We start from the raw sequence: 56,581 nt of genomic DNA, 5'->3' as shown, positions 1-56,581 counted from the left end.
CTTCCTTGCGCAGCTTGTCGAGGATGGCCTGCAGCTCGCCCTCGTCCAGGGCGTAGAACTTGGCCGCCGGGCGCTTGCCGCGCGCCGGCGCGTCCACCCGGAACAGCGGCGGTCGCGCCACGTGGAGGTGGCCGCGCTCGATCAGCTTGGGGAAGTGGCGGAAGAAGAGCGTGAGCAGCAGCACCTGGATGTGCGAGCCGTCGACGTCCGCGTCGCTGAGGATGCAGACCTTGCCGTAGCGCAGGCCGCTGAAGTCGGGATCGTCCTGCGGGCCGTGCGGGTCGATGCCCAGGGCGACGGCGATGTCGTGGATCTCGGTGTTCTTGAACAGCAGGTCGCGCTCGACCTCCCAGGCGTTCAGCACCTTGCCGCGCAGCGGCAGGATGGCCTGGGTTTCCTTGTCGCGGCCCATCTTGGCGCTGCCGCCGGCCGAATCGCCCTCGACGAGGAAGACTTCGTTCAGGCTCAGGTCGCGGCTCTCGCAGTCGGTCAGCTTGCCGGGCAGGACGGCCACGCCCGAGCCCTTGCGCTTCTCGACCTTCTGCCCGGCGCGCTGCCGGGCCTGGGCCTGGCGGATCACCAGCTCGGCCAGCTTGCGGCCGTGCTCGACGTGCTGGCTCAGCCACAGCTCGAAGGCCGGCTTGACGAAGGTGGCGACCAGGCGCAGCGCATCGCGGCTGTTCAGGCGCTCCTTGGTCTGGCCCTGGAACTGCGGGTCCAGCACCTTGGCGCTGAGCACGAAGCTGGCGCGGCCGAAGACATCGTCGGGCATCAGCTTGACGCCCTTGGGCAGCAGGGCGTGCAGGTCGATGAAGCCCTTGAGGGCCTGGAAGAGCCCGTCCTTGAGCCCGGCCTCATGGGTGCCGCCGGCCACGGTGGGGATGAGGTTGACGTAGCTCTCGCGCACCGCCGCGCCGTCCTCGGTGAAGGCCACGCACCACGCGGCGCCCTCGCCTTCGGCGAAGCTCTCGGTCTCGCTGCGGCCGGCGTGGTGGGCGCCTTCGAAGAGCGGGATCAGGGGCTCGGCATTCAGCGTCTGGGCCAGGTAGTCGCGCAGGCCGCCGTCAAAGCGCCAGGCCTGGACCTCGGGCTCGGCGCCCGCCTTCTCGCGCGTCAGCGTCACCGTCACGCCCGGCATCAGCACGGCCTTGCTGCGCAGCAGGTGGACCAGCTCGGCGCGCGGCAGCTCGGCGCTCTCGAAATACTTCGGGTCGGGCCAGACGCGCACGGTGCTGCCCTGGCGGCGCTCGCCGGCCACCAGCTTGCGCTGCTGCACCGGTTCGATCACGTCGCCGCCGGCGAAGGCCAGGGTCGAGACCTTGCCCTCCCGGTGCACCGCCACCTGGAGCCGGGTCGAAAGCGCATTGGTCACGCTCACGCCCACGCCGTGCAGGCCGCCGCTGAAGCTGTAGGCGCCGCCCGCGCCCTTGTCGAACTTGCCGCCGGCATGCAGGCGGGTGAAGACGATCTCCACCACCGGCACGCCCTCTTCCGGATGCAGGCCGGTGGGGATGCCGCGGCCGTCGTCCTCGACGCTGACCGAGCCATCCGCATGCAGGGTCACCGCGATGCGGCTGCCGTGGCCGGCCAGGGCCTCGTCGGCGGCGTTGTCGATGACCTCCTGCACGATGTGCAGGGGGTTGTCGGTGCGGGTGTACATGCCCGGCCGCTGCTTGACCGGCTCCAGGCCCTTGAGGACGCGGATCGAGGCCTCGCCATAGGCCCCGGGCGAGGACGGGGAGCTTGCAGAACGGGGGGTCGGCGCAGACATGGCCAGCATTGTAGGAAGCGGCCCCCAGCCGGCGCGCGACCGCCCGGGCTCAGGCCCGGGCCGCGAAGACGCTGAAGCGCGCCTGCGGATCGCTCCAGTGCTCGATGGCCTGCCAGCCGGCCGCGCGCAGCAGGGCTTCGAAGGCCTCGGGCGTGTACTTGCAGGAGTTCTCGGTGTGGATGCGCTCGCCCGCAACGAAGGCGCGCTCGCCGCCCGGCCAGCGCACGGTCAGCGCGCGGCGGGCCTCCAGGTGCATCTCGATGCGCGACAGGCCGGCGTCGAAGCGGGCCACATGGCGCCAGTCGGCCAGCACGAAGTCGCTGCCGATGCGGCGGTTCAGATGGCGCAGCACATTGAGGTTGAAGGCGGCGGTCACGCCCAGGGCATCGTCGTAGGCGCGAACCAGTTCGCCCTCGTCCTTCACCCGGTCGACGCCGATCAGCAGACTGCCGCCCTGGGCGGCTTCGCGCACCCGCTGCAGGAAACCCAGGGCCTGCTCGGGCGTGAAGTTGCCGATGCTGGAGCCGGGATAAAACATGGCGCGCGGGCCGGGACCCACGGCCTCGGGCAGCTCCAGCCGGCTGGCGAAGTCGGTGCCGACGCCGATCACCTCCAGCGCCGGATGCGCGCGCTGCACGGTCTGCAGGATGTCGCGCAGGTAGTCGGCCGAGATGTCGACCGCCACATAGCGCCGGGGCTGCAGCGCGGGAAAGAGCGAGACCGCCTTCTCGCAGCTGCCGGCACCGAGGTCGACCAGGGTCGGCGCGGGGCCGATCACGCGGGCGAAATCGGCGCCATGGGCGGCCAGGATCTGCGCCTCGCTGCGGGTCGGGTAGTACTCGTCGAGCGCGGTGATCGCGTCGAAGAGGCGCGAACCCAGGGTGTCGTAGAAGAACTTCGGCGGGATCTGCGCCGGGCGGGCGAGCAGGCCGGCCTGCACCTCCTCGCGCACCGACTCCACCGCCCGCGGGGCCTGGAAGAACTGGGGCTGGCGGAAGGCGGCGCGGGCTTGGGGATCGGGAGCGTTCATGCGGAGGGATTCAGCGTCTGGGGCCGCGGGGGCGGTGCGGGTCACATCGTCTGGTCCGCTACGCGGACGGGCGGCTTTCGGTCGCAGGCCGAGACATGTCCTTACAGTGACCGGGTGTTTCCGGCCGCCCGGCCCCGCCCGGACCGACGGCCCCGGGGGGCGGCATCATCGCCGACCGCGCGACGGCCGGCATCCAGGCGGGCGGCAGCTGCGCACATGCGCAGGCTGTTGTAAGCCCTGGGGACAGGCCGCGACGCATGCTCACGGCCCGCCGCCCTGCCCGGGCCCCGAACCCGCCCGATTCCCGGTCCACCGAGTCCCTTCATGTCCTCAAGCCCCCCGGCCGATGCCCGCGACGAAGCCGGCATCCGCGCCCTGTCGATCGCCCGTTACCGCCGGCGCGCTGCCGCCTACGACAGCACCTGCGGCCCGACCTGGCCGATCCGCGAGCGCTGCGTGGCCGCGCTGCAACTGCAGCCGGGCGACTCGGTGCTCGACGTGGGCTGCGGCACCGGCCTGTCCTTCGAGCTGCTGCGTGCCGGGGTGGGAGCGGGCGGCCGGGTCGTCGGCTTCGACCAGAGCCCCGACATGCTGGCCCAGGCGCGCCAGCGGGTCGAGCGGGCCGGCTGGTCGAATGTCGAGGTGGTCGAGGAAGCGGCCCAGGGCCTGGCCCTGGACGAGCGCTTCGACGCGCTCTTCTTCCACTACACCCACGACATCCTGCAATCGCCCGCCGCCGTGGCCGCCCTGCTGGCCCGCGCCAAGCCGGGCGCGCGGGTGGCGATCGCCGGGGTGAAGGCCTTCCCCTGGTACCTGGCCTGGCTCAACCCCTGGGTCTACGCGAAGAACCGCGCCTACAACGGTGCGCCCGGCGGGCTGCGCGCGCCGTGGCGGCGCATCGCCGCGCATCTCGACGGCTTCCAGAGCGTCGACACCCAGTGGGGCATGGGCTACCTGGCCAGCGGCCGGGTGCGCCCGGCCCCCGGCCAGCCGGGGACCCCGGCATGAGCGCCTGGCGCGCCGGCCTGGCGCTGCTGCTGCTCAACGCCCTGCTGAGCTTCAACCTGCTGTGGCCGACCCCGCTCATCCTGCCGGACCACCGGCTCGCGCCGGCCTTCATCCTGCTGTGGACTGGCCTGCTGGCCTGGCAGCGCTGGCGCGGCGCCCCCGGCCCGCGGCTGCTCGGCGCGGTGGCCACCTTCATGAGCCTGCTGGTGCTGCTGCGCTACCTGGACGTGGCCGTGCCCGGCCTGTTCGGCCGGCCGATCAACCTCTACTGGGACGTGCAGCACCTGCCGCGCTTCCTGTGGGTCAGCGCCGAGCAGCTGCACCCGCTGCTGGCGCTGCTGGCCGGCGGGCTGGGGCTGCTGCTGATCGTCGCCGGCCTGGTCGGCCTCAAGCGCGGGCTGCAGGCCCTGTGGACGCGGGTGGCGCGCGAGCTGCTGCCCCAGGCCGCGCACTCGCGCCTGGCCTGGGCGCTGACAGTCTTCGGCCTGCTCTCGGTGGCGGGCAATGTCGCCGGACTGCCGCTCACCTGGCCCTACATCAGCAAGCCCATCCTGCCGACCTATGCGCGCCAGGCCGAGCTGCTCTTCACCATCGCCTCGCCCGGCGGCGCGGAGCGCGAACTGCCGCCCTCGCCGGCCTTCGACGGCAAGCTCGATGCGCTGGGCGGCCAGGATTTCAAGCTCTTCTTCCTGGAGTCCTACGGCGCCATCGTCGACGACGATCCGGCGATGCGCGCGGCCCTGGTCCCGGCCCGGGCCGAACTGGCCCAGGCGGCGGCGGATGCGGGCCGCTGGATCCTCTCGGCCTACCTGCGCTCGCCGACCTACGGCGGCGCCTCGGACCTGGCCCACCTCAGCCTGCTGTCGGGCATCGACCTGGCCGACCCGCGCCGCCACGACCTGCTGCTGACGACCGAGCGCAAGACCCTGGTCCACCACTTCATGCGCCACGGCTACCGCAGCTTCGGGGTCTACCCCGGCCTGAGCTGGGCCTGGCCGGAGAGCCGTCACTACGGCTACGAGACCCTGGTCGACGGCCCCGCCCTGGCCTACACCGGCCCCAAGCTCGGCTACTGGTGGATCCCGGACCAGTACAGCCTGGCCAAGCTGGAGCAGCTGCACCCGCGGCCGGCGGAGGGGCCGCCGCGCTTCATGGTCTATGCCTCGATCACCAGCCACATTCCCTTCAGCCCGGTGCCGCCCTACCAGCCGGACTGGTCGCGGGTGCTGGGGCCGGAGCCTTTCGAGCCCGAGGCCACGGCCCGCGCGCTGGCCGAGCAGGCCGACTGGCTGAACCTGCGACCGGGCTACACCGGCATGATGGTCTACAACATGCGGATGATGGCCGGCTACCTGCGCGCCCAAGCCGGCCGGCCCGAACTGCTGATGATGCTGGGCGACCACCAGCCGGCCAGCGGCGTGACCGGGCCGGACCAGCCCTGGGAGGTGCCGGTGCACGTGGTGGGCACGGATCCTGCGCTCCGGGCGCGTTTCGAGGCCCTGGGTTTCCAGCCCGGCGTGCAGCCCCAGCGCCCGGCGCTGGGCGGCATGCACGAGCTGACCGGCATGCTGCTGCGCATCTTCGACGCCGACAGCCCGCTGGCCGCCCGGTCGGAGGCCGGCCCCATGTCCTCAACCCCGTGAAGAGCCAAGCCCGCACCCCGCCCCACACCCGCCCATGAGCCTGCACCCCAGCCCGCTTCCGCACCTCCCCGCCCGGACCCGGGCGGTGCTGCTTGGCGCCCTGCTGGCCGGCAGCCTGGCCTGGGCGATGCGCAGCCTGCTGGTCGAGCCGCCGGCGATGGCCGCAGCCTGCGCGGCCAGCCCCTGGGCGCCCGGTCCCTGCCTGCTGCGCGCCCTGGCCGTCGAAGCCCTGCTGCAGCAGCGCATCGGCTGGCTGGCCCTGGGCCTGGCCCTGCTCGGCCTGCGATGGCCGCGGCTTCAGGCCCCGGCCGCGGCCTGCGCGGCGGGCGGGCTGCTGCTCTACGCGGCCGATCCCTCGGCCCCCGCCCTGCTGCTGGCGCTGCTGGCCAGCTTGGGCGGCAGCAGCAGCGGCCAGCCCAGCGCCAGCAGCCCCGCGGCATAGGCCAGGGCCTGGTGGTTGGCCAGGCCCTCGATCACCGGCAGGGCGAGTGCGCCGGCCACGAAGAGGGCGGCCATCAGCCGTTCTTCACGGGCCGTGGCCGGCAGGCGCTCGCCCAGCGTGGCCAGCGCCACGCCGAGCACGGCCGGTGCCACCAGCAGGGCCAGCGGGAAGCCGCGGTAGCGGCCGTCAAGCACCTGCCACAGCAGCAGGGTGGCCACGCCGAAGAGGTAGAGCCCGCGCACGGTCGCGGCCAGGCGGCGCGGGGCGGGCTGCGATGTCGTCCAGGCCTCGCGCAGGCCGGGCCAGGAGGGCCGGTCCTGCCCCGCCTCCAGGGCCTGCAGGCGCCGCATCAGCGCCTGGACCAGGCCCAGGGCCAGCAAGAGACCGCAGGCCACGGTGAGTCCGGCGATCCAGGGGTCGAAGGCGGCCCGGCCCCAGAGCAGGAGGCTGTCGGTCTGGGCGGGCAGCAGGCCTCCGGCCAGCGCGGCCGCGGCGACCACACTGCCGACGCCCAACGGCTGCAGCTGCCCCCGGCTCAGGCGCCAGGCCAGCAGCGCCAGGAGCCCGGCGGCCAAAGGCACCGGCCACGGCGCCCGGCCGCTGTCGACCGGCCCCTGCCAGGGAAAGCGTGGCTGGCCGGCAGCGGTGAACAGGCCCCAGGCCTGGCCCATCTCGCCCTCCAGCGCGCGCTTCCACGGCTGGTCGAAGGCTTCGATCAGGTTGAAGTCGAGGCCCAGGCCGACGCTGCGCAGCAGCAGCTCGCGGTGAAAACGGGCCTGTTCGATCCGGCCCGGCACCGCCCCCTGGCGCTGCCGACCGGCAGCCGGCCAGCCGGTCTCGCCGACGAGGATCGGCAGGTCGGGGAAATGGGCCTGGGTCCGTGCGGCCAGGTCCAGCACATGGTCCACCGCCTCGTCGACAGCAACCGGCTCGTCCTCCCAGTAGGGCAGGATGTGCACGGTGACCCGGTCGACGTGGGGCCGCAGCACCTCGGCATGGCGCCACCAGAACTCCCAGACATCGGCGTAGGTGACCGGAACCGGGCTGTCGCGGCGGGCGGCGGCCAGCAGCGCGGCCAGGGCCTGGGGGCTCTGCTCCTGGCGCAGCAGCACCTCGTTGCCGACGATCAGCAGCTCGACGCTTTGCGGATGGGCGCGTGCCAGCGCGATGGCTTCGCGGATCTGGCGCGCATTGGCCACCGGGTCGCGGCCGATCCAGGCGCCCAGCTTGACCCGCATGCCCAGGCGCTCGGCCACGGCCGGCACGGCCTCCAGGCCGCGGTCGACGGCATAGGTGCGCACGCAGTTTGTGAGCGTGCGCAGCTGCCGCAGGTCCGCCTCGATCTGTGCGGGGCTCACGCTGGGCCCGGGGCGGAGCGGGTTCAGGGCCGGATCGCGAAAGGGCGCGTAGGACAGGCAGGGCACGGCCGGCCCCGGCCGGCCGGTGGCCTGGGGCGCATCCGGCAGGGCCTGCGGCCAGATCGCGCGCAGCCACAGCAGGGCCCCGATCAGCAGGGCGGTCACGATCAGCAGGAACGGCAGGAGCCGGCGCGGGGACAGGAAGCGCATCGGGGGATCAGCAGGCGGAAGAATGAGCAGCTTTCGGCACCGGATCGGTCAGCCGGGGGAACGCACCGCGCGTTTCAGTATCCAGCCGGATGCAGGGGCCGTGCCGCCTCCCTGGGCGAAGGCCTTGCCCGGCCCGCACGCAAACCGTGCGCCGCCGCCCCATCTCCCGTCCCGGACCCGCGTCCGGCCCGGCCGCTTTCTTGCTCCACCCCGCCTCATGAGCGAACGATCCTCCCGCCGCACCCTGCCGTCGGTCCGTCGTCTGCCCTGGACCCGGATCGCCACGGCCCTGCTGATCGCCACCGCCGTCGCGGTGGTGCACCTGCTGGCCTGGCGTCTGATCCAGACGCCGCAGGCCCTGCCCGACGCCCCCATCCGCATCGCCGGGCTGGCCTACAACGCCTTCCAGCGGCACGACAGCCCGCTCGACGGACGCTACCCGAGCGATGAGGCGATCGCCGAGGACCTGGCCACGCTGGCGCAGCTGACCGGCCGCATCCGTACCTACGGCTCCAGCGAGTTCCCGGCCCTGCCCGGCCTCGCCGAGCGCCACGGCCTGCGGCTGACGGCCGGCGTCTGGCTGGACCGTCGGGTCGACAACAACGAGCGCGAGATCACCGCGGTCGAGCAGGCGGTGGCCCGGCACCCGAACATCGACCGGGTCATCGCCGGCAACGAAACCCTGCTGCTGGGCAGCCTGGAACCCGCGCAGCTGATCGCCTACCTGGACCGGCTGCGCCGCACGCTGTCGGTGCCGGTGTCCACGGCCGAACCCTGGCATGTCTGGCTGAAGCGGCCCGAGCTGGCCGAGCATGTCGATTTCCTCACCGTCCACCTGCTGCCCTACTGGGAAGGCGTGCCGGCCGATGTGGCGGTGGACTATGCGATGAGCCGGCTTGAGGAACTGCGCAGGCGCTTCCCCGGCAAGCCCATCGTGATCGGCGAAGTCGGCTGGCCGAGCGGCGGCGACCGCGTCGACGGCGCCCGTGCCAGCCCGGCCGATCAGGCCACCTTCGTGCGCGGCTTTCTGGCCAGGAGCCGTGGCCTGGGCCTGGACTACTTCCTGATGGAGGCCATCGACCAGCCCTGGAAACGCGCGACGGAAGGTCGCGCCGGGGCCTACTGGGGCATCCTCGACGCCGACCGGCAGCCCAAGTTCTCCTTCGACGGCCCGCTGAACGTGGACCGGCACGAGCGCGGCAAGGCCGGCCTGGCCAGCCTCGCCGGTTTCCTGCTGATCGCGCTGAGCCTGAGCCTGCTGCCGCGGCTGCGGCTCGCGGCCCGCATCGGCTTCGCGGTGACGGCGCAGGGCGTGGTCACGCTGACCGTGCTGCTGGCCACGCTGCCGATGAAGCACTATCTCGAACACCTCGACTGGATCGTGCTGGCCCTGCTGGCCCCGGCGCTGGCGCTGACGGCGGTCACGCTGCTGGCCCAGCTCTTCGAGTTCGCCGAGTTGTTCTGGGACGGCAACCTGCGCCGCCGCTTCGGCCCCAGGCCGCTGCCGCGCGGCGCACGCGAGCCGCGCGTGAGCATCCACCTGGCCTGCTGCAACGAGCCGCCGGCCATGGTCATCGCCACCCTCGACAGCCTGATGCGCCTGGACTGGCGCAACTTCGAGGTGCTGGTGATCGACAACAACACCCGCGACCCGGCCCTCTGGCAGCCGGTGCAGGCGCATTGCGAGCGCCTGGCCGCCGCCCGCGGGACCGAAGGCCCGACGGTGCGCTTCTTCCACCTGCCGAGCTGGCCGGGCTACAAGGCCGGCGCGCTGAACTTCGCGCTGCAGCACACCGACCCGGCGGCCGAGGTGGTGGCCGTGGTCGATGCCGACTACCTGGTCGAGCCGAACTGGCTGCGGGATCTGGTCGCGCACTTTGACGATGCCAAGGTCGGCGTCGTGCAGTCGCCGCAGGCCCACCGCGACTGGGAAGGCCAGGCCTTCCGGCGTGCGATGAACTGGGAGTACGACGGCTTCTTCCGCATCGGCATGCACCACCGCAACGAGCGCGACGCGATCATCCAGCACGGCACGATGACGATGATCCGCGCCAGCGCGCTGCGCGATGGCGGCTGGTCGGAGTGGTGCATCTGCGAGGACAGCGAGCTCGGCCTGCGCCTGATGCAGCGCGGCCTGCGCGCGGTCTACGTCGACCAGGTGATGGGCCGCGGCCTCACGCCGGATGGCTTCGTCGCCTTCAAGAAGCAGCGCCAGCGCTGGGCCCAGGGGGCGATGCAGATCCTCAAGGCCCATGCCCGCAGCCTGCTGGGCCTGAAGCCGGCCGCCGGCCAGCCGCAGGCCGCGCTCAGCCGGGCGCAGCGCTACCACTTCGTGGCCGGCTGGCTGCCCTGGCTGGGCGATGCCATGCACCTGGTGCTGAGCTTCGCCACCCTGTTCTGGACCATCGGCCTGATCGCCGCGCCGCAGTGGTTCAGCCTGCCGGCCATGCTCTTCCTCGGGCCGCTGACCGGCCTGATGTCGGTGCGGCTGCTGATCGGCCCCCTGCTCTATCTGAAGCGGGTGCCCTGCCGGCCGGCGGGCATCGTCGGCGCGGCCCTGGCCGGGCTGAGCCTCTCGCATGCGATCGCGCGCGGCGTGTTCGCCGGCCTGACCCAGCGCACGGCGGTGTTCGAGGTCACGCAGAAGGGCAGCGCGGCCGGAGCGGCCGCGCGTCGTGGCGGGCCGGTGGGCGTGCGGGAGGAGGCCGGCCTCTTCCTCGCGCTGATGCTGGCGCTGGCGGCGGTGGCCTGGGTGCGGCCGGCCGACCATGTGGAATCGCTGATGTGGCTGGGCGTGCTGGCGCTGCAGGCCGTGCCTTATGCGGCGGCCCTGGTCTGCGCCTGGCTGTCGCGCCGGGCCCCGACGGTCGCGCCCGCCGCGCCGCAGGCCGCCGGCCCGGGCGGCCGTCGCCGGACTGGCCCAGGCGGCCGCCCGGCGGCCGCGGTGGCCCGGCCGCGCCGACCGGCCATGCAGGGGGCGGTGGACCTCGGCCCGCGGGTGGCCTCCGGCGGACGCCGCGGACGCGCGGCGCGCCGCGCGGCGCTCAGGCCCTGAGCACGGGCTGGCCTGCCGGCCAGCGGCTGTCGGGCCGGAGCCGCAGCTGCGGCTGGCCCAGGGCATCGACCGTCCAGGCCTCGGCATAGGGCAGCGGCCAGCCGAGCAGGGTGCAGGCCTCCTCGCAGTGGCGGCGCAGCTCGGCCTCGTCGCGGCCGCCCAGATGCATCACCCCATAGCGGTGGCTGCCGAGCCACTTGAACTCGCGCGCCAGGCCGGCGCCCTGCTTGGGCATGGGCAGCAGCATGCCGTCGGGGAAGCGGGCGGCGAAGGCGGCGCGCTGGGCCCGGCTGGGCATGGGCGGAACCTGGCCCGCATGGAAAGCACGGAAGACGAAGCTGGACGTGGCCCCCGCCGTGGGCTCGCGGCGCGGCTCGTCGGCCAGCCCGCCGCCGAGGGCCAGGGTGAGTGAGAGGCTGTGCGGGTCCAGGCCGAGCACGCGGCGGTAGAGATCGCCGAACTGCGAGGCCAGCCGGGGATTGAACTCGATCACCGTGAGCCGGTCGCTGACGGGATCGTGGAAGAACTCCATGTTGAAGCAGCCGCGCGTGAAGCCGACGGCGCCCAGGAAGCGACGCGCCACATCGAGCGCACGGGCCTGGACGGCCGGGTCCAGCCGGCTCGGCAGATCCCAGCGCATGAAGGCCTGGGTGCCGGGGTACATGATGGCGTCGACCACACCGAGGGCATGGACCTCGCCGTCGACGACGACCCCATCCAGGTTGTACTGCGGCGCCTGCACCGGCTGCTCCAGCATCATGCGGTGGGCGGTGCCGGCCTCCGGCAGCCGCTGCCGGGCGATGCGCTCGAAGGGCTCGACAAGGCGGCGGATGATCCACAGCTCGGCCCAGCCGAAGCGGGTCAGGGCCTGCAGCGCGGCACGGTCGTCGACCTCGCGGGCGAGGACCGAGAAGGCCGCCTTCACCGGCTTGGCGAAACAGGGGTAGCGCAGGCCCTCGGGGATGGTCTCGCCGTAGCCCACCGGCAGCGGCTCGCAGGGCACCGTGGCCTCCGGCGCGACACGCTCGAGCACGCGGCGCGCGTGCAGCTTGTGCTGGCAGGCCAGGATGGCATCGGGCGAGGCGCCGGGCAGGCCCAGACGCTCGGCCAGCAGGGCAGCAGCCAGCGCGCCGAACTGCTCGTGATGGGAGACCACCGCCTGCCAGCCCCGACGGGCGGCGCGGCGCACCAGGCGATCGGTGAAACGGTCGAGGTCGAAGCCGAGCAGGCCGACCTGGCTCGGAAAGCTGAACAGGTCGAAGCCGGCATGGTCGAAGCGCACGCGCCCGGCACAGGCATCGAAGGCCGCGCGGTCCCAGTCGTAGCTGAAGAGCTGGAGGGCGGGGGGGCGGGAAGACCGCATCAGGAAGACTCCTCGGGACGGGGGGCAAGGGCCTGCTGGGCGCGTTGCCACCAACGCTGCGCCCCCCAGCTCAGCACCAGCAGCAGCGCAAGCGCCAGGCCGAGGCCGGGGGCGAACAGGTCGCGCAGGGCCCGGGCGGTGCCCAGCTCGCAGCCCATCTGCACATAGGCCGCGCTGCTCGCGGCCATGCCGACCGCCGTCCACAGCAGGTAGCGGCCCAGCGGCATGGCGCTCAGGCCCATGAGGGGATTGAGCAGCTGGTAGGGCAGCACCGGCGCCAGCCGCAGGGCCAGCAAGGCCACCGGACCATGCCGCTGCAGCACGGCGTCGACGCGGGCCATGCGCGCGCCATGGCGCGCCTGCACCCGCTCGCGCAAGCAGTGTCGCGTCAGCAGGAAGGGCGCAGCCGCGCCCAGCGTGGTCGCCAGCGTGACCAGCAGGGTGCCGACCCCCAGGCCGTAGCGCGCGCCGATTGCGAGCAGGAGCACCGAGCAGCCGGGGATGCCGGTGGCCGACCAGAGCGTCAGCAGCCCGAAGAGCAGGCCCGCGAGCGGCCAGGCCGGCAGGCCCTGCCAGAGCGCGGCCAGCTCGCGCGCCACGCCCAGGGGGTCCTGGCCGATCCGCCCCAGCAGCGCCGGGAGCTGGTCGAGCCAGTCGCTGCTGGACGCCCCGCCAGCGGCCAGCACGGACGGCGCGAACAGCAGGGCCAGCAAACCCGCCATGCCGCAGCCCAGGCAAGAGGCCGGGACATGGGGAGGGGAGATCGGGCGCATGCGCAGAGGAGGTCGGGGAAGCGCCTTGCGGCTTACGGCCAGGCGGCGATCGCGGATGCGGCGCCGGAGCCAGGCCGGCACCAGACGCAAGAAGGGCCCCCGCAGGGGCCCTTCCTGGCACGAGCCTCGGCCTGAACCGGGCTTCGATGCGGCGAGGCCGATCAGCGTTCGGCCAGCGGCTTGACGTCGCGGCTGGCCGCGCCGGTGAAGAGCTGGCGCGGACGGCCGATCTTGTACTCGGGGTCCGAGATCATCTCATTGAGCTGGGCGATCCAGCCCACGGTGCGGGCCAGCGCGAAGATCGCGGTGAACAGCGAGACCGGGATGCCGATCGCGCGCTGCACGATGCCGGAGTAGAAGTCGACGTTCGGATAGAGCTTGCGGGCGACGAAGTACTCGTCCTCCAGCGCGATCTTCTCCAGGGCCATGGCCAGCTTGAACATCGGATCGTTCTCGAGGCCGAGGGCGCCGAGCACTTCGTGGCAGGTCTCGCGCATCAGCTTGGCGCGCGGGTCGTAGTTCTTGTAGACCCGGTGGCCGAAGCCCATCAGCTTGACGCTGCTGTTCTTGTCCTTGACCTTGGTGATGAACTCGCCGATCTTGGCCACGCCGCCCATCTGCTGGATGTCGGCCAGCATGTTCAGGCAGGCTTCGTTCGCACCGCCGTGGGCCGGGCCCCAGAGGCAGGCCACGCCGGCGGCGATGGCCGCGTAGGGGTTGGTGCCCGAGGAACCGCACAGGCGGACGGTCGAGGTCGACGCGTTCTGCTCGTGATCGGCATGCAGGATGAAGATGCGGTCCATGGCGCGGACCAGCACGTCGTCGGGCTGGTAGTCCTCGCAGGGCGTGCCGAACATCATCCGCATGAAGTTGGCCGTGTAGCTCAGCTCGTTCTTCGGGTAGATGTAGGGCTGGCCGACCGAATACTTGTAGGCCATCGCGACCAGCGTCGGCATCTTCGCGATCAGACGGATCGCGGCAATCTCGCGGTGCTGCGGGTTCGTGATGTCGGTGGTGTCGTGATAGAAGGCCGACATGCCGCCGACCAGGCCGGTCAGCACGGCCATCGGGTGCGCATCGCGACGGAAGCCACGCAGGAAGAACTGCATCTGCTCGTTGACCATCGTGTGCTTGTTCACGCGGCCGACGAACTCTGCCTTCTCGCTGGCGTTGGGCAGTTCGCCGTTCAGGAGCAGGTAGCAGGTCTCGAGGAAGTCGCAGTTCACCGCGAGCTGCTCGATCGGGTAGCCGCGGTACAGCAGCTCACCCTTGTCGCCGTCGATGTAGGTGATCGACGACTGGCAGGACGCGGTGCTGAGGAAGCCCGGGTCGTAGGTGAACTTGCCGGTCTGGGCGTAGAGCTTGCGGATGTCGATGACATCCGGACCAACCGTGCCCTTGTAAATGGGCAGGTCCATCGACGGGCTGCCGTCCGAGAACTGCAGCGTGGCTTTCACGTCGGAAGGGGTCATGGGCATTCCTTCAGGGGAGAGGGGCGGGATCGGGGAAGCAAGCTCGATGCCGTGCCGCCGGCCGGCGCGGAAGCGTCAAACCGGTGCGCTGCGCAGCGCGTCGAGCACACGACGTACGTCGGGGTCAACCAGCTCGCCTTCGGGCTCGCGACGGGCGAGCAGGAGGTCGAGCAGGTCGTTGTCCGGCAAATCCATCAGCCGGGCCAGGGCGCGGGCTTCGCGCCAAGTCAGCGGGGCCTCGTGAGCCCGGAAGTAGCGCTCGACGAACAGATCGTTCTCGAGCAGCCCGCGCCGGCATCGCCAGCGCAGGCGGCCGCGGTCGGCCTCGTCCAGCGGCGCGTCCGGATCCAGGGCCTCGGAGATCGTGGGACGAGGCAGGTCCATGGGCAGCTGGTCGTTCGGGTTCAAGGGATCAGACGGCCCGGCGGACCATCAGCTCCTTGATCTTGCCGATGGCCTTGGTCGGGTTCAGACCCTTCGGGCACACATCCACGCAGTTCATGATGGTGTGGCAGCGGAAGAGGCGGTACGGATCCTCGAGGTTGTCAAGGCGCTCGCCGGTGGCCTGGTCGCGGCTGTCCGCGATGAAGCGGTAGGCCTGCAGCAGGCCGGCCGGGCCGACGAACTTGTCCGGGTTCCACCAGAAGCTCGGGCAGCTGGTCGAGCAGCTCGCGCACAGGATGCACTCGTAGAGGCCGTTGAGCTCGTCGCGCTCCTCGGGCGACTGCAGGCGCTCCTTCTCCGGCGGGATCTCGTCGTTGACGAGGTAGGGCTTGATCGAGTTGTACTGCTTGAAGAACTGCGTCATGTCCACGATCAGGTCGCGGACGACGGGCAGGCCCGGCAGGGGCTTCAGCACGATGGTGCCGGGCAAGGAACGCAGGTTGGTCAGGCAGGCCAGACCGTTCTTGCCGTTGATGTTCATCGCGTCCGAACCGCAGACGCCTTCGCGGCAGCTGCGGCGGTAGCTCAGCGTCGGGTCGACTTCCTTGAGCTTGATCAGCGCGTCGAGCAGCATGCGCTCGTTGCCCTCAAGCTCGACCTCGAGGGTCTGCATGTAGGGCTTGGCGTCCTTGTCCGGGTCGTAGCGGTAGATCTGGAAGATGCGCTTCTGGGCCATGGTGTTCTCCTGGTGCGCTTAGAAGGTACGGACCTTGGGCGGCACCGACTCGACAGTCAGCGGCTTGAGGTTGACCGGCTTGTACGAAAGGCCGTTGGTGGCACTGTCCCAGAGGGTGTGCTTCATCCATTCCTTGTCGTTGCGGCCCAGCGGGAAGTCGGCATCGTCGGCGGCGCGCTCGTAGTCCTTGACCGTGTGGGCCCCGCGGCACTCGTGGCGGGCCGCTGCGGAGGTCATGGTGGCCTGGGCGGCTTCGATCAGGTTGTCGACTTCCAGCGCCTCGACGCGGGCGGTGTTGAAGACCTTGGACTTGTCCTTGAGGGTGATGGCCTTGACGCGCTCGCGGATGGCGTTGATCTTGACCACGCCTTCGTCCATCGTCTTCTGCGTGCGGAACACGCCGGCGTGCTGCTGCATCGCGTTGCGGATGTCGTTGGCGACGTCCTGCGCGTACTCGCCACTCTGGCTGGCGTCGAGACGGGCCAGGCGGGCCAGCGAGAAATCGGCGGCGTTCTTCGGCAGCGGCTTGTGGGCCTTGGCCTCCTTGGCCAGACGGTCCACGATGTGGTTGCCCGCGGCCCGGCCGAACACCAGCAGGTCCAGCAGCGAGTTGGTCCCCAGACGATTCGCGCCATGCACCGACACGCAGGAGCATTCGCCGACCGCGTACAGCCCTTCGACGATGATCTTGTAGTCGTCGCCCTTGGGCACGACGACCTGGCCGTTGATGTTGGTCGGGATGCCGCCCATCTGGTAGTGGATGGTCGGCACCACCGGGATCGGCTCCTTGGTGATGTCGACGTTGGCGAAGTTGTGGCCGATCTCGAACACCGAGGGCAGGCGCTTGAGGATGGTGTCGCCGCCCAGGTGGGTCATGTCGAGCTGGATGTAGTCCTTGTTCGGACCGCAACCACGACCTTCCTTGATCTCCTGGTCCATGCAGCGCGAGACGAAGTCGCGCGGCGCCAGGTCCTTCAGCGTCGGGGCATAGCGCTCCATGAAGCGCTCGCCGTTGATGTTGCGCAGGATCGCGCCCTCGCCACGGCAGCCTTCGGTCAGCAGCACGCCCGCGCCGGCCACGCCGGTCGGGTGGAACTGCCAGAACTCCATGTCCTGCAGCGGGATGTTGGAGCGGGCTGCCATGCCCAGGCCGTCACCGGTGTTGATGAAGGCGTTGGTGGACGCGGCGTAGATGCGGCCCGCACCACCGGTGGCCAGCAGCACGGTCTTGGCGTGCAGCACATGCACGTCACCGGTTTCCATCTCGAGCGCGGTCACGCCGACGCAGTCACCGTCGGCATCGCGGATCAGGTCGAGGGCCATCCACTCGACGAAGAACTGGGTGCGCGCCTTCACGTTCTGCTGGTACAGCGTGTGCAGCATCGCGTGGCCGGTGCGGTCGGCCGCGGCACAGGCGCGCTGGACCGGCTTCTCGCCGTAGTTCGCGGTGTGGCCGCCGAAGGGGCGCTGGTAGATCGTGCCGTCGGCATTGCGGTCGAAGGGCATGCCGAAGTGCTCAAGCTCGTAGACGACCTTGGGCGCCTCGCGGCACATGAACTCGATCGCGTCCTGGTCGCCGAGCCAGTCGGAGCCCTTGACGGTGTCGTAGAAATGGAAGTGCCAGTTGTCCTCGGACATGTTGCCGAGCGAGGCACCGATGCCGCCCTGGGCCGCCACGGTGTGCGAGCGGGTCGGGAAGACCTTGGACAGGACCGCGACATTCAGGCCCGCACGGGCCAGTTGCAGCGAGGCGCGCATGCCGGAACCACCGGCCCCGACGATGACGACGTCGAACTTGCGCGTCGGAAGAGAGCTTGCCACTTGCATTACAGCCTCCACAGCACTTGAATGGCCCAGCCGGCACAGGCGATGAGCCAGACGATGGTGAACACCTGAAGCGAGAGCCGGATCGCGACCGGCTTCACGTAGTCCATCCAGATGTCGCGCACGCCGACCCAGGCGTGCCAGAGCAGGGCGACGATGACGACGAAAGTCAGAACTTTCATCCATTGCGCCGCAAAGATGCCGGCCCAGCGGTCATACCCGAGCGGGCCGCCGAAGATCACCTGGGCCAGCAGGACCACGGTGAAGAGGGCCATCAGCGTGGCGGTCACGCGCTGGGACAACCAGTCGCGGAAACCGTAGTGCGCACCGACGACGATGCGCTTGGAGCCGTAGTTCTGCGTCATGACGAAGGACTTTGCGAAGGACTCGGGAATCGGCTCAGAACAGGCCGAAAAGCTTGGCACCCAGCAGCACCGTCAGCACGGTGCCGATCGCGAGGGTCGCGAGGGCCGAGCTGTGGCTCTGCTGCTTGCTGACGCTGTGGGTGGCGTCCATCCACAGGTGACGCACGCCGGCAACGAAGTGGTGCAGGTAGGCCCAGATCAGGCCCAGGGCCACGAGCTTCAGGAACCACCCGGGGTAGATGCCGACGCCGTGGGCGAAGGCGCTGGTGAACTGCTCGTAGCTGATCTCCGAGCTGAGGCTCTTGTCGAACATCCAGAGGATGAAGGGCAGCAGCAGGAACATCACGGCGCCGCTGACGCGGTGCAGGATCGAGACGATGCCCGCCGGCGGCAGCCGGTACGACACGATCTGGGACACGTGGATGTTGCGAAACACCGGCCTTTGCGGACGGGTCGGACTGGCGTGATCACTCATGGCAGGAGGGTGGGCTGGAGTGGCTACGGGTAAACCTTGAGATTTTAGGCGATACGCTTACAGGGACCGGGGCTACCCGAGTGCAGCCCCTGGCCGCCAGCATGGCGTCAGCTCAGTTCGTTTCGGTAGTGGTGCTTGGCGGTGTGATACAGGCCGCGGCGCAGCTCCACCACCTTGTCGCCGTACGTGAAGGAACGCCGCTCGACGCTGAGAAGCGGCGTGCCGACGGGCACCCGCAGGAGTTCGGCCTCGTCGGCCCCGGCCGGCACGGCACGCAGCCTTTCGTCGGCACGCACCATGTGCACGCCGAATTCGCTTTCGAACAGACCGTAGAGCGGGCCGCGGTACTCGCTGAGCCGCTCGGCGGTCAGGCCCTTGAACAAGGCCCCGGGCAGCCAGATTTCATCCAGAACCGCCGGCGTTCCATCAAATGAAAGGATGCGGCGGATCTGCACCGCGGTCTCGCCGGCCTTCATGTCCAGCGCCCGGGCCACCTCGGCCGGCGCCCGCAGGCGGCGGCAATCCAGGAACAGCCGCTCGACCGAACGCGGGGCACTGGCCTCGTCCGTCGATTCGAGGCGCAGGAAGCGGTACTGGACCCGCTCCTCGGCATGGGTGGCCACGAACGTGCCCTTGCCCTGGCGGCGCACGAGCAGGTTCTCGGTCGCCATCTCGTCGATGGCCTTGCGCACCGTGCCCTGGCTGACGCGAAAGCGCGCCGCCAGCTCCATCTCGCTGGGGATGGCCTCGCCCGGCTTCCATTCGCCGGCCTGCAGGCTGCGGACGATCAGCGCCTTGATCTGGCGGTAGAGCGGGCTGAATGCCGGCCCCGCGGCCTCGGGCGTGGCGCTGTCGGGGGTCAGGGGAGGCACGGCGTTCATGTCGGCCGCGATTGCAACACAGGCGCCGCGGCACGTCGACGCAAGGGCTGAATGATGTCTTATATAAGACATAAGACTATTGACGCGGCCGCCAGAGCGAACCTAGACTCCCCTACACTCGAAAAACGCCCTGGCCCAGTGGGAGTACCCGCAAGCAAGGACAGGTGCCGGACGGCGGCATTGCCGACATCGCCGTCCTTCAAGACCCCATCCGGCCCGCCGTTTTCATCCTCGGAGACCTCCAACATGAGCAAGTCCCCCGTCCGCGTCGCCGTCACCGGCGCCGCCGGCCAAATTGGTTACGCCCTGCTGTTCCGCATCGCCTCGGGCGAGATGCTGGGCAAGGACCAGCCGGTCATCCTGCAACTGCTGGAGATCCCCGACGAGAAGGCCCAGAACGCGCTCAAGGGCGTGATCATGGAGCTGGAAGACTGCGCCTTCCCGCTGCTGGCCGGCATCGAGGCCCACAGCAATCCGGAAGAAGCCTTCAAGGACACCGACTACGCCCTGCTGGTCGGCGCGCGTCCGCGTGGCCCGGGCATGGAGCGTGCCGACCTGCTGGCCGCCAACGCCGCCATCTTCACGGTGCAGGGCAAGGCCCTGAACAAGGTCGCCAGCCGCAACGTCAAGGTGCTCGTCGTCGGCAACCCGGCCAACACCAACGCCTACATCGCGATGAAGTCGGCCCCGGACCTGCCGGCCAAGAACTTCACCGCCATGCTGCGCCTGGACCACAACCGCGCCGCCTCGCAGATCGCCGCCAAGACCGGCAAGGCCGTCGGCGACATCAAGAAGCTGACCGTCTGGGGCAACCATTCGCCCACGATGTACGCCGACTACCGCTTCGCCACCATCAACGGCGCTTCGGTGAAGGACACCATCAACGACCAGGTCTGGAACGCCGACACCTTCCTGCCGACCGTCGGCAAGCGCGGTGCCGCCATCATCGCCGCCCGCGGCCTGTCGTCGGCGGCCTCGGCTGCCAACGCCGCCATCGACCACATCCGTGACTGGGCCCTGGGCTCGAACGGCGAATGGGTCACGATGGGCGTGCCGTCCAACGGCGAATACGGCATCCCCAAGGGCATCGTGTTCGGCTTCCCGGTCACCACCGAGAACGGCGAGTACAAGATCGTCGAAGGCCTGGAAATCGACGCCTTCTCGCAAGAGCGCATCAACATCACCCTGGCCGAGCTGCAAGGCGAGGCCGACGGCGTCAAGCATCTGCTGTGATCCGTCTCAGCGCATGACAAGGCGCTGATCAGCGCAAAGGAAGCCGGTTCTTCACCCCACCGGCTTTTTTTGCGCCCGCGAGGCCCGGATCCGGCCCCGCAGCCCCCGTTCTCCGATGCCTGGAGCCCTCGATGAGCCTGGTCGTCCATCCCCGTGATGCCCTGTTTGCCGCCGGTGAGCGGGCGCCGCTGCTGCCGGTTGCCGACCACTACGCCGGCGTCGAGGCCCGCATGCGCAAGGCCCTGGCCCTGCAGGGCGACCTGGCCGACCGGGCGCTGTTCGACGTCACGCTGGACCTGGAGGACGGCGCGGTCGTCGGCGCCGAGGCCGAACAGCTGGCCCTGGTGGCCGAGCTGATCGCCAGCCCGGCCAACCGTTTCAACCGGGTGGGCGTTCGCCTGCACCCCTACCTGCATCCGAGCTTCCCGCAGGAGGTGGCCGGCCTGCTCGGCCACGCCGAAGCGGCGGCGCGCCTGGCCTTCCTCATGGTGCCCAAGGTGGCCGATGCGGCCGAGCTGGCCGCCGCCTGCGCGCACATCGAGACCGCCGCCCGCGCCGCCGGCGTGAAGGCGCCGCCCGTCCATGCCCTGGTCGAGACCCACGGCGCCCTGCACGAGGTGCACGCCCTGGCCGCGCTGCCCGCCGTCGAGTCGCTCTCCTTCGGGCTGATGGATTTCGTGTCCGCGCACCGCGGCGCGATCCGCTCGGAAGGCATGCGCCTGCAGGGACAGTTCAGCCATCCGTTGATCGTGCGCGCCAAGCTGGCGATCGCCGCAGCCTGCCACGCCCACGGCAAGACGCCCTCGCACAGCGTGATCACCGAGTTCAAGGACCGCGAGGCGATTGCCGAAGCCGCGCGCCGCGCGGCACAGGAGCTCGGCTACCTGCGCATGTGGTCCATCCATCCGAACCAGATCGCCCCCATCGTCGAGGCCTTCGCGCCGGATCCGGCCGAGATCGACGACGCGATCAGCATCCTGCTGGCCGCGCAGGCCCAGCAGTGGGCGCCGATCGCCCACAAGGGCCTGCTGCACGACCGCGCGAGCTTCCGCTATTTCTGGCACGTGCTCGAACGTGCCGAACGCACCGGGCAGGCGCTGCCGGCCGAGGTGCGCACCGCGTTCTTTGACCCCGCGGCCTGACCCGGCCGCTCCGTTCCACCCGGCCGGGCTGCGATCACCCCCGCAGCACCGCGCCGATCGGTCCACCCTTCCCGACCCACGACACGCCATGAGCCAAGAACAACTCACCCCCGGCCAGCGCTTCCGCGCCGCACTTGCAGCCGAATCCCCGCTGCAGATCATCGGTGCGATCAATGCGAACCACGCACTGCTCGCGAAACGCGCCGGCTTCCGTGCCATCTACCTGTCCGGCGGCGGTGTGGCCGCCGGCTCGCTCGGCCTGCCCGACCTCGGCATCAACACGCTCGACGACGTGCTGACCGACGTGCGTCGCATCACCGACGTCTGCGACCTGCCGCTGCTGGTCGACATCGACACCGGCTTCGGCCCGAGCGCCTTCAACATCGAGCGCACCGTCAAGAACCTGATCAAGGCTGGCGCGGCCGCCTGCCACATCGAGGACCAGGTCGGTGCCAAGCGCTGCGGTCATCGTCCGGGCAAGGAGATCGTCACCCAGGGCGAGATGGTCGACCGCGTGAAGGCCGCCGCCGACGCGAAGACCGACGCGTCGTTCTTCCTGATCGCCCGCACCGACGCGATCCAGATGGAAGGCGTAGACGCCGCCATCGAGCGTTCGATCGCCTGCGTCGAAGCCGGCGCCGATGCCATCTTTGCCGAAGCCGCCTACGACCTGCCGACCTACAAGAAATTCGTGGACGCGGTGAAGGTGCCGGTGCTGGCCAACATCACCGAGTTCGGCGCCACCCCGCTGTTCACCCGCGAGGAACTGGCCTCGGTCGGCGTCGCGATCCAGCTCTACCCCCTGTCGGCCTTCCGTGCGGCCAACAAGGCGGCCGAGGCGGTCTACACCTCGATCCGCGCCCAGGGCCATCAGAAGGACGTGCTGGATCTCATGCAGACCCGCACCGAGCTCTACGACCGCATCGGCTACCACGCCTTCGAGCAGCGTCTGGACGCACTGTTCGCCGCGAAGAAGTAAGCCCTGCGCGCCGCCCGCATTCCGCCTACCGCATTGACCTGATCCGAGGAGCACCCCGTGACCGAAGCCACCACCCCCGCCCTGCCGAAAGCCAAGAAGTCCGTCGCCCTGTCCGGCACCGCCGCCGGCAACACCGCGCTGTGCACGGTCGGCCGCAGCGGCAACGACCTGCACTACCGCGGCTACGACATCCTGGACGTCGCCGCCCAGTGCGAGTTCGAGGAGATCGCCCACCTGCTGGTCCACGGCAAGCTGCCGACCGTCGCCGAACTGGCCGCCTACAAGAACAAGCTGAAGGCCCTGCGCGGCCTGCCTGCGGCCGTCAAGGCCGCGCTGGAGCAGCTGCCGCCCTCCTCGCATCCGATGGACGTGATGCGCACCGGCGTGTCCGTGCTTGGCTGCGTGAAGCCGGAGAAGGATGACCACAACCATCCGGGCGCCCGCGACATCGCCGACAAGCTGATGGCCAGCCTCGGCTCCATGCTGCTGTACTGGTACCACTTCGCCTACAACGGCAAGCGCATCGAGGTGGAAACCGACGACGACTCGATCGGCGGCCACTTCCTGCACCTGCTGCACGGCGTGAAGCCGAGCGACAGCTGGGTCAAGGCCATGCACACCTCGCTGGTGCTTTACGCCGAGCACGAGTTCAACGCCTCGACCTTCACCGGCCGCGTGATCGCCGGCACGGGCTCGGACATCTACTCGGCCATCACCGGCGCGATCGGCGCGCTGCGCGGCCCCAAGCACGGCGGCGCCAACGAGGTGGCCTTCGAGATCCAGAAGCGCTACGACAGCCCGGACGAAGCCGAGGCCGACATCCGCGCCCGCGTCGAGAAGAAGGAAGTCGTGATCGGCTTCGGCCACCCGGTCTACACCGTCAGCGATCCGCGCAACAAGGTCATCAAGGAAGTCGCCCAGCAGCTGTCCGTGGAGCAGGGCAACACCAAGATGTACGACATCGCCGAGCGCCTCGAGTCGGTGATGTGGGACGTCAAGAAGATGTTCCCGAACCTCGACTGGTTCAGCGCCGTCAGCTACCACATGATGGGCGTGCCGACCGACATGTTCACCCCGCTCTTCGTGATCGCCCGCACCAGCGGCTGGAGCGCGCACATCATCGAGCAGCGCATCGACGGCAAGATCATCCGTCCCTCGGCGAACTACACCGGCCCCGAAGACCAGGTCTTCGTGCCGATCGCCGAGCGCAAGTAATCCGGAAGAAGAAGGTCAAGCCGCCGCCATGAACACCGCCTTCCGCAAGCCCCTGCCGGGCACCTCGCTGGACTACTTCGACGCGCGCGCCGCCGTCAATGCGCTCAAGCCGGGCGCCTGGGACGGCCTGCCGTACACGGCCCGGGTGCACGCCGAGAACATCGTCCGCAAGGCCGATCCGGCGATCGTCAACGACTGCCTGCTCCAGCTCATCGAGCGCAAGCGCGAGCGCGACTTCCCCTGGTTCCCGGCCCGCGTGGTCTGCCACGACATCCTCGGGCAGACCGCGCTGGTGGACCTGGCCGGCCTGCGCGATGCCATCGCCGACCAGGGCGGCGACCCCGCCAAGGTCAACCCGGTCGTGCCGGTGCAGCTGATCGTCGACCACTCGCTGGCGGTGGAATGCGGAGGCTTCGACCCGAACGCCTTCCAGAAGAACCGCGACATCGAGGAGCGCCGCAACGAGGACCGCTTCCACTTCATCAACTGGACGAAGACCGCCTTCGACAATGTGGACGTGATCCCCGCGGGCAACGGGATCATGCACCAGATCAATCTGGAGAAGATGTCGCCGGTGATCCATGCCCAGGATGGCTTGGCCTTCCCCGACACCTGCGTCGGCACCGACAGCCACACCCCGCACGTCGATGCGCTGGGCGTGATCGCGGTGGGCGTGGGCGGCCTGGAGGCCGAGAACGTGATGCTGGGCCGCGCGTCCTGGATGCGCCTGCCGGACATCGTCGGCGTCGAGCTCAGCGGCCGCCGCCAGCCCGGCATCACCGCCACCGACCTGGTGCTGGCCCTGACCGAGTTCCTGCGCAAGGAAAAGGTCGTCGGCGCCTACCTGGAGTTCTACGGCGAGGGTGCGGCCAGCCTGACCATCGGCGACCGCGCCACCATCTCCAACATGGCGCCCGAGTACGGCGCCACCGCCGCGATGTTCAGCATCGACGGCCAGACCCTGGACTACCTGCGCCTGACCGGCCGCACGGAAGAGCAGCTCAAGCTGGTCGAGACCTACGCCAAGGAAGCCGGCCTGTGGTCCGACAGCCTGGCGAAGGTCGAGTACGAGCGCGTGCTGCGCTTCGACCTGAGCAGCGTGGTGCGCAACATGGCCGGCCCGAGCAACCCGCACAAGCGCCTGCCGACCAGCGCGCTCGTCGAGCGCGGCATCGCCACCGGCCTGGACCAGGCCCGCGCCCAGGAGGCTCAGGGCCTGATCCCCGATGGCGCCGTCATCATCGCCGCCATCACCAGCTGCACCAACACCAGCAACCCGCGCAACGTGATCGCGGCCGGTCTGCTGGCGCGCAAGGCGCGGCAGCTGGGCCTGGTGCGCAAGCCCTGGGTCAAGTCCTCGCTGGCGCCCGGCTCCAAGGTGGTCGAGCTCTACCTGAAGGAAGCCGGCCTGCTGGAGGACCTGGAAGCGCTGGGCTTCGGCATCGTCGCCTTCGCCTGCACCACCTGCAACGGCATGTCGGGCGCGCTGGATCCGAAGATCCAGCAGGAGATCATCGACCGCGACCTCTACGCGACCGCCGTCCTCTCCGGCAACCGCAACTTCGACGGCCGCATCCACCCCTACGCCAAGCAGGCCTTCCTGGCCTCGCCGCCGCTGGTGGTGGCCTACGCGATCGCCGGCACCGTGCGTTTCGACATCGAGCAGGACGTGCTCGCAGTGGTCGACGGCAAGGAGGTGCGCCTGAAGGACCTGTGGCCCGCGGACGAGGCCATCGACGCGCTGGTGGCCCAGGCCGTCAAGCCCGAGCAGTTCAACCGCGTCTACATCCCGATGTTCGCGAAGCAGGATGCCGAGCGCGCCGCCTCGCCGCTCTACGACTGGCGCCCGCAGAGCACCTACATCCGCCGCCCGCCCTACTGGGAAGGCGCGCTGGCCGGCGAACGCACGCTCAAGGGCATGCGGCCCCTGGCGCTGCTGCCGGACAACATCACCACCGACCACCTGTCGCCGTCGAACGCCATCCTGATGGACAGCGCGGCCGGCGAGTACCTGCACAAGATGGGCCTGCCGGAGGAGGACTTCAACTCCTACGCCACCCACCGCGGCGACCACCTGACCGCGCAGCGCGCGACCTTCGCCAACCCGCAGCTGGTCAACGAGATGGCCGTCGTCGACGGCAAGGTCAAGAAGGGCTCGCTGGCCCGCGTCGAGCCGGACGGCACCGTGATGCGCATGTGGGAAGCCATCGAGACCTACATGAACCGCAAGCAGCCGCTGATCATCGTGGCCGGGGCGGACTACGGCCAGGGCTCCTCGCGCGACTGGGCCGCCAAGGGCGTGCGCCTGGCCGGCGTGGAAGCCATCGCGGCCGAGGGCTTCGAGCGCATCCACCGCACCAACCTGATCGGCATGGGCGTGCTGCCGCTGGAGTTCAAGCCGGGCACCACCCGCCTGAGCCTCGGCCTGGACGGCACCGAGACCTATGACGTCGAGGGCGCGCTGACCCCGCGCACCACCCTGACCCTGGTGGTGAACCGCAGGAACGGCGAGGTGCTGCGTGTGCCCGTGACCTGCCGTCTCGACTCCGACGAGGAAGTCTCGGTCTACCAGGCCGGCGGCGTGCTGCAGCGCTTCGCGCAGGACTTCCTGGCCTCGAACAAGGCGGCGTGACCATGGCCCATGTTCCGCAAATCAAGGTGCCGGCCACCTACCTCCGCGGCGGCACCTCCAAGGGCGTGTTCTTCCGCCTGCAGGACCTGCCGCCCGCAGCCCAGGTGCCCGGCCGTGCGCGCGACCGGCTGTTCCAGCGCGTGATCGGCAGCCCCGACGCCTATGCCGCCCACATCGACGGCATGGGCGGCGCGACGTCCAGCACCAGCAAGTGCGTGATCCTCTCGAAGAGCACGCAGCCCGGCCATGATGTGGACTACCTCTACGGCCAGGTCTCCATCGACAAGGACTTCGTCGACTGGTCCGGCAACTGCGGCAACCTGTCCACCGCGGCGGGCGCCTTCGCGATCCATGCGGGCCTGATCGATCCGGCCCGCGTGCCGGAGAACGGCACCTGCGTCGTCCGCATCTGGCAGGCCAACATCAAGAAGACCATCATCGCCCACGTGCAGGTGACGGGCGGCCAGGTGCAGGAAACCGGCGACTTCGAACTCGACGGCGTGACCTTCCCGGCCGCCGAGATCGTGCTGGAGTTCCTCGACCCCTCGGACGATGGCGAGGACGGCGGCGCGCTCTTTCCGACCGGCAATCTGGTCGACGAGCTCAGCGTGCCGGAGGACGTGGTGAAGGGCGGCCGGCTGCAAGCCACGATGATCACCGCCGGCATCCCGACGGTCTTCGTCCGGGCCGCCGACATCGGCTGCACCGGCACCGAGTTGCGCGAAGCCATCAACGGGGACCCGGTGGCCCTCAAGCGCTTCGAGGCCATCCGCGTGGCCGGCGCACTGCGCATGGGCCTGATCAAGACGCCCGAGGAAGCGGCCACCCGCCAGCACACGCCCAAGATCGCCTTCGTCGCGCCGCCGAGCGACTACGTCGCCTCCAGCGGCAAGACCATCGCGGCGAAGGATGTGGACCTGCTGGTCCGCGCGCTGTCGATGGGCAAGCTGCACCACGCGATGATGGGCACGGCGGCGGTGGCCATCGGCACCGCGGCGGCCATTCCCGGCACGCTCGTGAACCAGGCTGCCGGCGGTCAGGCGCGCGAGGCGGTGCGCTTCGGCCACCCCTCGGGCACGCTGCGCGTCGGCGCGGCAGCCGAGCAGCGCGACGGCCAGTGGGTGGTCACCAAGGCCATCATGAGCCGCAGCGCCCGCATCCTGATGGAAGGCTGGGTGCGCGTGCCCGGCGACAGCTTCTGAGCCGGCTGCGGGATTGAGCACAATCCGACCCGTCGCCGCCTGGAGTCCCACGCCATGAACCGCCTGCTGCCCGCCGCCTGCTCCCTGACCCTGATGCTGGCGGCCCTGCCGCTGGCCGCACAGACGACGGCGGGCACCGCCCCGACGGCGACAGGCAAGGCGCGGGCGGGTCAGGCCACCACGGACGCCGCAAGCCGCAAGCGTGCCGCGGCCCGGCCGGCCGGGGCAGGCGCCTCGGCGAGCGCGAGCAACATCCTGGAGCTTCCGCTGAGCCCGGCCCAGTTGGCCGCAGCCGAGCGGGTGCACACCGGACGCGCCGACTGCGAGAAGAAGCAATCGGTCCAGGTCGATCGGGTGGCCGGTCAGCCCGGCCACTTCGACGTGCGCTTCGGCGCACGCAGCTTCCGCATGGTGCCGGAGGAAACCACCACCGGCGCCGTGCGCCTGCACGACCACCGCGCCCAGGTGGTCTGGCTGCAGATTCCCAGCAAGTCGATGATGCTCGACCAGCGGGCCGGCCAGCGCCTGGTGGACGTCTGCCTGCATGCCGAACAGCGCGAAGGCGGTCCGACCCAGGTGGCTGTCAGCGCCGTCGACGATGCAGCCTCCAAGCCCGCAGCACCGGCTGCAGGCTCACTGCTTGAGCCTGCACGCTGATGCCCCTTCCCTTTCCTCCGATCGGAGGCCCGCGGGCCTGACGGGCCGCAGCGCCGATCCCCCTGTCGCAGCTGGATTGAAAGGCTCGCGAAAAGCCCCTCTTCCGGCCTGCGACAATCTGCCGCAGTGCAGCAACCGGCTCCGCCGACCGCCTGCATCCTCTTTCCCCCCAGCTCCCCGGAGTCTCCAGCCATGGCCAAAGCCGCCCCCGCGAAGAAGGCGCCTGCGCACGCATTCGCCAAGACCCTGAAATCCTTCTCCACTGCCTCGGGCAAGGAAGGTCTCTTCTACTCGCTGCCGCAGCTCGGCAAGCAGCTCGGCGTCGACGTCTCGCGCCTGCCGGTGTCGATTCGCGTCGTGCTGGAGAGCGTGCTGCGCAACTGCGACGGCAAGAAGGTCACCAAGGAACACGTCGAGCAGCTGATCAACTGGAAGCCGGTGGCCGACCGCGTCGACGAGATCCCCTTCGTCGTCGCCCGCGTCGTGCTGCAGGACTTCACCGGCGTGCCGCTGCTGGCCGACCTGGCCGCGATGCGCAACGTCGCCGAGACCATGGGCAAGAACCCCAAGACCATCGAGCCGCTGGTGCCGGTGGATCTGGTCGTCGACCACTCGGTCATGATCGACCACTACGGTTCGAAGAAGGCCCTCGACCTGAACATGAAGCTGGAGTTCGAGCGCAACCAGGAGCGCTACGAGTTCATGAAGTGGGGCATGCAGGCCTTCGACACCTTCGGTGTCGTGCCCCCGGGCTTCGGCATCGTCCACCAGGTGAACCTGGAGTACCTGGCGCGCGGCGTGCACAAGGCCGCTGCGGCCCGCGGCACCCCGGCCGTCCACTACCCGGACACCCTGGTCGGCACCGACAGCCACACGACGATGATCAACGGCATCGGCGTGGTGGGCTGGGGCGTGGGCGGCATCGAGGCGGAAGCCGGCATGCTGGGCCAGCCGGTCTACTTCCTGACCCCGGACGTCGTCGGCTTCGAGCTGACCGGCAAGCTGCGTGAAGGCGTGACCGCCACCGACCTGGTGCTGACCGTCACCGAGATCCTGCGCAAGCACAAGGTGGTCGGCAAGTTCGTCGAGTTCTTCGGCGAAGGCACCCGCACCCTGGCCCTGCCGGACCGCGCGACCATCGCCAACATGGCCCCGGAATACGGCGCGACCATGGGCTTCTTCCCGGTCGACGAGAAGACGGTCGAGTACTTCAAGGGCACCGGCCGCACCAAGGCCGAGATCGAAGCCTTCGAGGCCTACTTCAAGGCCCAGAAGATGTTCGGCGTGCCGGGTTCGGGCGAGGTGGACTACACCTCGGTCGTCAGCCTGGACCTGTCCACCGTGGCCCCGAGCCTGGCCGGCCCGAAGCGTCCGCAGGACCGCATCGAGCTGGGCAGCCTGGCCAGCACCTTCACCGAGCTGTTCAGCAAGCCGGTCGCCAACAACGGCTTCAACCAGCCGGCCGAGAAGCTGGGCCAGGCCTTCACCGCCGCCGACGGCACCGAGATCCACAACGGCGATGTGCTGATCGCCGCCATCACCTCGTGCACGAACACCAGCAACCCGGGCGTGCTGCTGGCCGCTGGCCTGGTCGCCAAGAAGGCCGTGGAAGCCGGCCTGAAGGTCGCCCCGCACATCAAGACCTCGCTGGCCCCCGGCTCGCGCATCGTCACCGACTACCTCGAGAAGGCCGGCCTGCTGCCCTATCTGGAGAAGCTGGGCTTCAACGTCGCCGCCTACGGCTGCACGACCTGCATCGGCAATGCCGGTGACCTGACCCCGGAGATCAACGAGGTCATCCAGAAGAACGATCTGGTCTGCGCGGCCGTGCTCTCGGGCAACCGCAACTTCGAGGCGCGCATCCACCCGAACCTGAAGGCCAACTTCCTGGCCAGCCCGCCGCTGGTCGTGGCCTACGCGATCGCCGGCAACGTGACCAAGGACCTGATGACCCAGCCGGTCGGCAAGGGCAAGAAGGGCAAGGACGTCTACCTCGGCGACATCTGGCCGACCAGCGACGAGGTCTACGCGCTGATGAAGCACGCGATGAACGCCAAGGCGTTCAAGGCGAACTACGACAAGGTCAAGAACGATCCGGGCAAGCTCTGGGAGAAGGTCAAGGGCGTCGCCGGTCAGGTCTACACCTGGCCGAAGAGCACCTACATCGCCCAGCCGCCCTTCTTCGAGAACTTCACGATGGAACCGGCGGTCACCGAGTCCGGCGTGAAGGGCGCGAAGATCATGGCCCTGTTCGGCGACTCGATCACCACCGACCACATCTCGCCGGCTGGCGCGATCAAGGTCGGCACCCCGGGCGGTCAGTTCCTGAACGACGCCGGCGTGCAGAAGGCCGATTTCAACAGCTACGGCTCGCGCCGCGGCAACCATGAAATCATGATGCGCGGCACCTTCGCCAACGTGCGCGTCAAGAACCTGATGATCCCGCCGAAGGCCGACGGCTCGCGTGAAGAAGGCGGCCTGACCCTGCTGCAACCGAGCGGCGAGAAGGCCTTCATCTACGACGCCGCGATGAAGTACATCGCCGCGGGCACCCCCACCGTGATCTTCGCCGGCGAGGAATACGGCACGGGTTCGAGCCGTGACTGGGCCGCCAAGGGCACCCAGCTGTTGGGCATCAAGGCCGTCGTGGCACGCAGCTTCGAGCGCATCCACCGCAGCAACCTGGTGGGCATGGGCGTGCTGCCCCTGCAGTTCAAGGGCGACGACAGCTGGGAGAAGCTGGGCCTGACCGGCAGCGAGACCATCGACGTGGTCCTCGGCGCCGAGATCAAGCCGCAGAGCGACGCGACCCTGGTGATCACCGGCGCCGACGGCAAGACCAAGAAGGTCACCGTCACGCTGCGCATCGACACCGCGATCGAGGTCGACTACTACAAGCACGGCGGCATCCTGCCCTTCGTGCTGCGTCAGCTGCTGGCCGCCTGATCCCGGGCTCCTCGCGCATGGCGCCTCTTGCCCCTCGGGGCGAGGGGCCTCAAGGCGGCGTCCTGCTTGCGCAGGACGCCGCTTTTTTCATGGGTCCGGAAATCGCAGCACGCGCCCCTTGGGCCGGCGCAAGCCGGAAACTTGCGGGCATGAAAAAAGCCACCCCGGAGGGTGGCTTGGCGTCACATCGAAAGAGGCTGGAACCGACGGCCTCACGCCCTGGGGCGCGAGGCCGTCGTCACCTCAAGCGCGATCAGCGGGCAGCGGGGGCCGCCACCTTGGCAGCAGCCGGGACGGCCGCGACAGCCGCACCGCCCTTGCCCAGCTTGAAGGTCCAGACCATGCCACCTTGCTCCAGGTAGTTGACCTTCTTGGCCACGTCACCACCCCACAGCGGGACGGCGCCGCCCCAACCGGAAACCACGGTGATGTACTGCTCGCCGTTGGCTTCCCAGGCCACCGGCGGGGCGACGACGCCCGAACCGGTCTGGAACTGCCACAGGACCTTGCCGGTCTTGGCGTCGGCGGCCTTCAGGTAGCCTTCCGGCGTGCCCCAGAACACCAGGTTGCCGGCGGTGGTCAGCACGCCACCCCACAGCGGGGCCTCGTTCTTCACTTCCCAGACGATCTTGCCCGACTTCGGATCGATCGCGCGCAGCGCGCCGATGTAGTTGTCGTCGATGGTCTTGATGGTGAAGCCGGCGCCCAGGTAGGCCGCACCCTTCTTGTAGGTGATCGGCTCGTTCCAGATCTCCATGCCCCATTCGTTCGAGGGAACGTAGAAGAGCTTGGTCTGCGGCGAGTAGGCCATCGGCATCTGGTTCTTGCCGCCCAGGAAGCTGGGGGCCGAGAAGACGACGTTGCCCTTCTTGCCGTCAGCCGACGACGCCGGGTTGCCCGGACGGTTGGCCGGGTCGTAGTTCGGACGGCCGGTCTTCAGGTCGATGCCGGTGGCCCAGGTCACCTTCTTGACGAAGGGGAAGGCGTTGATCAGCTCGCCGGTCTTCGCGTCGTTGACGTAGAAGAAGCCGTTGCGGTCAGCCTTGCCGCCGACGCGACGACCGTCCATGTCGAAGGTCACGAACTCGTTGACGCCGTCGAAGTCCCAGCCGTCGTTCGGGGTGTTCTGGTAATGCCAGACGATCTTGCCGGTCTTGACGTCGATGGCGACGGTCGAGCACGAGAAGAGGTTGTCACCCTGGCGGATGTGGCTGTTCCACGGGGCCGGATTGCCGGTGCCGAAGTAGGCCAGGCCGGTCTTGGCATCGTAGGTGCCGCCGAGCCACGGGGTGGCGCCGCCGGTCTTCCACAGGTCGCCAGGCCAGGACTTGTTGGTCGTGCCCGAGACACCGTTCTCGACCTTGTTGCCCGCCTTGTCGAAGGTGTAGCCCATGTGGCCTTCAACCACCGGACGCACCCAGACCATCTGACCGGTCTTGGCGTCACGCGCCTCGACACGGCCAACCACGCCGAACTCGCCACCGGACACGCCGGTCAGCACCAGGCCGTTCACGACCAGCGGGGCGGCCGAGTAGCTGTAGCCGTCCTGGTAGTTGTCGATCTTCTCGCGCCAGACGACTTCACCGGTGTCCTGGTTCAGGGCGACCAGCTGGGCGTCCAGCGTGCCGAAGATCACCAGGTTGTCGTACAGGGCGGCGCCGCGGTTGATCACGTCGCAGCACGGCACGATGCCTTCCGGCAGACGGTGCTCATACTTCCACAGGCGCTTGCCGGTCAGGGCGTCCAGCGCGTAGAGGCGCGAGTACGACGCGGTGACGAACATCTTGCCCTTGTAGATCACGGGCTGGGCTTCCTGGCCGCGCTGCTTTTCGCCGCCGAAGGAGAAGGCCCAGGCCGGCGTCAGGTTCTTGACGGTCGCGGTGTTGACCTTGGTCAGCGGGCTGTGACGCTGGCCTTCGGTGCCGATGCCCCAGCTCAGGATGTCGCCCGGGGTCTTGGCGTCGTTCAGGATCATCTGGTCGGTAACGGCGGCTTGCGCACCGAGGGTGGCAAGGGCCAGACCGATCAGGACGGCGGTGGTCTTCAGCTTCATGGGGATGTGCTCCTCCGGTTGTGACATCAATGACGCAGGGTGTGCGGTCCACAGGACAACCCAAAATGGCAACTCGCGTGCCAAAACGTCTGGTTGGATGGCCGATCCAGGGCAAGCCCTGAGTCCAGGTCCTCTTGAATCGACCCGGGCATCGTGCCCGGAGTTTTTCCTCAATCCCACCCCGCGTTGCTACGGGGCTGGACACCGAAAATTCAGCCTGTCCAACCCAGGGTCTACCCTCGGTTACGACGCGAGAACTTGGTCGACTTGGGACAAGGCTCCACAAGAGGACACCCGGGCTGCTGCGGGTAGCGCCAACCGTCCAGCGCGTCGAAGATCCGGGGAATGCCGATTGCTTTGAAGGGCCCGATGGACCGCCGCGCCCCCCCTGACCGACCGACCTCCGAGCCCCCCGGCAGCTGCCCGCCGGCCGCCGTCGAAGTCCGTGCCCCCGGCCGCCTGCATCTGGGCTTTCTGGATCCCGCGGCGACCCTGGGCCGTCGCTTTGGCAGCCTTGGCCTGGTGATCGGCGGCTTCGAGACCGTTGTGCGCCTGGCCCCGCTGGACGACCCGACGGCCTCCTGCGACCGCGTCGAGGCCGCAGGCCCCGCAGCCCTGGCCGAGCGCGAGCGCGCCGCCGCCCACCTGGCCGCCCTGCGCCTGCGCCTGCCGGGCCCGCGTCGCGCGCCGATGCAGCTGACGCTGCAGCAGGTGCTGCCGGCCCACGCCGGCTTCGGCTCCGGCACCCAGCTCGCGCTGGCGGTCGGCCGGGCCTATGCCAGCTTCCAGGGGCTGGAGCTCGACACGCCCGCGCTGGCCCGGCTGCTGGGCCGCGGGCTGCGGTCCGGGGTGGGCATCGCGGGCTTCGACCAGGGCGGCCTGCTGCTCGACGGCGGACCGGGTCGCGACGGCCAGCCCGCGCCGCTGCTGGCCCGCCTCGCCCTGCCGGCCGACTGGCGCGTGCTGCTGGTGCTCGATCCGCAGCAGACCGGCCTGGCCGGCGAGCTGGAACGCAGCGCGCTGGCCAGCCTTCCGCCCCTTCGCCAGGCCGAGGCCGCCGCCCTTTGCCACGAGGTGCTGATGCGGGTCCTGCCCTCGGCCGCCGATGGTGATTTCGCCGCCTTTGCGCAGGGCGTGTCCGCCGTGCAGGCCCTGCTGGGCGCGCACTTCGCGCCGGCCCAGTCGGGACGGGCCTATCTCAGCGAGCGGGTGGCCGACCTGATGGACGCGCTGGCCCGTGAAGCCCCCCGGCAGCTCGGGCTGCCGGCAGGCCTCGGCCAGTCCAGCTGGGGACCGACTGGCTTCGCCATCCTGCCGAGCCAGGCCGCGGCCGAGCGGCTGGTCGCCGCCCTGCGGGCTGCGGGCCGCGTGCCGGAGGGCCTGAGGCTGCAGGTGGTCGCGCCCCGCAACGAAGGCGCGGCACTGCGCCTGCTGCCCGCCGGAGCCTGCGTGCCGCCCCCAGGCAACCCGACGGCCGTCGCGGCCTGAGCGTCCCTCCCCCGCGCGGCCCGCGCCGCGCACCGCCCCACGCCCACACCGAGCCCCCCCCATGGAACGCCCTCGCATCCTGCACATGTTCACACCGGGCCAGCAGATGAGCCCCTTCGACATCAACATGGCGGCCGATGCGGGCTATGACATGGTGCCGATCTACTCGGAGGTCACCCTCGACCGCGTCGCCGGCCTGACGCAGGACGCGATCTTCTCGCGCGGCCCGCGCGGGGTCAGCCGCACCGGCATCTTCATCGGGGGTCGTGACGTGCTGCTGGCCGCCGACATGGTCGACAAGGCGGTGGCCGCCATGGTGCCGCCCTTCGTCGTCTCGGTCTTCGCCGACCCCAGCGGCTCCTACACCACGGCCGCGGCCATGGTGGCCTGCGTCGAGGCCGGGCTGAGGACGCTGGGCAAGACGCTGGCCGGGCTGAAGGTCGTCGTGATCGGCGGCACCGGCACGGTCGGCCGCATCGCCGGCGTGATCGCCGCGCAGCAGGGCGCGCGCGTCTGCCTCTCGACCCACTTCGGCGAGAGCATGGCGCGGCAGGCCGCAGCCGAGACCGGCGCGCGCTTCGGCGTCACGCTGGAGGGCAGCTCGGGAGGCGACCGCCATGCCGTGCAGCGCTCGCTGGCCGAAGCCGATGTGCTGCTGGCCACCGCGGCCGCCGGCATCCAGGTCGTGCTGCCCGAGGATCTGACGGTGGCGCGCAGGCTGCTGGTCGCCGCCGACGTGAACGCCGTGCCGCCGGCCGGCATTGCCGGCATCGGCATGATGGACAAGCTCAGCCTCCTGCCCGGCACCCAGGCCCTGGCCATCGGCCCGCTGGCCATCGGCAACGTGAAGTACCAGACCCAGCACCGCCTGCTCAAGCGCATGTGCGAGTCGGACAAGCCGGTGACCTACAGCTTCCCCGATGCCTTCGAGGTCGCCCGCGAGGTGCTGGCCGAAGAGGCGGCCACCCCCTGAGGCGGATACGGAGCAAGCGATGACGCCGCACGCGCCGACGCTGATCGTCGCCGGCCTGTCCGTGCGCGCGCTGGCCCAGGCAGCTGCACGCGAAGGCTGGCAGGTGCTGGGCATCGACGCCTTCGGCGACGCCGACACGCGGGCCGCCTGCGCCGACTGGCGACCCATCGGCCCGCCCGGCAGCCTGCACATCGACGCACAGGCGCTCGAAGCCGCGCTGCAGGCCTGGCAGGGCCGGCCCGGCCTGCGCGGCTGGATCGCCGGGCCCGGCCTGGAAGCTGCACCCGCCGCCCTGGCGCGCGCGGCCACCCTGCTGCCGCCGCTGGGCATGAGGGCGGCAGCCATCGCCCACCTGCGCGATCCCGCGCACTGGACGTCCACCCTGCAGACCCTGGGCCTGCCCCATCCTCCGACCCTGCCCGACGCGCTGGCCGAAGCCCCGCCCGACCGCCGCGGCTGGCTGCTCAAGGCCGCCTGCGGCAGCGGCGGCTGGCAGGTGCGTCGGGCCCTGCGCGGGCGCGGGCAGGACGGCCCGGCACGCAGGCCGCGACCGGGCGACTGCTGGCAGCGCGAGCGGCCGGGCCGCGCCGCGTCCCTGCTCTACGTGGCCGACGGCCGGCAGGCCCGCGTGGTCGCTGCGCAGTGGCAGCGCAGCCGCGCGCTGCGCGGCCGGCCCTGGGTCTTCGACGGGCTGATCGGTCCGGTGCGCCTGCCGGGTGCCGCACAGGCTGCGGCCGAGACGGCGCTTCAAGCCCTGGTGCCGGCCTTCGGCCTGATCGGCCTCGGCAGCCTGGACCTGCTGGTGGACGGCGAGGCCATCGAGCTGCTGGAGATCAACCCCCGCGCCAGCGCCAGCCTGGGCCTCTACCCGGAGCTGCCCTTGATCGCGGCCCATCTCGCGGCCTGCGCCCGCGCCGCGGGCCTGGACGCACCCTGTCCCCTGCCCCCCGGGCCCCGCACGGCCGCCGAGGCTCAAGGCCTGAGCCTGCGCGGCAGCGGCCTGGTCGAGGCCCCCCGGCCCTTCGTGCTTTCCGCCGGGCGGGCCACCGCCCTGGCGCGCTGGCCCGGAACCCACGACCATCCGATGCCAGGCAGCCGCCATGGCCGCGGAGACCCGGTCTGCAGCCTCCAGCTGGCCGCCACCGACGAAGCCACGCTGCAGGTCGCGCTTGAGCAGGGCCGCCACGCCCTGCAGGCCCTGCTGTGCGCGGCCGAAGCCCCCGGACCTGCCAGGCCTGCACCCGCCGGCTTGGCTGCGGGCCTGGCGACGGCTTGAGGCTGAAGCGATTCCGAACGATCCCGCGCCCCGTCCGACCGGCCATCAAGAAGCCGGCTTACCCCACGAGATGCCCATGAGCCCGTCCACCGCCCTCCCCGCCGCTTTCGCGGATTCGCCCCTGAGCGTCAACCGCCTGGCCGCCGTCCAGGTCCAGGCCCTGCTGGAGCGTGCCGATGCCCTGCGACTCCAGGTCCGCCGCGACCCCCGCGGCACCACCTTCATCGACGCCGGCATCGCCACCCGCGGCAGCACCGAGGCCGGCCTGCGCATCGCCGAGATCTGCATGGGTGGCCTCGGCCAGGTCGGCCTGAGCACGCGCGCCGACAGCGCCTGGGCCGACTGGCCGAGCTGGATCGAGGTGCGGAGCGCGCAACCCGTGCTGGCCTGCCTGGCCAGCCAGTACGCCGGCTGGAGCCTGTCGGCCAGCAAGGAGGAGGCCGGCGGCAAGAAGTTTTTCAGCCTCGGCTCCGGGCCGGCGCGCGCGCTGGCGCAGAAGGAGGCGCTCTACGCCGAGCTCGGCTACCGCGACCAGGCCGAGGCCGCCGTGCTGGTGCTGGAGGTCGACCGCGAACCCCCGTCCGTCGTGCTCGACAAGATCCTGCGCGACTGCGGCCTGCAGCCGCCGCAGCTGACGATCATCCTCACCCCCACGCGCAGCCTGGCGGGCACCACGCAGGTCGTCGGCCGGGTGCTGGAGGTGGCGCTGCACAAGGCCCACGAACTGCACTTTCCGCTGGCGCAGATCGTCGACGGCAGCGCCAGCGCCCCCCTGCCCCCCCCGGCCGCCGACGGCCTGGAGGCCATGGGCCGCACCAACGACGCCATCCTCTACGGCGGCCGCGTGCACCTGACGGTGGACGCCGATGACGCCGCCGCGCGCCAGCTGGCGCAGCAGCTGCCCGCGCTGAACTCACGCGACTACGGCAAGGGCTTCGCCGAGATCTTCAAGGCCGCCGACTACGATTTCTACAAGATCGACGGCGCGCTGTTCGCACCGGCCGAGGTCTGGGTCAGCAGCTTGCAGAGCGGTGCCACCTTCCACGGCGGACGCTGCGATTACGAGCTGCTGCGTGGCCAGTGGCAGGTCGGATGCTGAGCCGAATCCGCCCGAGGCTCAGGCGATGACACTGAAGGTCGCGATCTTTGCCGACGAGACCGGCTGGCACACCCGCCAGTTGCGTGAAGCCCTGCGTGCCCGTGGTGCCGAGGGTCGCTGCGTCGACCTGGAAGCCTGCCGCATCGACACCGAGGCCAGCCGGCACGGCCTGCTCATCCCCGGCTGGGGCGATGGGCTGCCGGACGCAGCGCTGGTACGCGGCATCGCCGGCGGCAGCTTCGAGCAGGTGACCAAGCGCCTGGCCGTGCTGCACCTGCTGGAGCGCCTGGGCGTGCCGGTCTACAACCGCGGCCGGGCCATCGAGCGCAGCGTCGACAAGGCCAGCACCAGCGCCCTGCTGCATGCCGCCGGCGTGGCGACGCCACCGGCCTGGGCGATGGAATCCGAAGCCGCTGCGCAGCGCCTGCTGATGCGGGAGACCGCAGCCGGCCGCACCCTGGTGCTCAAGCCCGTCTTCGGCTCGCAGGGCAAGGGCCTGCAGCAGGTCGGCTGGGTGCGCGACGCCGACCATCCCGAGGGTCATGCCGTGCCCCTGCCGCCGCCCGCCGCGGTGCAGGGCCTGTACTACCTGCAGCGCTTCGTGCCGCCGCAAGGCGCAGCGGATGAGCCCAGCTTCGACTGGCGGGTGCTGGTCGTCGGCGGCCGGGCCCGCGCCGCCATGCAGCGGGTGAGCCGGCACTGGATTCACAACGTCGCCCAGGGCGCCCGCTGCGTGGCCGCCCCCTTGACCGAGGCCCTGGCCGAGCCGGCCGAGCAGGCCGCCCGGACCCTGGGCCTCGACTATGCAGGCGTGGACCTGATCCCCAGCCCCGGCGGACCGCAGGTGCTGGAGGTCAACGGCGTGGCCGCCTGGCGCGGCCTGCAGAAGGTCACCTCCTTCAACCTGGCCCAGGCCCTGGTCGACGACCTGCTCGACCGCGTGATGCCACGGCGCGCCCGGTCGGCGGCACGTCAGGCCTGAGCGGGCCCAGTCTGCGCTGCCCCCAAAGCCGCCGATGTCCGATCCCGCCATCCTGGCCCTGCGCCAGGCCTTCCTCGATGCATGCCGGCTCGATGTGGCCGTGCGCAAGCCCGGCAATGTCAGCCTGGCCTCGCCCGGCCACGGCATGCAGGCCCGGCACTTCCTCGACAGCGCGGCCGCGGCCGCGCCGGCCCTGATCGCCCGCGGCCGCCCGGTGGGCGAACGCATCGAGGCCGCCGTCGAGGCCACCTGGGCCGTCGCCGGCTGCAACACCAACCTCGGCATCTTGCTGCTGTGCGCGCCCCTGGCCGTGGCGGCCGAGGGCTTGCTCGACCCGCAGGCGCCGCAGGCCCTCGATCCGCAGGCCCTGCAGGCCCGCTGTGCAGCGGTCTGTCAGGCCCTGAGCCTGGACGACAGCCGCGCGGCCTACCGCGCCATCGCCCGCGCCCATCCAGGTGGCCTGGGCCGACGCGCGCAGGGCGATGTCCATGCCCCGCCGAGCCTGCCCCTGCAGGCGGCGATGGCCCTGGCCACCGACCGCGACCGCATCGCGCAGGCCTACACCCAGGGCCTGGCCGAGCTCTTCGCGCCGGGCCTTCGGCAGTGGCAGGCCGCAGCGCCCATCGGGGTCGAAGGCCTGCCGGTGGCTGCCGTGCAATCGGTCTTCCTGGCCTTCCTCGGCAGCGCGCCCGATTCACACATTGTCCGCAAGCACGGCCCGGGGCCGGCACAGGCTGTCACTGAACAGGCCCGGCGCTGGCAGCTTCGTCAGGCCCCTGGGCAGGCCTTGGACGCGCTGCATGACTTCACGGCCTGGGATGCCGAACTGAAGGCCGCAGGCCTGAACCCAGGCACCAGCGCCGATTTCACCGTGGCCACGCTGATGCTGGCCGGCCTCTGCGGCCCACGCCTGCTTCGCTAGGGTTGGCGATCATGGGCGGTGGCATGGATCGTGATAGTTTCGCCTCGTTGATGCCCGGGGCATCAGCGACCTGAGCTCGACACCTTAGACCCCTGCAAACGGAGACATCCCCATGGCAAAGATTGATCGCGTGCTCGTCGGCGAATCGCTCGTCGGTGACGGCAACGAAGTCGCCCACATCGACCTGCTCATCGGCCCGCGCGGCAGCGCCGCCGAAAGCGCCTTCGCCAACGCCCTGGTGAACAACAAGGACGGCTTCACCTCGCTGCTAGCCGTCGTCGCGCCGAACCTGCTGTGCAAGCCGGCGACCGTGATGTTCAACAAGGTCACCATCAAGGGCGCCAAGCAGGCCGTCCAGATGTTCGGCCCGGCCCAGCGCGGCGTGGCCATGGCGGTGGCCGACTCGGTCGAAGACGGCACCATCCCGGCCGACGAGGCCGACGACGTGTTCGTCAGCGTCGGCGTGTTCATCCACTGGATGGCCGACGACGACAAGAAGATCCAGGACTACAACTACGCGGCCACCCGCGAAGCCATCAAGCGCGCGGTGAACCGCGAGCCCTCGGCCAAGGAAGTCGTGGCCAAGAAGGGCAGCGCCTCGCACCCCTTCGCGCCGAATTGAGTCCGGACCGGACGGCCCTCGCCGCGGCTTCGGCTGCGGCACGTTCCACCGTCCGCTCCAGCCTCCCGGCTGTCCGAACGAGCCGACTGCCCTGCAGTCGGCTTTTTTGTGGGCTGCGCTCAGGCCTTGTCGGGCACCATGCCGTTGCCGATCAGGGACAGCACGGCCGCACCCGAAGCCGCCGGCGCGGGCAGCTCGGTCGTCACCGCGCGTCGCCGCTCGATGGCCACGCCCACGCCGTCCAGATCCGGGAACTTGCGCGGCTTCACGACGACGACCCGCACCCAGTGCGCGCGGAACTCGTGCAGCAGGATGTCGGCAATCTCCTCGGCGAAGGCCTCGAGCAGGCGCAGCCGGTGCTCGGCCATCAGGCGATGCAGTCGCTCGCGGACCTCGGCGTAGTTGATGGTGTCATCGATGTCGTCGCTGTCGCAGGCCTTGGGCCGCGGCACGCCGGCATACAGGTCGATGCGCAGGGGCTGGGTGTCGTGCAGCTCGTCGTGATGGATGCCGATCACCGTCTGGCCGACGAAGCCTTCGATGAAGATCAGGTCCAGCGGCTGCGCAGCTTCGACCGCGAGCGGAGAGGGAGGCAGCATGCCGGGCATCTGGGGGCGGGGGGCGTTCATCGGAAGTCTCCTCGGGGCGGCAGGGGTGGCCCGCAGGCCGCGGCCGATCGTGCGGTCGCTAGGCCTTTGCCGGATCGAATCATGCAGCAAGTCACGGGCCACGGACGGCTGGGGAAGGCTTCGCAATCACCGGCCCGTCCCCGGGATATGGATGCCCCGTCCCATGGGCCGGCGGCGCCACAATCGAAGGCTGCACGCCCAGCCATCCGCCCTCAAGGGACCATGCCATGAGCCTCACGGTGATCGAGAACAACCGCCACGCACACCGCGTGATGGAAGTCGTGCTGCAGGGCTTCCGCGCCGAGACCAGCGATGTCGTCGTGCAGTCCTGGCAGCGCTGCATGCAGCAGCATCATCTGCACCCCGACCGGCCGCGCAAGCCGCCGGTGCTGCCGCGCGAGCAGCTCGAAGCCCGCTGCCAGCGCCTGGCCGACCTGCTGGACTGCGCGCGCCATGAGATGGCCACCCTGTACCAGCAGCTCGCGGACCCCGAGTCCGCCGTCGTGCTGACCGACACCGAGGGCGCGATCCTGCACATGGTGTCCTCGCCCGAGTTCGCCGACGACCTGCAGCCCATGGGCTTCCACGTCGGCGCGATCTGGAGCGAGGCCGAGGCCGGCACCAATGGCATGGGCACCTGCCTGGCCTCGGCCAGCGCGGTCGCGGTCAGCCGCGACGACCACTTCTTCACGCAGTTCACCTCGCTGACCTGCTCGGCCGTGCCGATCTTCGACCCGAGTGGCGCGATGTGTGCCGTGCTCGACGTGACCAGCCGCTCCAGCCTGCCGCAGCAGCACGGCCTGGTGCTGCTGGGCATGACCGCGCAGATGGTCGAGAACCGCCTGCTCGACCTGCGCTGCCGCGATGCGCATCCGCTGCATTTCCACAGCCGGCCCGAGTTCGTCTACACGCTGCACGAGGGCCGGCTCGCGGTCAGCGGCGGCGGGCAGATCCAGGCGGCCAACCGCAGCGCGCTGATGCAGCTCGGCTTCCGCACGATGGACGAGCTGCGCGGCCGCCATGTCGACGAGATCTTCCAGACCTCGCTGGCCAATCTGCTCGAGCGCAGCAGCCGCAGCGCCTACCACCCGGTCGTGACCTACCGCGCCGCGCAGGCCGCGCACCGCTTCTTCGCGGTGGCCCGACCGCCGGCCGCCACGGCGCTCGGCGAGCGCAGCGTGCCGGTGGCCAAGCCCGGCCTGGAACCGGCGATCGACATCGTCGCGCGCCCGGTGGGCGGCGTGGCCCAGGGCGATGGGCTGCTGAATGGCGCCGACGGCGGAACGTCCGGGGCCTTCGGCGACCCGCGTCTGGCCACCCAGCTGCACCGTGCGGCACGGGCCATCTCGCGCCAGATTCCGGTGCTGCTGCAGGGCGAGACCGGGGCAGGCAAGGAGGTCTTCGCGCGCGCGCTGCATGGCCGCAGCCCGAACGCGGGCGGGGCCTTCGTCGCGGTGAACTGCGCCAGCCTGCCGGAAAGCCTGATCGAGAGCGAACTCTTCGGCTACCGTGCCGGCGCCTTCACCGGCGCGCAGCGCAGCGGCCGGCGCGGCAAGGTGCTGCAGGCCGACCGCGGCACGCTCTTCCTCGACGAGATCGGCGACATGCCGCTGGAGCTCCAGGCCCGGCTGCTGCGCGTGCTCGACGAGCGCCAGGTCACGCCCCTGGGCAGCGAGGAGACCGTGCCGGTCGAGTTCCAGCTCATCAGCGCCAGCCACCGTGACCTGCCGGCCCTGGTGCAGGCCGGTCGCTTCCGCGAAGACCTGTACTACCGCCTCTGCGGCCTGGCCGTCATGCTGCCGCCGCTGCGCGAGCGCAGCGACCAGCGCGAGCTGATCCTGGCCCTGCTCGCCACCGAGGCCGGTCCCGAGGCCACGCTGAGCGCGCGAGCGATGGACCGCCTGCTGGCCCATCCCTGGCCGGGCAATGTGCGGCAGCTGCGCCACGTGCTGCGCACGGCCGTGGCCCTGGCCGATGGCCACCGCATCGATGCCGAGCACCTGGCCCAGCTGGCCAGCGTGGCTGCCCCCTCGGCCGCGCCCGCCCTGGCCGCGCCGCAGCCGCTCGCCGACGCGATCGAGGAGGACGAGGCCCAGCCCGACCCCGCCGCCCACCTGAACGTGATCCAGGCCAATGAACGCGAGGTGCTGATGCGCCTGCTCAACGAGCAGCGCTGGAACGTCAGCAAGGTCGCCCAGGCGCTGGGCGTGAGCCGCAACACCCTCTACCGCAAGCTGCACAAGCTGCACATTCCGCTGACCCACGCGCGATGAGTTCCGACCCCGCCGCTGCAGCCGCACGGCCGCCCCAGCGCTTTGCCTTCGCGATCACCGGTTCCGGCCACTTCCTCGAAGAGTCTCTCGCCCTCGCACGCCGCCTGCCCGATGTGGACCTGCTGCTGTCGGCCGCCGGCGAGGAGGTGCTGCCCATGTACGGCCACCCCCTCGACCGCCTGAAGCAGCACTTCCGCGTCGTGCGCGACAAGACGGCCAGCGCCGTGCCCGTGGGCCAGATCTACGAAGAGGCCTATCACACCATCGTCGTCGCGCCGGCCACCAGCAACACGGTGGCCAAGATCGCCTACGGCCTCTCGGACACCTTGCCCACGAACATGGTCGCGCAGGCCGGCAAGCTGGGCATCCCGAGCATCGTCTTCGCCTGCGACACCGAGCCCGTGGTGCTGACCACCGCGCCCAAGACCTCGGACCAGGACTGGTTCACCCTGAGGCCGCGCCGCATCGAGCTGGCCAATGTCGAGCGCCTGCGCACGATGGAATTCATCGAAGTCGTCTGCGATCCGGCCCAGCTCGAAGCCGCGCTGGCGCGTCGCCTCGACCAGCTCGGCCTGGCCTGGGCGGCCTGAAGCCGGCCCCGGCCCTTGCCCGCGATGGAGCACCTCGTCTTCCTCACCGGCCGCCTGGCCGAGCCGGCGCTGCGCCGCGTGCTGGGCAGCTTCCAGCCGCCGTCCTTCAGCTGGGAGGTGCGCGAGATCGGCCTGCAGGTCGCCGCGCTGATGACGGCCGACATGGTCAAGCGCCGCGTGCCGGCGCCGCTGATCACCCCGGCGGCCGGGGGCCAGCCCGAGCGCCGCGCCGACCGCCTCATCCTGCCGGGCCGCTGCCGGGGCGAAGTCGAGGCCCTGTCGGCCCATTACGGCATCCCCGTGCAGCGCGGGCCCGAGGAGCTGAAGGACCTGCCGGCCTTCTTCAAGCGCGCGGCCACCGCGGTGGACCTGGGCCAGTACCGGACGCGGATCTTTGCCGAGATCACCGATGCCGCGCGGCTCAGCGTCGACGAGGTGCTGGCCAAGGCCCGCGCCTACGCGGCCGACGGCGCCGACGTGATCGACCTCGGCGGCCTGCCGGCCACGCCCTTTCCCCACCTGGAGGACTGCGTGCGCGAGCTCAAGGCCGAGGGCCTGAAGGTCAGCGTCGATTCGCTCGACCCGCAGGAACTGCTGCGCGGCGGCCGGGCCGGTGCGGATCACCTGCTGAGCCTGCGCCTGGACACGCTGTGGATCGCCGACGAGGTCGACAGCATTCCCGTGCTGATCCCGCGCGAGCCCAGCGACGAGGCCTCGCTGCATGCCGCCATCGACGCCATGCTCGCGCGCGGCAAGCCCTTCCTGGCCGATCCCATCCTCGACCCCCTGCCCTTCGGCCTGCTCGAATCGCTGTGCCGCTACCAGCGGCTGCGGCAGCGCTATCCGCAGGTCGAGATCATGGTCGGCGTGGGCAATGTGACGGAGCTGACCGAGGTCGACACCGCCGGCCTCAATGCCCTGCTGCTCGGCGTCTGCGCCGAGCTGGACGCCGCCGCCATCCTGACCACCCAGGTCAGTCCGCATGCCCGCCGTGCGGTGGCCGAGGCCGATGCGGCCCGCCGCATCATGCACGCCGCCATGCAGCAGCAGATGCTGCCCAAGGGTCTGAGCGACCGGCTGATGACCGTGCATGCCAAGCGGCCGTGGACGGACAGCGCCGAGGAGATTGCCGCCACCGCCGCCCAGGTGCGCGACCCCAACTTCCGTGTGCAGATCGCGCCCGAGGGCATCCACGTCTACAACCGCGAGGGCCTGCGCGTCGCGCAGGATGCCTTCGCGCTCTGGCCGCAGCTCGGCCTGGAGAACGACGCCGCCCATGCCTTCTACATGGGCGTGGAACTGGCCCGGGCCGAGATCGCCTGGCAGCTCGGCAAGCGCTATGTGCAGGATCAGCCGCTGGACTGGGGCGTGGCCCATGCCCGCGCGGCCGGCGACGACGGCGCCTACTGCGCGCCCGGCAGCACGCTGACCCACAGGACCCCGAGGCCGGCAGCGGCCGACGCGAACGCCGCCTCGCCCCCGCCGGCCACTGCCGAGGTCCCCGGCCCGGCGGCCGATGCAGCCGGCGATCCGGCCCCCGCCCCATGAACGATTCCATCTTCGAAGCCGTCGTCAGCACCAGCTCGACGGACGGCCAGGCCAATGTCGCGCCGCTGGGCGTGCGCTACCGCGGCGACGAGGTGGTGCTGATGCCCTTCGCGCCCTCGACCACGCTGGACAACATCCTGGCCACCCGCGCCGCGGTGCTGAACCTGAGCACCGATGTGCGCGTGATCGCCGGCAGCGTGACCGGCCGCCGCCAGTGGCCGCTGGTCGAGGTGCCGGGCGTGGCCGGCGTGCGCAACCGCCGCCTGGCCGACACCCTGCGCCACCTGGCGCTGGAGCTGGTCGAGGCCAGCGAGCAGGTGCAGGAAGCCACCCGCCGTCCCGTGCTGCGCCTGCGCGTGCTGCACGACGTGACGCATGCGCCCTGGCCCGGCTTCAAGCGCGCCCAGGCCGCCGTGCTGGAAGGCGCGGTGCTGGTCAGCCGCCTGCACCTGCTGCCGCGGGCCAAGGTGGAGGCCGAGATGGCCTACCTTCAGATCGCCATCGACAAGACGGCCGATGCGGCCGAGCGCGAGGCCTGGTCCTGGCTGGTCGAGGCCGTGCGGGCCCACCACGCCAGGCCCGCGGCGGAGGGAGGCCGATGAATGCGCCGCTGCCGCGCGGCGTCTGCCCGCCGCTGGACGCGCCGGGCGGGCCGAGGGTCGCGCCGCGGCCCTCGGCACCCCGGCTGCTGGTCAGCGTGCGCGACACGGCCGAGGCCCTGCAGGCCGCTGCCGGGGGCGCGGCCATCATCGACGCCAAGGAACCCGCCACCGGCGCCCTGGGCGCCGTGCCCGAGGCGGTGCTGCGGCAGCTCGTCACCGCCCTGCGCGCGGCCGGCCATGGGCAGCCGGTCAGCGCCACCATCGGCGACGGGCCCTGGGACGACGTGGCCGCGCTGGAGGCCCGCGTGCGCGCCACGGCCGCCTGCGGCGTGCAATGGGTCAAGGTCGGCGCCGGGCCGGGCGACGCCCGCAGCCTGGTCGCCCTGGGCCGCCTTCAGGCCCGGCTGCGGGCCGAGCAGGACGCCGCCGAATCCGCCGGCCAGCCCCGCCCCCTGCTCGCCTGGCGCGGCCTGGTGCCGGTGCTGCTGGCCGATGCCGGCCTGGACAGCTGCCGGCTGAACGCCGCGCTGCGCAGCGGCTTCCCTGCCCTCATGCTGGACACCGCCGACAAGCGCGGTGGCAGCCTGCTGGCCCGCCGCCCGGCGGCCGAGCTGCAGGCCTTCGTGCAGGCCGTGCAGGCCACCGGGGCCTGGGCCGGCTTGGCCGGCTCGCTGCGTCTCGACGAACTGCCCGCGCTGCGCCGCTTCGGCGCCGACCTGCTCGGCTTCCGTGGCGCCGTCTGCGACAGCGACCGTGCCGGCCGGCTGGCACCCGAACGCCTGACGGCGCTGCGCGCCGCGCTGGGCCCCGCGTGACCCCCCTCGCCGGCTCCTGAGACGGGGCGGGCCGACCCGCAGCTCGGGGGGCTGCAGGTCGCACGCGCACGAATCCTGCACTCGGCCGGGACATGACGCCCTCGCCGCCCGCCTCCTCCCCGTCGCCCGGGCCCGGCGCCCCGGCGCTGCGCATCGTGATCGTCGGTGCCGGCTTCGCCGGCACCACCCTGGCGCGGGCACTGAGGCGCTGGCGCGGCCCGGCGATCGAGCTGACCCTGGTCTCCGACGAGAGCTACACCACCTTCAATCCCATGCTGCCCGAGGCGGTCGGGGCCTCGGTCTTCCCCGAGCAGGTCGTTGTGCCGGTGCGCGAGATGCTCCGGCCCGCGCCCGGCCGGCGCTTCGTGATGGGCGAGGTCCGGGGCGTGGACTGGAGCGCCCGCCTGCTGCACTGCCAGACCCTGGCCGGCCCGCAGGCCCTGCCCTGGGACCATCTGGTGCTGGCGGTCGGCAGCGCCGCGCGCCTGGACCTGATGCCCGGCATGGCGGAACACGCGCTGCCGCTGAAGACCGTGGGCGACGCCATGCACATCCGCAACACCGTGCTGCGCCGCCTGGCCCGCATCGAGCTGGAGACCGACCCCGCCCTGCGCCACGAGCTGGGCCATTTCATCGTGGTCGGGGGCGGCTTCTCGGGCGTGGAGGTCGCGGGCGAGCTGGTCGACTGCCTGCACAGCATGCGCCGCTACTACCCCGAGGTGGCGGCCCGGGAACTGAAGGTCAGCGTGCTGCACGGCGGCGACCGCCTGCTGCCCGAGCTGCCGCCCGGCCTGGGCGAGGCGGCCGAGCGCTCGCTGCGGCAACGGGGCGTGGCGGTGCTGCTGAAGGCCCGCGCGCAGCGCGTGCGTGAGGACGGGGTCGATCTCGACGACGGCCGCGCCCTGGCCGGCCGCACGGTGATCGCCACGGCCGGCGTGCGCGCCCAGGCCCTGACGCTGCAGCTCGGCCTGCCGCTGGTGCAGGGGCGCATCGTCGCGGCGGCGGATCTGTCGGTGCCCGGCCACGAGGGCGTGTGGGCGCTGGGCGACTGCGCCTACGTGCCCAATGGCCGCAGCGGTCAGGTCGCGCCGCCCACCGCCCAGTTCGCGGTGCGGCAGGCGCGCCACCTGGCGGCCAATCTGGCCGCCGCGGTGGCCGGCCGGCCGACCCGACCTTTCCACCACCGGGCGCTCGGCATGATGGCCGCCATCGGCCACCGCAAGGGGGTGGCCCAGGCCGGTCCCTTCCAGCTCAGCGGCCTGCCGGCCTGGCTGATGTGGCGGGCCTACTACCTGAGCCAGATCCCCTCCACCGGCCGGCGGCTGCGGGTGTTCTTCGAATGGGTCTGGGGCATGGTGACGCCGACCGACATCACCCACCTGCGCTTCCAGCGCAGCCCCGGCCGGCTCCCTCCCGCCGCGCGGACCGAGCCGGCCCTGCCCCCCGGGGCGCCCGCCGCAAGACCCTGAAAAAGGCCCGCGCGCGGCGGGCCGGATCGGACGGCGAGGCGGCTCGTTCAGGCCGCGACCAGCTTGCGCAGCACCGTCTCCAGCGAAGCCACGCTGCGGTCGACGTTCTTCAGCTTGTCGAGCCCGAAGAGGCCGACGCGGAAGGTGCGGAATGCCGGCCCCTCATCCAGGGCCAGGGGCACGCCGGCCGCAATCTGCAGGCCTTCGGCCGCGAAGCGCGAGCCGTTCTGCCAGGCCGGATCGGCGGTGTAGCTGACGACCACGCCCGGGGCCTGAAAGCCGTCGGCCGCCACGCTGGGCACCTTCAGCTCGGCCATCAGGGTGCGCACGCGGCGGCCCAGCTCCCATTGCGCAGCCGCGGCCTGGGCGAAGCCGAAGTCGCGCGTCTCGGCCATCACATTGCGGGCGACGACCATGGACTCGGTGGGCATGGTCGCGTGGTAGGCATGGGCGCCCGATTCGTAGGTGGCCATGATCTGCAGCCACTTCTTCAGGTCGATGGCGAAGCTGCTGCTGGTGGTGGACTCGATCGCCCGGTGTGCGCGCTCGCTGAACATCACGAAGCCGGCGCAGGGCGGGCCGCTCCAGCCCTTCTGCGGGGCCGAGACCAGCAGGTCGACCCCGGTGGCCTGCATGTCGACCCAGGCGCAGCCCGAGGCAATGCAGTCCAGCACGAAGAGGCCGCCGACGGCGTGGGTGGCGTCGGCCACGGCCTTCAGGTAGCTGTCCGGCAGGATCATCCCGGCCGAGGTCTCGACATGCGGGGCGAAGACGACCGCCGGCTTCTCGCGCGCGATGGTGGCCAGCACCTCGTCGAGGGCCGGCGGGGCGTAGGGCGCCGTGTCGCCGGGGCCGGTCTTGGCCGCGCGCAGCACGGTGGGCTCGGAGGGGATGTGGCCCATCTCGAAGATCTGCGACCAGCGGTAGCTGAACCAGCCGTTGCGGATCACCAGCACGCGCTGGCCGGTGGCGAACTGGCGGGCCACCGCCTCCATGCCGAAGCTGCCGCTGCCCGGCACGATGGCCACGGCATGGGCCTGGTAGGCGGCCTTGAGGATGCCGGAGATGTCGCGCATCACGCCGCCGAACTTCTTCGACATGTGATTGAGCGAGCGGTCGGTGTAGACCACCGAGTACTCGAGCAGGCCGTCGGGGTCGACGTTGGAAAGCAGGGCGGGCATGGCAGGTACAGCAAAAAAGGCCCGAGGGCCTGGGACGGGCAGCTTATCAGCGCAGGCCAGCGCACGGGACCCAGGGGCTGCCCCGGGCCCGCAAAGGCCCGGGATGTGCCAGCGGCGGCGGACAAGCGGGGCTGGATCGGCCAAGAATCGGGTCCCGCGTCGAAACCCTTCCCCCGGCCATGCCCCAGCTCCCGCGCGCACCTCGCCCGACCACGGCCTGGTCCCCCGCCTCCCGATCCGGTCTGCGGCTGGCCCTGGGCAGCCTGCTGCTGGCCGCGCCGCTGGCCGGCGCGGCGCCGGAGCCTCCGCGCAGCACATGGTTCGAGGTGCGGGAGCAGCCGGGCGGCCTGCAAAGCCTGAGCGGCCCCCACCCGACCGAGCTGGCCTGCAAGAAGGCGATGAATCGCAACGAAGCGGGACGGCGCTGCGTCGAGCGTCCGCCCGAGACGCTGCCGCGACCTGCCTCAGCGCCCGAGGCGGCGGGCCCAGTCGGCGGGATCGAAGCCCACCGTCAGCGCGCCGTCGGGCCACTGCACGAGCGGGCGCTTGATCAGGCTGGGCTGGGCCTGTAGGAGCCGGTCCAGGCCCTCGGGCGTCGCCGCGGCGGCCTGCTGGCCGGGGTCGAGCTTGCGCCAGCTCGTGCCCTGGCGGTTCAGCAGACGGTCGGCGCCCACGGCGGCACGCCAGCCCGCCAGCGCGCCGGGGGGCACGCCGAGCTTCTTGAAGTCGTGGAACAGGTGGTCCACGCCCTGCTCGGCCAGCCAGGCGCGGGCGCGCTTGACGGTGTCGCAGTTCGGGATGCCGTGGAGGATCAGGGGCTGCATGGTCCGAGTGTCGCAAGCCGCGCCGGCTCAGGCCCGCGGGTGATGCGCGGCATGCAGGCTGCGCAGGCGCTCGCGCGCGACATGGGTGTAGATCTGGGTGGTCGACAGGTCGGCATGGCCGAGCAACATCTGCACCGCGCGCAGGTCGGCCCCGTGGTTGAGCAGGTGCGTGGCGAAGGCGTGGCGCAGGGTGTGCGGCGAGATGGACTGGGTGATGCCCGCACGCAGGGCATGGGCCTTCACGCACTGCCAGAAGCGCTGGCGCGTCATGGCCTCGGCCTGTGCGGTGACGAAGAAGGCCGGGCTGGCGCGTCCGGCCAGCAGCTGCGGCCGGGCCGTGTCGGCGTAGTGGCGCAGCCAGCGGCGGGCTTCCTCGCCGAAAGGCACCAGGCGCTGGCGCGCGCCCTTGCCGTCGATGCGCAGCACGCCCTCGTTCCAGCCGATGCGCACGGCCGGCAGCTCGACCAGCTCGGACACGCGCAGGCCGCTGGCATACATCAGCTCCAGCATCGCGCGGTCGCGCAGGCCGAGCGGGGTGCTCAGCTCGGGGGCGGCCAGCAGGGCCTCGACCTGGGCCTCGCCGAGCGACTTCGGCAGCCGCGGCGCCTGGCGCGCCGGGCTCAGCCGCAGCGTCGGATCGTCCGGTCGGCGGCGCTCGCGCAGGGCCCAGCGGAAGTAGCGGCGGAAGGTGCTGAGCCGACGGTTGGCCGTGGCAGCCTGGGTCTCGGCGTGGCGGGCCAGGATGTAGGCCAGCAGATCCGCCTCGCGGGCCTCGTCGAGGCCGCGGCCGTCGGCTTCGGCGGCCAGCCAGCCGGCGAAGAGGGCCAGGTCGCGGCGGTAGGCCGCCAGGCTCAGGCGCGACAGGCCGTCTTCCAGCCACAGCGCGCCCAGGAAGCTCTCGATGGCCTCGGCACTGGCGGCGGGCAGGGCCGCCGCAGCCGGCCGGCCGCGGCGACGCGGCGGGACGGGGGGGGCGCCGCTCATCGGGTCAGGCGCTGCAGCCGGGCCATCAGTCCAGCCGCAGCTTCTGCTTGTCGACCACGCCCTTGTAGACCTCGAACTCGGCCCGGGTCTGCTCGGCGAAGGCCGCCGGGCTGTTGCCGACGATGACCGAACCGGTGGCCTCGATGCGCTGCCTGACCGAGGGGTCGGCCAGGGTCTTGGACACCGCCGCATGGATCTTGTCGACCACCTCCTGCGGCAGGCCCTTGGGCCCGTGGATGCCGTAGAAGGCCATGCGGTTGACGGCCGGCAGGCCGACGTCGGCGAAGGTCGGCACCTCGGGCAGCACCGACACCCGCTCGGCCGAGGCCACGACGATGGCCTTCAGGCGCCCCTGCTTGATGAAGGGCAGGGCCGAGGGCAGGTTGTCGAAGATGATGGGCACCTGGCCGCCCACCGTGTCATTGAGCGCGGGGCCCGCCCCGCGGTAGGGGATGTGGGTGACGAAGGTGCCGGTCAGGCTCTTGAACAGCTCGAACTGCAGGTGGCCGATGCCGCCGGTGCCCGAGCTGGCGAAGCTGAACTTGCCGGGGCTCTTCTTCAGCAGGGCCAGGAAGCTCGCGTAGTCGCTGGCCGGGAAACTCGGGTGCACCGCGATCACATTCGGCGTGGCCGCCATGTTGATGATCGAGGTGAAGTCGGTCAGCGGGTTGTACGGCGTCTTCGGGTTGATCGCGGGGTTGGAGGCCACGCTCGACACGGTGGCCACGCCCAGCGTGTAGCCGTCCGGGGCCGACTTGACGACCTGGTCGGCTCCGACGATGCCGCCACCGCCGGCCTTGTTCTCGACGATCAGCGTCTGGCCCAGGTGCGGCGTGATCTTCTCGGCGAGCACACGGGCGACGATGTCGGTGGTGCCGCCCGGCGCGAAGGGCACGATCAGCCGGACGGGCTTGTTCGGATAGGCCCCCTGCGCGCGCAGGGCGGGACTTGCCACCAGGCCCAGGCCCAGGGCCAGCAGCTCGCGTCGGTCGATCGGGGTTCGGCTCATGCGTGTCTCCAGTCGTTCGGATCGTCGAAGGACCGGCACGGGCCGGCCTGCTGGCTTGACCGTAACGATAGCCCACCGGGCTGGGCATCGTGGGGACTACGTAGACCGCGCCCGGGGCGGCCGGCCAGGCCGCCCGCCGCCCTGGCGCTCAGGCCCCGCGACGCATGCCGCGACGCTGCAGGGCCAGCAGGGCCAGGCCTGCGGCACACAGCCACAGGGTGCCGGGCTCGGGCACCGCGGTCACGGGGCCGGAGCCCGAGGCCTTCAGCTGGTAGGCGATGCCGGAGAAGCTGGTCAGCGTGGTGGTGTTCCGGCCCAGCTCATCGACCGAATAGACCCCCAGCCCGCTCCCACCGAAGGCCGTGGCCAGATTGGGGACGCCGGCCGCCACGCTGGACAGGGGCGCATCGTAGAACGCGAAGTACACCCCCGTGATCCGCTGCGCGGCCCGGTCGGCGGCATCGCCCTTGCGGAAGAGCGGGTCGACGTCGTTGGCGTCGGCGTAGTCGTCGCAGGCGTCGTCCGTGCTGCCATCGGGGCAGATCTTGTTCGCCACCATGCCGGTCAGCAGCAGGTCGCGGGGGTAGAGCTGCACCGACAGGCCCAGCGGATAGGGCGCACCGGACTCGCTCAAGGTGGTGTTGTTGACCACCAGCTCCAGGGTGTCGGCGCTCAGCGTAGCCCCGTTGGCGAACTGCAGGCTGAGCTGGCCGGCGCCGGTGTAGAAGGTCGAGGTGCCGGCCCAGATGCCGGCATAGGCCGGCGAGGCCGGATCGGGCGCAGACGCGGGGCGCACCGAGGTGACCGCCGGATCGGCCACCGTGAAGCTGCCGGTGTAGCCGAGCTGAACGTACTGGCCCTCGACAACGGTGTTGTAGCTGCCGGCGAAGCTGTAGTCGAGGGTGTCGGCCTGGGCCGCGACGCAGGCGCCGATCAGCAGGACGGTGGGGAGCAGGTGCTTCGGGCGCATGGCGGGGCGGCAAGATGGGTTGACCCGACACAGCGGGCAGGAAGCGCAGGTGTAGGTCCGGCACCTGAGGCTGGCCTGAAGCGCCGCGGGAGCGCGCTTCGCGCCGCCCGGCCTGCGGGCACCACGTACTCCGCCCGGGCCTAAGCTTCCGGCATGAGCACCGCCCTCCTGCTGTTGCCCGACCTGCTGCTGATCGTCTGCGGCTTCCTGGTCTGCCGCTACACCGCGCTGGACCGCAGCGTCTGGTCCGCCGCCGAGAAGCTGGTCTACCACCTGCTGTTCCCGGCCCTGCTCTTCGGCGCCATCGTCCGCAACCCGCTGAGCCTGGGCGAGAGCGCGGCCCTGGGCGGCGGCGCCCTGGCCCTGACCGCACTCGGCGTGGCCACCAGCCTGGGCCTGGGCAGGCTGCCGGGGGTGGAGGCGCGCCTGCATGCCTCGGGCGCGCAGACGGCCTTCCGCTTCAACTCCTACGTCGCGCTGGCCCTGGCCGAACGCCTGGCCGGTGGCGCTGGCGTGGCAGGCGTCGCGCTGCTGGTGGCGCTGTGCGTGCCGCTGTGCAATGTCGCGGCGGTCTGGCCGCTGGCCCGCCACAGCCAGCAGGCCTTCGGCCGCGAGCTGCTGCGCAATCCGCTGATCCTCTCGACCGTGGCCGGCCTGCTCTGCAACCTGGCCGGCCTGCGCCTGCCCGAGGTGCTGGGCACGACGCTGCAGCGCATCGGCTCGGCCGCGCTGCCCATCGGCCTGATGGCCGTCGGCGCCGGCCTGCAGCTCGGCGGCCTGAATGCCAGCCCGCGGCTGGCCGCAGCCTTTCTAGGCATCCGTCATGCGCTGCTGCCGCTGGCCGGCCTGGGCCTGGCCCTGCTGCTGCCGCTGTCGCCCACCCAGCGCACGGTGCTGGTGATGTTCTCGGCCCTGCCGACCGCCTCGAGCTGCTATGTGCTGGCCGTGCGCATGGGCGGCCACGGGCCTTTCGTCGCGGGCCTGGTGACGGTGTCGACGGCGCTCGGCATGGTGAGCCTGCCGCTTTGGACGGCACTGGCCGGCCGGCTCGCTGGCTGAGCCTGCGGCCGCAAGGGCCGGGCTCAGGCCGGGTCGGGCGACTGGGCCAGGGCCCAGTCCAGATGCTCGGCCAGCAGCGGGCTCAGGCCGGGCCGCGCGCGCTCGGCGGCCAGGGCCTGGCGGATGTCGGCATCGCCGGTCGCGCGCAGGGCATTGCCCAGGGCCACGACCAGGTTGCGGCGCCAGCGCGCGTGGCCGATGCGGCGGATCGCGCTGCCCTCGGTGCGGCGCAGGAAGGTGGGCTCGTCCCAGGCCCAGAGCTGCAGCAGGGTGGGGTCGCGGAAGTCCTCGCGCACGGCGAAGTCCGGCAGCGGGCTGCGCTGCGCGAACGTGTTCCAGGGGCAGACGCGCTGGCAGTCGTCGCAGCCGTAGATGCGGTTGCCCATCGCGGCGCGGAACGCCAGCGGAATGGGCCCGTCCTGCTCGATGCTGAGGTAGCTCAGGCAGCGCCGCGCGTCCAGGCGCTGCGGGCCGAGGATGGCCTGCGTCGGGCAGACGTCCAGGCAGGCCGTGCAGCGCCCGCAGTGCGCGGCGGTGGGCGGCGTGGCGGGCAGCGGCAGGTCGGTGCAGATTTCGCCGAGGAAGAACATCGAACCGCCTTCGCGGCTCAGCAGCAGGGTGTGCTTGCCGCGCCAGCCCAGGCCGCTGCGCTGGGCCAGTTCCACCTCCAGCAGGGGGGCCGAGTCGGTGAAGACGCGGTGGCCGAAGGGGCCGATCTGCGCGGCCAGGCGCTCGGCCAGCTTCTGCAGGCGCTGGCGCAGCACCTTGTGGTAGTCGCGGCCCCGGGCGTAGACGGAGACGGTGGCCGCACGCGGATCGGCCAGGCGGGCGGCCTCGGCCTCGGCCCAGTCGCCTTCGGCACCGCCGTGGGCCGGGCCGGGCAGGTAGTCCATGCGGGCGCAGATCACGCTGCGGGTGCCGGGCACCAGCTCGGCCGGCCGCGCGCGCAGCGGGCCGTGGGCGGCCATGTAGTCCATCGTGCCGTGGTGACCGGCGGCCAGCCAGGCGGCCAGGCCGGCTTCGGCACCGTCGAGCGCCGGATCGGCCACGGTGATCTGGGAAAATCCGAGCTCCGCGGCCCAGCGCCGCAAGTCCGCCAGCACGGCGGCGCCGTCCAGCGGCGCGGCCGGCGCGGAGGCCGATTCCGACGTCGCATGCATGCCCCGATTCTAGGAAGCCTGTCGCTGGCCTGGCCCGACGAAGCCGCCTGCGCCGCCTGTGCGCAGGCCCTGGCCGCCTGCCCGGCGCTCCGGGATGCCTTGATCGAGCTCGACGGCCCGCTCGGCGCCGGCAAGACCAGCTTCACCCGCCACCTGCTGCGTGCGCTCGGCGTGGCGGGCCGCATCAAGAGCCCGAGCTATGCGGTGGTCGAGCCGCATGCCTGGACCGGTGCCGATGGCCGCCCGCAGCAGGCCTGGCACTTCGATTTCTTCCGTTTCGGCGACCCCCGGGAATGGGAAGACGCCGGCCTGCGCGAACTCTTCGCCGGCCCCGGACTCAAGCTGGTCGAGTGGCCGGCCCTGGCCGGCCCGGAGCGTCCGGTCTGCGACCTGCGGCTGCGGCTGGCCCCGGGCGCCGACGACGGCGCCCGCCGGGTGCAGGCTGAGGCCTGCAGCCCGCTCGGCCTGCAGCTGATCGACGCGCTGCGGCCGGCGGCCTGAGGCCCGGGCCGCCCCCGTCGCCCCCTGATTCCTCGCTGTCCCAGCCTGCCCACCGGATGCCTCCCACCCCGCGCCCCCCTGCCCTGCCCGCCCGCCGCCGCCTGCTCCGCCAGGGGGCCAGCCTGGTGCTGGGCCTGGGGGTGGCCGAGCTGGCAGCCGGCGCCCAGCTGCTGGCGGTGCGGGTCTGGCCGGCCGAGGACTACACCCGGGTCACGCTGGAATCGGACACCCGGCTCAGCGTCAGCCACTTCCTGATCGCCGAACCGGCCCGGCTGGTCATCGACCTGCAAGGCCTGGTGCTGAACCCGACGCTGCGCGAGCTGGCCGGCAAGGTGCGCGGCGACGACCCCTACATCGCCGGCGTGCGTATCGGCCAGTTCAGCCCGCAGGTCGTGCGCCTGGTCTTCGACCTGCGCCAGCCGACCGCGCCGCAGGTCTTCGGCCTGGAGCCGGTCGCGGCCTACGGCCACCGCCTGGTCTTCGACCTCAAGCCCGTCGTCGAGCGTGACCCGCTGCTGGCCCTGCTGAGCGAACGCGGCCTGGCCGGCCCGCCGCCCGCCGCGCCGCCCGCCCCCGCGGCCAGCGAGGCCGCGCGCGAGGCGGCCGACAGCGTGCGCGATGCGCTCGGCGAGTTCATCGGCCGCATGCCGCAGGGCGAAGCGGGGCCTGCAGCCTCCGCCCCGCCGCGTCCGGCGCGCAAGCCGGCCGCGGCACCCGAGCCCCCGGCCGAGCGCAGCACCGAGCGCCTGGTCGTCA

48 protein-coding genes (2 of these 48 running past the window's edge) are annotated in these 56,581 nt (G+C 71.2%); 28 read left to right on the top strand and 20 right to left on the bottom strand.

The annotated features are described in order from the left end of the window. Positions 1–1,771, bottom strand: partial view of a DNA topoisomerase IV subunit B gene (locus H4F90_RS02025; protein ID WP_182661003.1) — the 5' portion only. The gene continues 239 nt to the left of window position 1, outside the view; the window shows 1,771 of its 2,010 coding nt (coding positions 1–1,771); the start codon lies at positions 1,769–1,771; its stop codon lies off the left edge, out of view. 49 nt (positions 1,772–1,820) lie between these two features. Further along, entirely contained in the window at positions 1,821–2,801 is a 981-nt protein-coding gene (gene egtD / locus H4F90_RS02020) for an L-histidine N(alpha)-methyltransferase (protein WP_182661001.1), read from the bottom strand. 324 nt (positions 2,802–3,125) lie between these two features. Here egtD and H4F90_RS02015 point away from each other — a divergent pair, with 324 nt between their 5' ends. The 3 genes from H4F90_RS02015 to H4F90_RS02005 are packed head-to-tail and all read left to right on the top strand — an operon-like array spanning position 3,126 to position 5,894. Next, positions 3,126–3,809 carry a class I SAM-dependent methyltransferase gene (locus tag H4F90_RS02015; protein ID WP_182660999.1) on the top strand — a complete coding sequence of 228 codons (684 nt, stop codon included), beginning with the start codon at positions 3,126–3,128 and terminating at the stop codon, positions 3,807–3,809. Further along, positions 3,806–5,452 carry an alkaline phosphatase family protein gene (locus H4F90_RS02010; RefSeq protein WP_182660997.1) on the top strand — a complete coding sequence of 549 codons (1,647 nt, stop codon included), beginning with the start codon at positions 3,806–3,808 and terminating at the stop codon, positions 5,450–5,452. The genes H4F90_RS02015 and H4F90_RS02010 overlap by 4 nt, the downstream gene beginning before the upstream one ends. 34 nt (positions 5,453–5,486) lie before the next feature. Beyond that, the gene (locus tag H4F90_RS02005; RefSeq protein ID WP_182660995.1) at positions 5,487–5,894 is read left to right on the top strand and encodes a hypothetical protein; all 408 of its coding nucleotides are present in this window, start codon (positions 5,487–5,489) and stop codon (positions 5,892–5,894) included. Here H4F90_RS02005 and H4F90_RS02000 read toward each other — a convergent pair. Continuing rightward, positions 5,792–7,462, bottom strand: a complete 1,671-nt coding sequence (locus H4F90_RS02000; RefSeq protein ID WP_182660993.1) for a glycoside hydrolase family 17 protein — start codon at positions 7,460–7,462, stop codon at positions 5,792–5,794. The two genes, H4F90_RS02005 and H4F90_RS02000, sit on opposite strands and share 103 nt — an antisense overlap. Before the next feature lie 217 nt (positions 7,463–7,679). On the opposite strand from H4F90_RS02000, the gene H4F90_RS01995 reads away from it, so the two are divergent. Continuing rightward, on the top strand, positions 7,680–10,517 hold the full coding sequence (locus H4F90_RS01995; RefSeq protein ID WP_182660991.1) for a glycosyltransferase family 2 protein: 2,838 nt from the start codon (positions 7,680–7,682) through the stop codon (positions 10,515–10,517). Here H4F90_RS01995 and H4F90_RS01990 read toward each other — a convergent pair. The 9 genes from H4F90_RS01990 to H4F90_RS01950 form a co-directional block, all read right to left on the bottom strand. Next, on the bottom strand, positions 10,507–11,880 hold the full coding sequence (locus tag H4F90_RS01990) for an ATP-grasp domain-containing protein (RefSeq protein ID WP_182660989.1): 1,374 nt from the start codon (positions 11,878–11,880) through the stop codon (positions 10,507–10,509). The two genes, H4F90_RS01995 and H4F90_RS01990, sit on opposite strands and share 11 nt — an antisense overlap. Then, on the bottom strand, positions 11,880–12,602 hold the full coding sequence (locus H4F90_RS01985) for a TVP38/TMEM64 family protein (protein ID WP_182660987.1): 723 nt from the start codon (positions 12,600–12,602) through the stop codon (positions 11,880–11,882). Before H4F90_RS01985 ends, H4F90_RS01990 begins: the two co-directional genes overlap by 1 nt. A gap of 212 nt (positions 12,603–12,814) precedes the next feature. Further along, a complete protein-coding gene (gene gltA / locus H4F90_RS01980) occupies positions 12,815–14,125 on the bottom strand; it encodes a citrate synthase (RefSeq protein ID WP_182660985.1) in 1,311 nt (436 codons plus the stop codon). 75 nt (positions 14,126–14,200) lie between these two features. Continuing rightward, positions 14,201–14,509, bottom strand: coding sequence for a succinate dehydrogenase assembly factor 2 (locus H4F90_RS01975; RefSeq protein WP_182660983.1), 309 nt, complete (start codon positions 14,507–14,509; stop codon positions 14,201–14,203). A 28-nt stretch (positions 14,510–14,537) separates the two neighbouring features. Next, positions 14,538–15,245 carry a succinate dehydrogenase iron-sulfur subunit gene (locus H4F90_RS01970; RefSeq protein ID WP_182660981.1) on the bottom strand — a complete coding sequence of 236 codons (708 nt, stop codon included), beginning with the start codon at positions 15,243–15,245 and terminating at the stop codon, positions 14,538–14,540. An 18-nt stretch (positions 15,246–15,263) separates the two neighbouring features. Then, positions 15,264–17,072, bottom strand: coding sequence for a succinate dehydrogenase flavoprotein subunit (gene sdhA, locus H4F90_RS01965; RefSeq protein ID WP_182660979.1), 1,809 nt, complete (start codon positions 17,070–17,072; stop codon positions 15,264–15,266). Further along, on the bottom strand, positions 17,072–17,434 hold the full coding sequence (gene sdhD / locus H4F90_RS01960) for a succinate dehydrogenase, hydrophobic membrane anchor protein (protein WP_182660977.1): 363 nt from the start codon (positions 17,432–17,434) through the stop codon (positions 17,072–17,074). Before sdhD ends, sdhA begins: the two co-directional genes overlap by 1 nt. Before the next feature lie 34 nt (positions 17,435–17,468). Next, the gene (sdhC, locus tag H4F90_RS01955) at positions 17,469–17,909 is read right to left on the bottom strand and encodes a succinate dehydrogenase, cytochrome b556 subunit (protein ID WP_182660975.1); all 441 of its coding nucleotides are present in this window, start codon (positions 17,907–17,909) and stop codon (positions 17,469–17,471) included. A gap of 107 nt (positions 17,910–18,016) precedes the next feature. Then, a complete protein-coding gene (locus H4F90_RS01950; RefSeq protein WP_182660973.1) occupies positions 18,017–18,790 on the bottom strand; it encodes a GntR family transcriptional regulator in 774 nt (257 codons plus the stop codon). A gap of 246 nt (positions 18,791–19,036) precedes the next feature. On the opposite strand from H4F90_RS01950, the gene H4F90_RS01945 reads away from it, so the two are divergent. The 8 genes from H4F90_RS01945 (at position 19,037) to acnA (ending at position 30,796) form a co-directional block, all read left to right on the top strand. Then, positions 19,037–20,023, top strand: coding sequence for a malate dehydrogenase (locus H4F90_RS01945; protein WP_182660971.1), 987 nt, complete (start codon positions 19,037–19,039; stop codon positions 20,021–20,023). Positions 20,024–20,154: 131 nt separating this feature from the next. Beyond that, positions 20,155–21,165, top strand: a complete 1,011-nt coding sequence (locus tag H4F90_RS01940) for an HpcH/HpaI aldolase/citrate lyase family protein (RefSeq protein WP_182660969.1) — start codon at positions 20,155–20,157, stop codon at positions 21,163–21,165. 88 nt (positions 21,166–21,253) lie between these two features. After that, positions 21,254–22,144 carry a methylisocitrate lyase gene (prpB, locus tag H4F90_RS01935; RefSeq protein ID WP_182660967.1) on the top strand — a complete coding sequence of 297 codons (891 nt, stop codon included), beginning with the start codon at positions 21,254–21,256 and terminating at the stop codon, positions 22,142–22,144. 57 nt (positions 22,145–22,201) lie between these two features. Beyond that, positions 22,202–23,359 (top strand): bifunctional 2-methylcitrate synthase/citrate synthase, encoded by a 1,158-nt coding sequence (prpC, locus tag H4F90_RS01930; protein WP_182660965.1) that lies wholly within the window; start codon positions 22,202–22,204, stop codon positions 23,357–23,359. Between the two features lie 28 nt (positions 23,360–23,387). Then, positions 23,388–25,991, top strand: a complete 2,604-nt coding sequence (acnD, locus tag H4F90_RS01925) for a Fe/S-dependent 2-methylisocitrate dehydratase AcnD (RefSeq protein ID WP_182660963.1) — start codon at positions 23,388–23,390, stop codon at positions 25,989–25,991. 2 nt (positions 25,992–25,993) lie between these two features. Beyond that, entirely contained in the window at positions 25,994–27,193 is a 1,200-nt protein-coding gene (gene prpF / locus H4F90_RS01920; RefSeq protein ID WP_182660961.1) for a 2-methylaconitate cis-trans isomerase PrpF, read from the top strand. Positions 27,194–27,247: 54 nt separating this feature from the next. Further along, positions 27,248–27,850 (top strand): hypothetical protein, encoded by a 603-nt coding sequence (locus tag H4F90_RS01915; protein WP_182660959.1) that lies wholly within the window; start codon positions 27,248–27,250, stop codon positions 27,848–27,850. Between the two features lie 192 nt (positions 27,851–28,042). Then, complete coding sequence (gene acnA, locus H4F90_RS01910; protein WP_182660957.1) at positions 28,043–30,796, top strand: aconitate hydratase AcnA; 2,754 nt, start codon at positions 28,043–28,045, stop codon at positions 30,794–30,796. Positions 30,797–31,049: 253 nt separating this feature from the next. On the opposite strand, the gene H4F90_RS01905 is transcribed toward acnA, so the two are convergent. Beyond that, entirely contained in the window at positions 31,050–32,849 is a 1,800-nt protein-coding gene (locus H4F90_RS01905; protein WP_182660955.1) for a PQQ-dependent methanol/ethanol family dehydrogenase, read from the bottom strand. 369 nt (positions 32,850–33,218) lie between these two features. Between H4F90_RS01905 and H4F90_RS01900 the strand changes: the two genes are divergently transcribed. The 7 genes from H4F90_RS01900 (at position 33,219) to fae (ending at position 40,211) form a co-directional block, all read left to right on the top strand. Next, complete coding sequence (locus H4F90_RS01900) at positions 33,219–34,337, top strand: beta-ribofuranosylaminobenzene 5'-phosphate synthase family protein (protein WP_182660953.1); 1,119 nt, start codon at positions 33,219–33,221, stop codon at positions 34,335–34,337. A gap of 61 nt (positions 34,338–34,398) precedes the next feature. Further along, a complete protein-coding gene (locus H4F90_RS01895; RefSeq protein WP_182660951.1) occupies positions 34,399–35,310 on the top strand; it encodes an NAD(P)-dependent methylenetetrahydromethanopterin dehydrogenase in 912 nt (303 codons plus the stop codon). Between the two features lie 19 nt (positions 35,311–35,329). Further along, complete coding sequence (locus tag H4F90_RS01890) at positions 35,330–36,586, top strand: ATP-grasp domain-containing protein (protein ID WP_182660949.1); 1,257 nt, start codon at positions 35,330–35,332, stop codon at positions 36,584–36,586. A gap of 70 nt (positions 36,587–36,656) precedes the next feature. After that, entirely contained in the window at positions 36,657–37,685 is a 1,029-nt protein-coding gene (gene mch / locus H4F90_RS01885) for a methenyltetrahydromethanopterin cyclohydrolase (protein ID WP_182660947.1), read from the top strand. A gap of 25 nt (positions 37,686–37,710) precedes the next feature. Further along, positions 37,711–38,667, top strand: a complete 957-nt coding sequence (locus tag H4F90_RS01880; protein WP_182660945.1) for an ATP-grasp domain-containing protein — start codon at positions 37,711–37,713, stop codon at positions 38,665–38,667. A 34-nt stretch (positions 38,668–38,701) separates the two neighbouring features. Further along, positions 38,702–39,589, top strand: a complete 888-nt coding sequence (locus tag H4F90_RS01875) for a triphosphoribosyl-dephospho-CoA synthase (protein WP_182660943.1) — start codon at positions 38,702–38,704, stop codon at positions 39,587–39,589. A gap of 112 nt (positions 39,590–39,701) precedes the next feature. Next, complete coding sequence (fae, locus tag H4F90_RS01870; protein ID WP_182660941.1) at positions 39,702–40,211, top strand: formaldehyde-activating enzyme; 510 nt, start codon at positions 39,702–39,704, stop codon at positions 40,209–40,211. A gap of 119 nt (positions 40,212–40,330) precedes the next feature. On the opposite strand, the gene H4F90_RS01865 is transcribed toward fae, so the two are convergent. Next, positions 40,331–40,840 (bottom strand): dihydroneopterin aldolase, encoded by a 510-nt coding sequence (locus tag H4F90_RS01865; RefSeq protein WP_182660939.1) that lies wholly within the window; start codon positions 40,838–40,840, stop codon positions 40,331–40,333. Positions 40,841–41,067: 227 nt separating this feature from the next. Here H4F90_RS01865 and H4F90_RS01860 point away from each other — a divergent pair, with 227 nt between their 5' ends. The 6 genes from H4F90_RS01860 to H4F90_RS01835 all read left to right on the top strand — a co-directional run bounded on the left by H4F90_RS01860 (position 41,068) and on the right by H4F90_RS01835 (position 48,137). Continuing rightward, positions 41,068–43,113, top strand: a complete 2,046-nt coding sequence (locus tag H4F90_RS01860) for a sigma-54-dependent Fis family transcriptional regulator (RefSeq protein WP_182660937.1) — start codon at positions 41,068–41,070, stop codon at positions 43,111–43,113. Next, positions 43,110–43,703, top strand: coding sequence for a flavoprotein (locus tag H4F90_RS01855; protein ID WP_182660935.1), 594 nt, complete (start codon positions 43,110–43,112; stop codon positions 43,701–43,703). The genes H4F90_RS01860 and H4F90_RS01855 overlap by 4 nt, the downstream gene beginning before the upstream one ends. A 24-nt stretch (positions 43,704–43,727) precedes the next feature. Continuing rightward, positions 43,728–45,251, top strand: coding sequence for a DUF6513 domain-containing protein (locus tag H4F90_RS01850; RefSeq protein WP_220486031.1), 1,524 nt, complete (start codon positions 43,728–43,730; stop codon positions 45,249–45,251). After that, the gene (locus H4F90_RS01845; RefSeq protein ID WP_182660933.1) at positions 45,248–45,853 is read left to right on the top strand and encodes a DUF447 domain-containing protein; all 606 of its coding nucleotides are present in this window, start codon (positions 45,248–45,250) and stop codon (positions 45,851–45,853) included. The genes H4F90_RS01850 and H4F90_RS01845 overlap by 4 nt, the downstream gene beginning before the upstream one ends. Further along, positions 45,850–46,668 (top strand): (5-formylfuran-3-yl)methyl phosphate synthase, encoded by an 819-nt coding sequence (locus H4F90_RS01840; protein ID WP_182660931.1) that lies wholly within the window; start codon positions 45,850–45,852, stop codon positions 46,666–46,668. The genes H4F90_RS01845 and H4F90_RS01840 overlap by 4 nt, the downstream gene beginning before the upstream one ends. Positions 46,669–46,760: 92 nt before the next feature. Beyond that, complete coding sequence (locus H4F90_RS01835; RefSeq protein WP_182660929.1) at positions 46,761–48,137, top strand: NAD(P)/FAD-dependent oxidoreductase; 1,377 nt, start codon at positions 46,761–46,763, stop codon at positions 48,135–48,137. 47 nt (positions 48,138–48,184) lie between these two features. On the opposite strand, the gene H4F90_RS01830 is transcribed toward H4F90_RS01835, so the two are convergent. The 5 genes from H4F90_RS01830 to H4F90_RS01810 form a co-directional block, all read right to left on the bottom strand. Beyond that, positions 48,185–49,318 carry an aminotransferase class V-fold PLP-dependent enzyme gene (locus H4F90_RS01830; protein WP_182660927.1) on the bottom strand — a complete coding sequence of 378 codons (1,134 nt, stop codon included), beginning with the start codon at positions 49,316–49,318 and terminating at the stop codon, positions 48,185–48,187. 464 nt (positions 49,319–49,782) lie between these two features. After that, positions 49,783–50,142: a Spx/MgsR family RNA polymerase-binding regulatory protein gene (locus H4F90_RS01825; protein WP_182660925.1), complete on the bottom strand. Its 360-nt coding sequence runs from the start codon at positions 50,140–50,142 to the stop codon at positions 49,783–49,785. Between the two features lie 27 nt (positions 50,143–50,169). After that, the gene (xerD, locus tag H4F90_RS01820; RefSeq protein WP_182660923.1) at positions 50,170–51,126 is read right to left on the bottom strand and encodes a site-specific tyrosine recombinase XerD; all 957 of its coding nucleotides are present in this window, start codon (positions 51,124–51,126) and stop codon (positions 50,170–50,172) included. Between the two features lie 25 nt (positions 51,127–51,151). Continuing rightward, the gene (locus tag H4F90_RS01815; protein ID WP_407926167.1) at positions 51,152–52,120 is read right to left on the bottom strand and encodes a tripartite tricarboxylate transporter substrate binding protein BugE; all 969 of its coding nucleotides are present in this window, start codon (positions 52,118–52,120) and stop codon (positions 51,152–51,154) included. 163 nt (positions 52,121–52,283) lie between these two features. Beyond that, positions 52,284–53,105, bottom strand: coding sequence for a PEP-CTERM sorting domain-containing protein (locus tag H4F90_RS01810; RefSeq protein ID WP_182660919.1), 822 nt, complete (start codon positions 53,103–53,105; stop codon positions 52,284–52,286). Positions 53,106–53,258: 153 nt separating this feature from the next. On the opposite strand from H4F90_RS01810, the gene H4F90_RS01805 reads away from it, so the two are divergent. Next, positions 53,259–54,164 carry an AEC family transporter gene (locus tag H4F90_RS01805; protein WP_182660917.1) on the top strand — a complete coding sequence of 302 codons (906 nt, stop codon included), beginning with the start codon at positions 53,259–53,261 and terminating at the stop codon, positions 54,162–54,164. 23 nt (positions 54,165–54,187) lie between these two features. Here H4F90_RS01805 and queG read toward each other — a convergent pair whose 3' ends face one another. After that, the gene (queG, locus tag H4F90_RS01800) at positions 54,188–55,324 is read right to left on the bottom strand and encodes a tRNA epoxyqueuosine(34) reductase QueG (RefSeq protein WP_182660915.1); all 1,137 of its coding nucleotides are present in this window, start codon (positions 55,322–55,324) and stop codon (positions 54,188–54,190) included. On the opposite strand from queG, the gene tsaE reads away from it, so the two are divergent. Continuing rightward, positions 55,319–55,825, top strand: coding sequence for a tRNA (adenosine(37)-N6)-threonylcarbamoyltransferase complex ATPase subunit type 1 TsaE (gene tsaE / locus H4F90_RS01795; protein ID WP_182660913.1), 507 nt, complete (start codon positions 55,319–55,321; stop codon positions 55,823–55,825). The genes queG and tsaE overlap by 6 nt on opposite strands. Positions 55,826–55,881: 56 nt before the next feature. Beyond that, positions 55,882–56,581, top strand: partial view of an N-acetylmuramoyl-L-alanine amidase gene (locus H4F90_RS01790; RefSeq protein ID WP_182660911.1) — the 5' portion only. It continues 695 nt past the right edge of the window; 700 of the gene's 1,395 nt are visible here — the first part of the coding sequence; its start codon is at positions 55,882–55,884; its stop codon lies beyond the right edge, outside the window.

The organism is Aquariibacter albus (genome assembly GCF_014145335.1).
Lineage (GTDB): Bacteria > Pseudomonadota > Gammaproteobacteria > Burkholderiales > Burkholderiaceae_C > Aquariibacter > Aquariibacter albus.
The sequence above is the reverse complement of the archived record's forward strand: the minus strand, read 5'-3'. Positions and strand labels throughout refer to the sequence as shown.

Coding starts and splice junctions, on each gene's coding strand:
- H4F90_RS01900 (WP_182660953.1), top strand. CDS start 33,219: ATGGACCGCCGCGCCCCCCCTGACCGACCGACCTCCGAGCCCCCCGGC.
- H4F90_RS01975 (WP_182660983.1), bottom strand. CDS start 14,509: ATGGACCTGCCTCGTCCCACGATCTCCGAGGCCCTGGATCCGGACGCG.
- prpB (WP_182660967.1), top strand. CDS start 21,254: ATGAGCCAAGAACAACTCACCCCCGGCCAGCGCTTCCGCGCCGCACTT.
- H4F90_RS02015 (WP_182660999.1), top strand. CDS start 3,126: ATGTCCTCAAGCCCCCCGGCCGATGCCCGCGACGAAGCCGGCATCCGC.
- H4F90_RS01875 (WP_182660943.1), top strand. CDS start 38,702: ATGTCCGATCCCGCCATCCTGGCCCTGCGCCAGGCCTTCCTCGATGCA.
- H4F90_RS01940 (WP_182660969.1), top strand. CDS start 20,155: ATGAGCCTGGTCGTCCATCCCCGTGATGCCCTGTTTGCCGCCGGTGAG.
- H4F90_RS01890 (WP_182660949.1), top strand. CDS start 35,330: ATGACGCCGCACGCGCCGACGCTGATCGTCGCCGGCCTGTCCGTGCGC.
- H4F90_RS01835 (WP_182660929.1), top strand. CDS start 46,761: ATGACGCCCTCGCCGCCCGCCTCCTCCCCGTCGCCCGGGCCCGGCGCC.
- H4F90_RS01840 (WP_182660931.1), top strand. CDS start 45,850: ATGAATGCGCCGCTGCCGCGCGGCGTCTGCCCGCCGCTGGACGCGCCG.
- H4F90_RS01805 (WP_182660917.1), top strand. CDS start 53,259: ATGAGCACCGCCCTCCTGCTGTTGCCCGACCTGCTGCTGATCGTCTGC.
- H4F90_RS01865 (WP_182660939.1), bottom strand. CDS start 40,840: ATGAACGCCCCCCGCCCCCAGATGCCCGGCATGCTGCCTCCCTCTCCG.
- H4F90_RS01850 (WP_220486031.1), top strand. CDS start 43,728: ATGGAGCACCTCGTCTTCCTCACCGGCCGCCTGGCCGAGCCGGCGCTG.
- sdhC (WP_182660975.1), bottom strand. CDS start 17,909: ATGAGTGATCACGCCAGTCCGACCCGTCCGCAAAGGCCGGTGTTTCGC.
- gltA (WP_182660985.1), bottom strand. CDS start 14,125: ATGACCCCTTCCGACGTGAAAGCCACGCTGCAGTTCTCGGACGGCAGC.
- mch (WP_182660947.1), top strand. CDS start 36,657: ATGCCCATGAGCCCGTCCACCGCCCTCCCCGCCGCTTTCGCGGATTCG.
- prpF (WP_182660961.1), top strand. CDS start 25,994: ATGGCCCATGTTCCGCAAATCAAGGTGCCGGCCACCTACCTCCGCGGC.
- H4F90_RS01830 (WP_182660927.1), bottom strand. CDS start 49,318: ATGCCCGCCCTGCTTTCCAACGTCGACCCCGACGGCCTGCTCGAGTAC.
- egtD (WP_182661001.1), bottom strand. CDS start 2,801: ATGAACGCTCCCGATCCCCAAGCCCGCGCCGCCTTCCGCCAGCCCCAG.
- H4F90_RS01810 (WP_182660919.1), bottom strand. CDS start 53,105: ATGCGCCCGAAGCACCTGCTCCCCACCGTCCTGCTGATCGGCGCCTGC.
- H4F90_RS01995 (WP_182660991.1), top strand. CDS start 7,680: ATGAGCGAACGATCCTCCCGCCGCACCCTGCCGTCGGTCCGTCGTCTG.
- tsaE (WP_182660913.1), top strand. CDS start 55,319: ATGCATGCCCCGATTCTAGGAAGCCTGTCGCTGGCCTGGCCCGACGAA.
- H4F90_RS01895 (WP_182660951.1), top strand. CDS start 34,399: ATGGAACGCCCTCGCATCCTGCACATGTTCACACCGGGCCAGCAGATG.
- H4F90_RS01855 (WP_182660935.1), top strand. CDS start 43,110: ATGAGTTCCGACCCCGCCGCTGCAGCCGCACGGCCGCCCCAGCGCTTT.
- H4F90_RS01985 (WP_182660987.1), bottom strand. CDS start 12,602: ATGGCGGGTTTGCTGGCCCTGCTGTTCGCGCCGTCCGTGCTGGCCGCT.
- sdhA (WP_182660979.1), bottom strand. CDS start 17,072: ATGCAAGTGGCAAGCTCTCTTCCGACGCGCAAGTTCGACGTCGTCATC.
- xerD (WP_182660923.1), bottom strand. CDS start 51,126: ATGAGCGGCGCCCCCCCCGTCCCGCCGCGTCGCCGCGGCCGGCCGGCT.
- acnD (WP_182660963.1), top strand. CDS start 23,388: ATGAACACCGCCTTCCGCAAGCCCCTGCCGGGCACCTCGCTGGACTAC.
- H4F90_RS01950 (WP_182660973.1), bottom strand. CDS start 18,790: ATGAACGCCGTGCCTCCCCTGACCCCCGACAGCGCCACGCCCGAGGCC.
- H4F90_RS02010 (WP_182660997.1), top strand. CDS start 3,806: ATGAGCGCCTGGCGCGCCGGCCTGGCGCTGCTGCTGCTCAACGCCCTG.
- H4F90_RS01860 (WP_182660937.1), top strand. CDS start 41,068: ATGAGCCTCACGGTGATCGAGAACAACCGCCACGCACACCGCGTGATG.
- fae (WP_182660941.1), top strand. CDS start 39,702: ATGGCAAAGATTGATCGCGTGCTCGTCGGCGAATCGCTCGTCGGTGAC.
- H4F90_RS01990 (WP_182660989.1), bottom strand. CDS start 11,880: ATGCGGTCTTCCCGCCCCCCCGCCCTCCAGCTCTTCAGCTACGACTGG.
- H4F90_RS02000 (WP_182660993.1), bottom strand. CDS start 7,462: ATGCGCTTCCTGTCCCCGCGCCGGCTCCTGCCGTTCCTGCTGATCGTG.
- H4F90_RS02005 (WP_182660995.1), top strand. CDS start 5,487: ATGAGCCTGCACCCCAGCCCGCTTCCGCACCTCCCCGCCCGGACCCGG.
- H4F90_RS01880 (WP_182660945.1), top strand. CDS start 37,711: ATGACACTGAAGGTCGCGATCTTTGCCGACGAGACCGGCTGGCACACC.
- H4F90_RS01915 (WP_182660959.1), top strand. CDS start 27,248: ATGAACCGCCTGCTGCCCGCCGCCTGCTCCCTGACCCTGATGCTGGCG.
- H4F90_RS01945 (WP_182660971.1), top strand. CDS start 19,037: ATGAGCAAGTCCCCCGTCCGCGTCGCCGTCACCGGCGCCGCCGGCCAA.
- H4F90_RS01825 (WP_182660925.1), bottom strand. CDS start 50,142: ATGCAGCCCCTGATCCTCCACGGCATCCCGAACTGCGACACCGTCAAG.
- queG (WP_182660915.1), bottom strand. CDS start 55,324: ATGCATGCGACGTCGGAATCGGCCTCCGCGCCGGCCGCGCCGCTGGAC.
- sdhD (WP_182660977.1), bottom strand. CDS start 17,434: ATGACGCAGAACTACGGCTCCAAGCGCATCGTCGTCGGTGCGCACTAC.
- H4F90_RS01970 (WP_182660981.1), bottom strand. CDS start 15,245: ATGGCCCAGAAGCGCATCTTCCAGATCTACCGCTACGACCCGGACAAG.
- H4F90_RS01845 (WP_182660933.1), top strand. CDS start 45,248: ATGAACGATTCCATCTTCGAAGCCGTCGTCAGCACCAGCTCGACGGAC.
- acnA (WP_182660957.1), top strand. CDS start 28,043: ATGGCCAAAGCCGCCCCCGCGAAGAAGGCGCCTGCGCACGCATTCGCC.
- H4F90_RS01905 (WP_182660955.1), bottom strand. CDS start 32,849: ATGAAGCTGAAGACCACCGCCGTCCTGATCGGTCTGGCCCTTGCCACC.